Here is a 57,671-nt window from a genome sequence, read left to right as displayed (position 1 = left end):
ACTTTTCATCTGCTCCACGCAGCCCAGCAGTTCCGTGATCAGCATGCGCTCTACCGAATAGCGAACAAAATATCCGTCCTCATTTTCATGGGTCATCTTGTACAGATAGTTCACCATGGGAATCAGTCGGTCATTACCAAAAAACGAAACCGACCACGGCATATATTTGCGTGTGGTTTCTAAAATCTGTTGAATGACTTTTTCAGATTCCTGATCTGGGGAGCTAGAGAGCTGCACCACACGACCAAAAATCTGGTCAATAATTTCACAGGCAATATCGGCCAGATTTTCACCAAGCAGTTTGGCCAGACTTTCCTGTTCGCCAGCATTAAATCGGGAATGCAGGTCTTTAAAGCGTTGATGGGTATCGGGGTGAATCTTGAGAGAAATGCTATAGCTCATCTTGTTATCCTTTTTTTAATCGTCTGCGATGAGTCGCGTTTTTATCAACCTATCATACGTTGAGTTCAGGCAACTGCCAATTGGCGAAAGTTTGCTTTTGGTTAAGCTGCCGCATGGCTTGATTTTTTTGCTACAATAGATGCAATTTTTTATCCACTTTTGATCTGTTTAGACTATGACTGATTCAGCGCAAAATATTGCTACGACCTACGATCCGACCGAGATCGAGAAAAAATGGTACCAAACCTGGGAAGAGCGCGGTTACTTCAAGCCGTCTCAAAAAGGTGAATCATTCTGTATCATGATTCCGCCGCCAAACGTCACTGGTAGCTTGCACATGGGTCATGGTTTTAACAATGCCATCATGGATGCCTTGACTCGTTATAATCGTATGTCAGGCAAAAATACCTTATGGCAGCCAGGTACTGACCATGCGGGTATTGCAACCCAGATGGTTGTTGAGCGTCAGTTAGGTGCTCAAGGCGTAAGCCGTCATGATCTGGGCCGTGAAAAGTTCATCGAAAAAGTTTGGGAATGGAAAGAACAGTCTGGCGGTAACATTACCCGTCAAATCCGTCGTCTGGGATCTTCAGTAGACTGGTCACGTGAACGCTTTACCATGGATGAAGGTTTATCCAATGCCGTTAAAGAAGTGTTCGTGAAACTGCATGAAGAAGGCCTGATTTACCGCGGTAAACGTCTGGTGAACTGGGATCCTAAATTGCAAACTGCCCTGTCCGACCTTGAGGTAGAATCTGATAAAGAAGAACAAAGCTCATTGTGGCACTTCAAATATTTCTTTGAAGATAAATCGCTTCGCACTCAAGATGGCAAAGACCATATTGTCGTTGCCACCACTCGTCCAGAAACATTACTTGGTGATACTGCGGTTGCGGTCAACCCTGAAGATGAGCGTTATGCACATCTTGTCGGCAAAAATATTGTATTGCCAATTACTGGCCGTACAGTTGCCATCGTTGCTGACGAATATGTTGAAAAAGAATTCGGTACAGGCTGTGTGAAAATTACGCCTGCGCACGACTTCAATGACTATGAAGTGGGTAAACGCTGTGGTCTGGCACTGATCAACATCTTCAACAAAAATGCCGAAGTTCTGGCTGAGTTTGAATATATCGAAAAAGCGGGCGAGCAGATTTCTAAAACCATTCCTGCTCCTGCAGACTACATCGGTTTAGAGCGTTTTGAAGCGCGTAAAAAGCTGGTAGCTCAAGCTGAAGCTGAAGGCTGGTTAGATCAAATCCAACCTTACACCCTGAAACCACCTCGCGGGGACCGTTCAGGCGTGATCGTTGAGCCATTACTGACTGACCAATGGTATGTGAAAATCGCGCCACTGGCGAAACCAGCGATTGAAGCGGTTCAAGACGGTCGCATCAAATTCGTTCCTGAACAGTACAGCAATATGTACATGGCGTGGATGAACAACATCCAAGACTGGTGTATCTCGCGTCAATTGTGGTGGGGTCACCGTATCCCTGCTTGGTACGATGCTGAAGGCAACGTATATGTTGGTCGTGACGAAGCTGAAGTTCGTGCGAAAAACAACATCCCTGCCGATGTTCAATTGAAACAGGATGAAGATGTACTGGATACCTGGTTCTCTTCAGGTCTTTGGACATTCTCAACTTTAGGTTGGACTGGCGATGAAGCAAAAGACAAAGAAAACTACTTCTTAAATACATTCCACCCAACAGATGTATTGGTGACAGGTTTTGACATCATCTTCTTCTGGGTTGCACGTATGATCATGCTGACCATGTACTTCATGAAAAATGAAGATGGCACACCACAAGTACCATTCAAAACTGTGTATGTACACGGTCTGGTACGTGATGGCGAAGGTCAGAAGATGTCTAAGTCTAAGGGTAACGTACTTGACCCATTAGACCTGATTGACGGTGTTGATCTGGAAACCTTGGTACAAAAACGTACTTTCGGTCTGATGAATCCAAAACAGGCTGCGAAGATTGAGAAATCTACCCGTAAAGAATTCCCTGAAGGTATTCAGGCTTATGGTACTGACGCAGTTCGTTTCACATTCTGTGCACTTGCCAACACTGGCCGTGACATCAAGTTCGACATGAAACGTGTTGAAGGTTACCGTAACTTCGCCAACAAAATCTGGAACGGTACACGTTTCGTGATGATGAACGTGGAAGGTCAAACCGTTGGTCAAACTGCACGTCCTGATCTGTGGGAATTGCCTGAACAATGGATCGTAAGCCGTCTGCAAAAAGCAGAACAAGCGGTTCAGCAAGCATTCGCGACTTACCGTCTTGATCTTGCTGCTCAAGCGATCTACGAATTTATCTGGAATGAATACTGTGACTGGTATGTCGAGCTGACCAAACCGGTTCTGAATGATGAAAGCGTATCTGAAGAGCGTAAAGCTGAAGTTCGTCGCGTATTATTGGCTGTGATGGAAGCGTCTTTACGTCTTGCTCACCCAATCATGCCGTATCTGACTGAAGAAATCTGGCAAACGCTTGCTCCTAAACTGGGGATCTCTGGCGAGACTATCATGCTGGCTCAGTACCCTGTTGCAGATGAAGCGAAGATCAACGAACAGGCTGAAGCAGACATGCAATGGCTACAAGGTTTGATCGGTGCTGTACGTAACATCCGTGGTGAGATGGGCTTAGGTAATGCTCGTTTGTTGCCTGTTCTTCTTCAAAACACGACTGATGCGGAAAAAGCACAGATCACACGCATCGAAGCGTTATTTAAAGCATTGGCGAAAGTTGAAAGCATCACTTTCCTAGCTGATGGCGAACAACCACCGTTGTCTTCTTCTTCTGTTGTTGGTCACGTATCTGTATTCGTTCCAATGAAAGGTCTGATTGACCCGAAAGCGGAATTGGGACGCCTACAAAAAGACTTAGACAAGGTTCAAAAGCAGCATGACCAAATTGCAACTAAACTTGCAAATGAAGGTTTTGTGGCAAAAGCCCCTGCTGCTGTGGTTGAAGGCGAGAAAGTAAAACTTGCTGAGTTTGCTGATCAGTTAGCGAAGATTAAAGCGAATATGGAGCAAATTGCGGCGCTTTAATGTGTTGTTAGTTTGATCTAATTTGTAGTATAAAGGGCTGATTATTCAGCCCTTTCTTTTTTAGCTAACGGGACTCTCATATCTACCAAATAAGGAGGAAATAGTATTCCAACACGTTTATTTTTTTCATTAAATCCTAATCTAGCAGTACTTAAAAGATGTTCAATTTGCGGTCTAATTTTTACATCTAATTTACTCAAAATATAGTTTATAAAATTTTTCACAACTTCGTATTCATCATAAATAGACGCTATATTCATCGTTCGAATTGAAACACCTATACTCTTTTCCCAAAAATCTTCATATTCCTCAAAAATAGGCATTTTATTATCAAAATATACGCTGCCAAATGCTTGTTTATTAACAATTACATTCCCATGAAGTAAATCATTCCTTTCATTCATCAAAGTATGAAACCTTTTACACTCCTCTGTTGTATAATCAACATTAGATGAAAATCCATTACAATTTAAATGCAATGATTGAACTCTAATATCTATAGGCTGTCTAAGAGTAGTTTGATAGAGTCTGTCATTTGATTTAATTTCAGGCTTAGCTAATATAAATAATAAGAAATTTACAAAAGATTCTGCCATAACAGGCAACATAGCTCTTAAACCAAAGACTTGCCCAACTGCAAAATCATATTTTTGAAGTGTTTGTGTCCATTTTTCTTTAACTTCCTCAAACTCCAATTGATTTTGAGTGATCTTTAAATCTATACGATCTTGCTCTAAGTTTAAATTCAGCTCATTTAACTTTATAAAACTTTGTTCAATCGTAGACTTAATACGATAATACGGATTAATAAATTCAGTCCATTTTTCCAATGACTTTTTAGTTATAGATATACCTTGTCCATAATTTTTAAAATCTCCTTTGATTTGGCTAATGAAGTCGAACTTATTTAGTCCTAACTCGATAACTTCACCACTAACATGTATTTCTGTTCTGAAATTATGTCCTTGAATATGAACTAGTCCTTTAGGGGAATCTAACATCCAATCCCAATGAATTAAATTATCTGAATCATCATTTTTTAATATTGTTAAAATTCCATTGGGATCACCATATTTTGCTGATAAATAGCAAAATAAATCAATTGGTTTGATCTCATTTGTGATTTCCCAAATTTCGCCTTTTTTTGAACTATCATTTAATTTTCTTTTATCTAATAATTCTACAATGTCTAAAGGATTAAATTCTTGTAATTCCAAGAAAAAATTTTCCATTTAATTATCCAAATAACATAACTCCTTGTGATAATACATTTTTCTATTATTTATCAAAAGGCTAGACCGTCACTTAAAGATAATTTTTTTCATAGTTCAAACCCTCACCCCAGCCCTCTCCCATAGGGAGAGGGAGCGTTATTTGATTTAATTCTTGTATGAATTTCACAATGGATTCCCCTCTCCTTTTAGGAGAGGGTTAGGGAGAGGTGCTTTTATTTTAGAAACCCTCTTCCCCGCCTTCTCCCATAGGGAGAGGGAGCGTCATTTGATTTAATGCCTACATGGATTTCAAAATGGAGTTCCCTCTCCTTTTAGGAGAGGGTTAGGGAGAGGTGCTTTTAAATTTCTTTCATTATAAATTCTACCCTCACCCTAGCCCTCTCCCTGAGGGAAAAGGAGCCTTCATTACTCATCCTTTTTTCAGTTGTGAACACACCTGCCATAAGTCTTCTAAAACCACATCCGTCCTCCCCAACACATCATGATTCCAATAGCGCACGACCGTTAAACCTAAAGCCTCTAAAAACTTAGTCCGTTCAACATCATATTCTTTTGCATCATCCGTTCCATGCTGACCGCCATCTGACTCAACAACCAAACTAATTTCATGACAGTAAAAATCTACAATATAAGGTGTAATCACATGTTGACGACGGAATTTCAGATTCATAAAACGTTTGGCACGAAGCAGTTGCCACATGAGGTGTTCTGCATCGGTGGCGGTGTGGCGCATGGATTTTGCGAATTCTAATAATTGGGGTTCTATTTTCATTTTATTTCTTCTTAATATAATTCTTATTATATGATACATAATGGAATTCCCTCTCCTCTTAGGAGATGAGCAGCACTGCTGCGCAAGGGAGAGGTTTGCTTTAATTCACTACACATATTCCACAAATCCTCCAACACCACATCCGTCCGCTCTCCTCCTAGGAGAGGGTTAGGGAGAGGTAATTCTAATTAAGTTAAAGCATCCCATGCCTTAAAAATATCTCTAATCCACTCACCTTTTTAATATACATCAGGCGTTCTTTTTCTACTTTAATCTGCTGCTTTATAGTAGAAGTATCTTCATCAATTTGCTTATACAGATCAGCAATTTGAACTTTTCCCTTTGCTTTTTTTACTGCAATTCTGGTTTTCGATGACCAGACCAATCTATGGAGCAAGGTATCAATCTGTTCTTGTAATTTCTGGCTTTGTGCATCCAAAGCCAGTTGATATAGCTTGACTTGCTCTGCACTTAAACTCTTTTGCGAAGGATCTCGATCTTGCTCAATCTGAAGCTGCATTTTTAGTAAGGCAAACAAATCCTGTTCTGCATAGGCCTCATTGGCACGTTGCAACAATTCTGTCTTTTTAATCTTTTTTACATCATTCGCTTCACGGTCAGGGTGAATCGCCGCAGCAATCTTTAAATATACCGATTTCACTGACTGCTCTGCCATCGCCGCTGCCTGCTCCTGTTTTTCCTGCTGGCGTTTTAGTTTGGCCTGCTCGCGGATTTGCTGAAAATGATCAGAAGCCCATTCTTCAAATCTCTCAGCATCTGCCGGATCTGGGACATTTTCATTCTCAAAGAATCTTTCTAGTTCATTAGTCTTTTTTTGGCTTTTTCTGAATTGAGCATGTTCGGCACGTTGCTGATAATAAGTGAAAATTTCATTCACCTTATTGATTTCTTGCGCTGACATTGCCTGAGAATCTTGCAGATAATCTGCCAGGTATTGAATCTTCTCATCCAGCACTATCAACTCGGTCTTGGTGAAATCTGTTTCCTGTAAATGCGTCCAGAGCTGTTCAAGCTGCTCAAACAGAACACCATGCAATTCATGATAGACCGGCATGAAAGTTTTATGCGTATATTGCTGTAGGTCTTCTTCAGCCTGTTGCCATTTTTTTAACTCCAACTTCTGCTGTTCGATTTTATCAATCAAACGATCCAGCTTCTTCTGCTGTGGCGAAAGCGCTGTGAATGGTTGGATCATGGTTTTTAAGTCAAAGAGCATGGCAGCAGAAAGACCCAAGGAAATCTTATCTATATTAATTCTTTCAGCTTTCGCCACAAAGTTCTTTTCACCTTAGGCTATTGAAATTTGTATCAGAATTAAAAAAAGCAGAACTAAGTCTGCTTTTTTCACGCGGCTCTTTATTATTCCAGTACAACACGGCCATTTAAAGACTGCACTGGACGGTTATTTGGATGGCCCATTAACTTGGAAAATTCTGAAATCTGTGTCGCAGAGGCCTGCTGGATTTCTTTCAGAATTAACCAGCGCACACCTTCAGAACATGGTGGTGTGGTCAGCGAACCACTAAAGCGGTAATAATCCAGATTCTTAGGCAACATCTCATTTACAGGTTGCGGTTTCTTCAAGACGACTTTTTCACCTTGCTTTTTCGGCAAGCGATTCCACATACGTTTAAGCATCGGATTTTCTGTACCCTGCTCAAACATCATCGCCACTACAGCAAGTTCCCCTTGAGCATTGGCATGGACAAAATGAATCTCTAGAGGATAGCTCTTGCCCTTAATCAGGTTCTCACTTGGGCTATGCAGATGAAACTGTTTCAGCACAAAAGTTTCACCATCCAGCTGCAATTCTCCGCCTTGAGCAAAGTCTACCTGAACGGTATGACCTTTATTTTCGATTGCGTGAATCATGGTGTTATAGCTAAACTTGAGCGGTTCCAATTCAGCTTTGACTGTTCGCTCAATATTGATCGGTGACTGGTTCAGTCCATTACAGGCTGAATATTTCTGGTTTAGAGTCGACCATTGTTCAGGCTGAGTATAGTTCCAGTCTGCATCTGCAAATACTGCTGTACTTAAGCCCATAACCGTTAAAAGCGTGAATATCTTTTTCACAATACATCCTTTCTTGGAAGTCAAAATCAATTTTTTTAATTTAAAAAACAGATTTTTAGCTTGATCTAATCGCTATATTTTTCAGGGCACAACATACAGAAATTTATAAGTATCAAGTTATTTGATTACAAATCATTAAATAGTTCTCATTATTCCAAGGAAATTGCTCAGATTTTATCTTGATATATTTCAGCAGGATATTATTTATGCTGATTAAAAGTCACACAGAGTAAAATGTGAACTGGTTCAAATTTAATCTATTGAATAATCAATCAATATTTACATGAAATATCTATCTTATTTTCTCAAAATCGCTATATCTTTTACTTATAGCGATCACATTTAAAAAACATAATTTATTTTTATTCAAAAACTTACACAATTACAGCAGCAAACTAACAGTCGAGATTGCTAGACTCGGAACAAAGAGTGATCTGGAATAATAACAATGGACTGGGCCACCATATTTATAAATGATACGACCTGGGAATTTGCCACAGAGATTTTGCTGCGCTGTGTAGTGATGTACGCGATGATTATCCTGTTTCTGCGGCTGACAGGTAAACGTGGGGTACGACAACTTTCGATCTTTGAAGTCACCATCATTCTTGCCTTGGGTTCCATTGCCGGCGATCCGATGTTTACAGAAGATCTTCCCCTGATCCAGGCGGCGTTGATCATGTCGGTGATCATTTTCCTGTATCGTCTGACCACCTGGCTCATGATGAAATTTCAATGGTTTGAAGACCTGCTCGAAGGCAAACCGATTCATATTGTGGAAGATGGTTTACTGGTCATTGATGAAATTAAAAAAGGCAAAATGTCTCATGATGAATTCTTTGCTGAGATGCGTCAGCAAGGCATTGAACATTTGGGTCAGGTGCGCTTAGGTTTACTGGAAACTGACGGTAAATTCAGTATTCTATATTTCCATCCAGATGATGTTCGGCATGGGCTCCCGCTTTTCCCTAAATCCTGCCGCATAGTCAAAGAAGTTAAGCCAGAAGAGCTTTATGCCTGTATCTATTGCGGTCAAGTCCAGCATTTAGAAGAAGCAGCACAGACTTGTCCGCGCTGTCGCTCTCACCAATGGGCAAAAGCCATGAATAGCCATCGGATTACTTAGAGCTGCTTAAGCCGTTGCAAATGATCAAAGATTTCTGGTAGTTGCTGAATCTTGTATTGAATATAATCGGCATCCGGATGAAAACCTTGCATCCACAAAGCATGCATACCTGCGGCTGTTGCACCTTGAACATCATTAACAGGATGATCGCCAATATATAGACACTTCTCTGGCTGCACGCCTAAACGCTCTGCGGTAATCTGGAAAATTTCCGGTTGCGGTTTATTAAAGCCGACCAATCCTGAACTGACAATCTCATCAAAATAATCTGCAATACCTAAACCGCGAATGGTATTTAATCGGGTATCATGTCCGCCATTGGACACAATCGCCAAGCGATAACCTTCAGTTTTAAGCTGTTTTAATACTTGCCCTGCTTGCGGCATCTCTACGGCGAAACGTCCAAACTGGCTAAACCAGAACTGCGCTAGCTCCTTTAGATCTGGTGGAGTTAACCAAGATAATTCCTGCAATAATGCATATGCAGCTGAAGCGCCAATACTGCCATGAGTCAGCAATTCCTTTTTCGGATAACCGCCATTGTCTACGCGTCGCACAATCTCAATAATTTTCTCAAGTTCAACCTGTGCTAGTGCCGAAGCATAATATTCTGCCAGATAACGGCTATAGGCCTGTGTCGTCAGGTCACGGTGCGTCAAGGTATTGTCGAGATCGAATAGAACAGCTTGAATGGTCATAATTTAAAAAGGAATAGAAGGTTTTCTGTCATGGTAACAGCTGGGAACTTTCAGGGTTAGACCTAAAATTGCTAAGTTTTGTTGTTTCAGGCATAAAAAAAGCGATGCCGAAGCACCGCTTTTTTTGCTCTAAAATTAGAACTTGTATTCGACGCCTGTACCAACCACTGGTTGTTTAGTTTCTAATGAACCTTGTTCAAGTGTTAGATAACCTGCATAGCCATAAGCTTTGACTTGTTTAGAGAAAGCATAGTCTGCACCAACAATAATTTGTTGTGCTTCATAATCAGCTTTAGCAGTAGTAAATTCAGTCGTGTTCTGGCTATATTGACCTTTTACTGTCCAGTTTTTTGCATTTGGCAGGTTGTATTCTGCACCAATTAACCAGCCTTGTGCATCATCAATAGATGCAGCTGCAGCATCATTACCTGCAACACCTTCAACTTCTGAAGTTTGGTATAAAGCACGTAGAGACAGACCACCATCAAGGTTTACACGACCAATCGCACGAATAGTGTTCGCTGCAGCAAATGCACTACCTGCTACCCCACCTGTTACTTCCGGAGCAGAAGCATTTACAAAACCACGACCTGCAAAGTTTGATGGAATCGCTTTGTCATAACCAAGACCTAAAACTACAGGTTTGCTGTCATAGACTACAGATGCTGACCATGCATCGCCTAAACCACGGCCTGCAACTTTAGAACCACCATTGGATTTAGATACACCACTCGCTTCACCAGTTGCTAATAGTGCAGTCGCTTTAAGTTTACCTTCACCTACCGCAAGAGCTGGAGCTTCATAAACTACAACGTTATCAATACGGTTTTCACCAGTAAAAATACCTGCGACATCGGCTTTATTATCAATATAGTTATTAAAAGTATCTACAACCGCAGAAAGCTGTTTTACAGGCGTATCAATTTTACCTACTTTTAAAGCACCCAGTTTTTCATCTTTTAAACCAACAAAGATATTACGCGGTACAAAAGTATCATTACCCTCGCCACCCTGACCATCATCTGTATAGAAGGTTAATTCAGCTTGATAAAGTGCGCTTAAACGGTCAGTCAGTTTTTCATCACCTTTAATACCGATGAATGAATTATTGCTATTTAATTCTACAACGTCACGGTTCTTACCTACATTGTCTTCAGGTAGGTAATCTGCAGTTACGTCAATTTCACCATAGAAAGTTGGTGCTGCAAATGTAGTCCCCGCTAAAAGGCTGAGTGCGATTGCTGTTGCTAACTTAGTTTTCATTAAAAAATCCTTTAACTTATTTTGTTACAAATAATACACACGACGCCTATATTACAAAATTATTAAAAAAATATTTATATATTCTTTTTAATACTTTAGGTGGAGAGTCAATTAACTTACTTATTTATAAGAGATTTTAAATATTTTTCGCTACTTTCATCCATCGGAAAATAGGAATCAGGCAAAAAATCGCGATAATTACGATCAAATTTAGATAGTTTTGGTAACCTAAAGCATCCCCTAGTAGCCCGCTCAGGCTATAAAGTCCCCCGCTTATAGTTGCCATCAAGGCGACCTGAAAGGTGAAATCCGTCCCTGCCAGATGCTTGCGACTGTATTGCATCACCAAGGTCAGCATAACCACTAAGAGCATGGCCGATACCATATCTTCAGCAGCATTGATAAGATAAATGATCCAGTTTTCTACTTTGTTCTGGGCTTCATATCGTGCAGCCAGCCAAGCATAAGCGATTAGACTGAGTATTTTCAGAATAGAGAAAATCATTAAACTCCAACTGCGCGACCAGTATTTCAAACACCAGCCTGCTAGCCCTGCGCCAATCAACGCTGCAAAAGCGCCGAGCATGGTGACATAAATACCAATCTGACCAAAACTCAGTCCCAAATCGACCATCAAAGGTTTTAATAATGGCCCAGACAGACCATCCGCCACTTTAAAGGTTAGTAAAACCAGCAGCCATGTCGCCAAGGTAGAATCAGCTAAAAAATATTGAAAATAAGCTTTAATTCTAGTCCGAGCAGGTAATTTCTCAGGTGATGAAGAAATCATCTTTTGATGATCTGGTTCTTTAAACCATAACACCGGTAAAGTATTCAGAAAGACCAGAACTGCCAGCAGTAAAAAGGTCATCTGCCAATGCAAAAAGTCGAGTAACCACAGGATTGCCCCGCCTCCCACAATAAAGCCCAAGCGGGAACCAATCACCTGAAAGGTATTACCCCAGTGTTGCTGTTCATTTTTTAAAATATTGACTGCCAGTCCATCCGTGGCAATATCCTGAGTAGCACCAATCCCATTCATCACTAACAACGTGACAAAAAAGATCAGCAGGTACAGCGGCTGGTTTAAGGCTTGGATCGGCAAGAAGGACAGTCCAATCAGTACAGAGACGGAAAGCCATTGCAAAGGAATAATCCAGCTTCGATAATGACCTCTAGCTTTTGATCCATGGCGATCAACTAAAGGTGCCCAGAAGATTTTAATCGACCATGGCAGCATGAGCAGGCCAAAGCCACCAATATGTGCCAGAGATACGCCTTCAGCCCGCAGAATGACCGGTAAGGCATGGGTCATAAACCCGACCGGAAGCCCCTGTGCCCAATATAGGGAAAACAATAAAATATAAGTATTCCGCATATTCAACGCAGGCCCTTAAGGTAAAAATGCTAAAAGCATCCATCATCGCTATACATTTTGCCAATGATCCGGATTTTACAACAGTCTAATATGATCAAAAATAAAGAAAAATAAGTTTCAGGATGAGACATTGATGAGTACAACACGTTTCCCCAGACTCCCTCCATTGGTTCCCTCCCGCGGAGGTAAACTGAGCCAGACCCTGTTTAAACAGCTATTTTTGGCTCAGGGCTGGCAGCTTAAAGGCGAATTCCCTAACCTGCCTAAAGCAGTGGCAATTATTTCCCCGCATACCTCAAATATCGATGCCTGGTTAGGCTTTAATGCCCTGCTTGGTCTGGGTATTCAGATTACGATTTTTGGTAAAGACAGCCTGTTTCGTACTCCACTTAAACCCATTCTGGAATGGATCGGTGTAGTTCCTGTAGTACGCGATACACCGCAAGGTCACACCCGACAAATTGTTGATGTGATTAATAAGACAGATCGGATCTGGGTAGGTATGGCACCGGAAGGTTCTCGCAAGGCGCCAGAAAAAATCCGCAGCGGTTTTTATCATATTGCCAAGGCAGCCAATTTACCGATCGTGATGTTTTCCTTTGACTATGACATCAAGACCATTCATATCCTCGGTGTATATCACCTGACAGGTGATTATGAATATGATCTGGAACAGATCTATAAGCATTATGAAGGTAAATTTTCGGCCAAAAATCCGGATTGGGTCGCCAGGCCGTTACAAAAGCTTTTGAAAAAAGACTAGGCAAAACTGGCTTTTTTTGATGTGATAGCCTGAATTTTGTTGATTTAATCGCCAGTTTTTTTATAATGAAATTAGCCCGTTATGCTCTGATTGGCTGCTTGGGCTTAAGCCTTGCAGCATGTGATAAAGCTACTAAAACCCCAGCACCCTCTACTCCTCTTCAGGCTCGTGAACCTGTGGTAGCTATTGCTCTCGGTGGTGGCGGTGCCAAAGGCTTTGCCCATATCGGGGTACTTAAAGTCCTCGAATCGCATGGCATCAAACCGAAGATTGTTACTGGAACCAGTGCCGGGAGTTTCGTAGGCAGTCTATATGCCAGCGGCAAATCTCCCTTTCAGTTGCAGCAAATCGCCTTGAACTTTAAAGAATCCGATATTCGTGATTTAACCCTGAACCGCCAAGGAATTATTGCCGGACAGAAACTGCAGGATTTCGTCAATAAAAATGTGGCGAATAAACCAATTGAACAGTTCCCGATTCGCTTCGCGGCGGTGGCAACCCGCCTAGACAATGGCCGTAAAGCTGACTTTATCAAAGGCAATGCCGGACAAGCCGTGCGTGCCTCTTGCAGTATTCCAAATGTCTTTGTACCTGCTGTGATTGGCGGTACAAAATATGTCGATGGCGGTCTGGTTAGCCCGATTCCGGTAAAAACGGCCAAAGATATGGGAGCTGATATTGTTATTGCCGTAGATATTTCTGCACGTCCGGACAGCAATAAAGCGCTCAACATGTGGGGCGTACTGGATCAGACGATTAATATCATGGGTCAGCAAAGCATCAATGAAGAACTCAGTCAGGCCAATATTGTAATCCAGCCTAAAGTAGGCCATATCGGCACACTGGATTTAAAAGCCAGTAATGAAACCATTCTCGAAGGTGAAAAAGCTGCGCAATTAAAAATCCGTTCAATTGAAAAAGCCATCAGTGATTTTAGGCAATCTCCGGCTGCATTCAAGCCTGCACGACCGGCAAAATTTTAATCAGAACTTTTTTATATTCATCTGCTGCCGCATCTGCTACATTGGAATTAAATCATATAAAGATGATGATTAATTAAATACTTAGCACTATAGGTCACGATATGGAATTAGTTCTTGAACCTTGGCACTGGTTTGTATTGGGAATACTTCTTATTCTTTCAGAATTACTACTGCCCGCTTTTGCTGCCCTCTGGTTCGGGATTGGTGCCATTATGGTTGGCATTCTGTACTGGATGTTCCCGATGATGGGACTGACCACCCAGATCCTGACCTGGATCATCCTGTCTGTTCTTTGTACCTTGCTCTGGTTCAAGTTTATCAAGCCGCTTTCTATCGACAAGACCAAAGCCGGCCTGTCGCGCGAAGCCACTATTGGCCAAATTGGCATGGTGATCCAGACCGATCTTGAACAGGATCAGATCCGGGTCCGTTTTCCGCTGCCTGTTTTAGGCTCGGATGAATGGGATTGCCGCGCTCTGGATAAAGTTCAGGTTGGAGATCGTGTCCGTGTTGTCGATATTCTGGGAAATGACCTGGTTGTACAGCCCCACAGCACTCAATATCAAAACGAAAAAGGTGAATAAATTATGTCTGCTGGCACTATCATTGTTATTGCGTTCTTGGCCTTTGTTGCGATTACCATTTTTAAAGGTGTACGGATTGTTCCACAAGGCTATAAATGGATCGTGCAACGTCTAGGTAAATATCACACCACACTCAATCCTGGCCTGAATTTTGTCATTCCTTATGTAGATGAAGTGGCTTATAAAGTCACCACCAAAGATATTGTTCTGGATATTCCTTCGCAGGAAGTAATTACCCGTGATAACGCCGTCTTGCTGATGAATGCGGTAGCTTATATCAACCTGACAACTCCAGAAAAAGCGGTATACGGGATTGAGAACTACTCATGGGCAATTCAGAACCTGGTACAAACTTCGCTACGTTCAATCGTGGGTGAAATGGATCTGGATGATGCTTTATCTTCACGTGATCATATCAAGGCACGTTTAAAGTCCAGCATTTCTGATGATATTTCAGACTGGGGTATCACCTTAAAGACGGTTGAAATTCAGGACATTAAACCTTCTGTAACCATGCAGACTGCAATGGAAGAACAGGCAGCTGCAGAGCGTCAACGTCGTGCAACCGTGACTAAAGCGGATGGTGAAAAACAGGCCGCCATTCTGGAAGCTGATGGTCGTCTGGAAGCTTCACGTCGTGATGCAGAAGCACAAGTCGTACTGGCAGAATCTTCCCAACGTGCGATTGATATGGTGAGTCAGGCAATTGGCGACAAGGAAATTCCTGTGGCTTATCTGTTGGGTGAACAATATGTCAAAGCCATGCAGGATATGGCCAAGTCTCCAAATGCCAAGACTGTGGTCTTGCCTGCCGATGTGCTGAATACCATTCGCGGTGTGATGGGACGTCACTAAATTTCAGAGATACTTCACAATAGGCAGCCAATTGGTTGCCTATTTTCTTTCAAAATAAGAAAATCTCAGCAAAGATTGTGAATTTATGGTTAAATTTCGCGTTTATTTTTGAAATCCTCTGGATTCGATGTTGCTTGGCTTTCGGATTAAAGTCTTTCGCATCTGTCAAAATCCTTGTTTCGATCTACTGTCCAACTTAAAAATGGATACCGTATGAGCTCCCTAAATCCAACCTTAATTACCTTTCTTTTTTATATTGTCGGCATGGTCGTGATCGGCCTGATGGCATACCGCGCGACAAACAACTTTTCCGATTACATCTTAGGGGGCCGACGTTTAGGTAGTTTCGTAACTGCACTTTCTGCAGGGGCTTCCGACATGAGTGGCTGGCTGCTGATGGGCTTACCAGGCGCAATTTATCTTTCTGGCCTGTCTGAAATGTGGATTGCGATTGGTCTGATTATCGGTGCATGGCTGAACTGGCTGCTAGTTGCGGGCCGTTTACGGGTCCATACCGAAGTCCAGCACAATGCCCTGACCCTACCGGACTATTTCTCGAACCGCTTTAACGATCAGAAAAAAGTGCTGCGTGTGGTTTCTGCATTTGTCATTCTGATTTTCTTTGCGATTTACTGTGCGTCAGGCATGGTGGCAGGTGCACGTCTATTCGAAAGCATGTTCGATATGTCTTATAATACGGCACTCTGGATCAGTGCAATTGCAACGATCAGTTATGTATTTATCGGCGGTTTCCTGGCAGTCAGCTGGACCGATACCATTCAGGCAACCCTGATGATCTTTGCCCTGCTCCTCACACCAATTGTAACCATTCTGACTTTTTCAGATATGTCACAAGTTACGCTCGCTTTGGAAGCCGCACGCCCACAGGCCATGAACCTGGTCGGTGATCTAAGTACCATCGCAATCCTGTCCTTAATGGCATGGGGTTTGGGTTATTTTGGTCAGCCGCATATTTTAGTACGTTTTATGGCCGCCGATTCAGTGAAGTCGATTCCGAATGCACGTCGTATCGGGATGACCTGGATGACACTTTGTCTAGGTGGCGCAGTAGCTGCAGGTTTCTTTGGTATTGCCTACTTTCAGCAACATCCGGAAATCGCTACTGTGGTGAATGCCAATCCTGAAACCGTATTTATGGAACTGACTAAAATCCTGTTCAATCCATGGATTGCCGGTGTAGTTCTAGCGGCCATTCTCGCTGCAGTAATGAGTACGCTTAGCTGTCAGTTACTGGTTTGTTCAAGTACCTTGACTGAAGACTTCTATAAATCATTTCTGCGTAAAAATGCTTCACAAAAAGAGCTGGTGTGGGTCGGTCGTTTGATGGTACTTCTCATTGCTTTACTGGCGATCTGGATGGCTGGTAATCCTGAATCTAAAGTGCTTGGTCTGGTGGCGTATGCCTGGGCTGGTTTTGGCGCTGCTTTTGGTCCATTGATTATTCTGTCTCTGTTCTGGAAACGTATGACCTTGAATGGTGCTTTGGCAGGTATGATCGTTGGCGCATGTATGGTGATTCTGTGGAAGAATACTATTGGCGGAACAGGTCTTGGCTTTATTCCAGCCGGTATCTATGAAATTATTCCAGGCTTTATCTGTTCATGGATTGCGATTGTGGTTGTGAGTCTATTAGGCAAAGCGCCAACAGCTGAAATTACCACACGCTTTGAACAGGCAGAACGTCTGTATAATGAAAGCAAATAATTCCATATACATATAAAAAAGAGGACTTTAAGTCCTCTTTTTTATGCTTGTTTTAAGCTGATTTCAGGAAGATTAGTTTATTCAAATCAGCTTTTACGTGTCAGCAGGAACTGGGTAATCTGCATCAGGTCATCGGCTTGCCCTTCAAAATGATTCAGTGCAGTCATCGCCTGATCATGTAACCGCTGTGCATAGTCTTGGGCTTGCTCTAAACCCATCAATGCAGGATAAGTTGACTTCTCCACTTGTTCATCCTTGCCCGCCGTTTTACCCAGCACTTCTGTATCAGAAATAATATCCAAAATATCGTCCTGTACCTGGAAAGCTAGACCAATCGCTTGCCCGAATTCACGCAGTTTTGGAATCGCCACATCAGTCCCTTCAAAGATGGTTACCGCTGCCATCATAATCGCTGCACTGATCAGAGCACCGGTTTTATTACGGTGAATGGTTTCCAATGCTTCCTGATCAATTTTTTTGGCTTCGGCTTGTAAATCCAGTACCTGACCATTGACCATTTTCGAGGAAGCAGTCGCCAGAATCTGCATTTGCTTCAAGACAATCGCTGGCTCTACTGCAGGCCCCTGATCAAACAGACGACTACCCAGAATTTCAAACGCCATAGATTGCAAAATATCACCTGCCAGAAGAGCCGTATCTTCACCAAAAGCAGCATGACAGGTTGGCTGACCACGACGTAACAAGTCATTGTCCATGCATGGCAGGTCATCATGGGCTAGCGAATAGCAATGAATAAACTCGATCGCAACTGCGGCACGGCGTACCGCAGCATTATTCTGATTTGGTTTTAATGCGGCAGTGGCATAACAGAGTGCTGGACGTACCCGTTTTCCTCCTAGCATTACGGCATGATGTACTGCCGACTTTAACGGTTCCGGAATGGAAAAGGCTTCCAAAGCAGTCATTAAATCGTGTTGAATCCGTTGTTGTGCTTGAGTTAGTGCATGGGTTGATACGTCAGTGATAGATGACACATTCGCCTCGAATACGTAGCCAGAATAATAAAATGACAGTTTATAAGTGCCTGTCTGTTATCAGGTATTGTACCTAGAATTGCTTTGAATTTTCAGTCTTAAATCCAAATGTTGTTTCATAATTCTGTATTGAGACTGAAAATTTGAGGTAGAAAATCTGCATCAATAAAAAACCACCAGAGAACTGATGGTTTTACTTAGGCTAATTTTCTCAAGAAATAATTTTAAGAAAGAACATCTTCAGGAACACGCACCCAACCTTCCATTAGCACACGAGCACTACGACTCATAATGGCTTTTTTCACTTTCCATTCTCCATTTTCCTGCACTGCTTGCGCACCCACTCTTAAGGTACCGGAAGGATGACCGAAGCGGACTGATTCACGTTCACCACCACCCGCAACACGATTGACCAAGGTTCCCGGAATTGCTGCCGCTGTCCCAATCGCTACAGCCGCTGTCCCCATCATGGCATGATGCAATTTACCCATCGATAAGGCACGGACCAGAATATCGCTATCTGCCTCAGTGACTTCCTTACCACTAGAGGACGTATAAGTCTTTGGCGGAGCCACAAAGGCGATCTTTGGCGTATGCTGACGTGTAACAGCTTCACTAATGTCCTGAATCAGACCCATCTGTTGAGCAGCATAAGCTCGGATGGTTTCAAACTTCACCAAGGCAGCTGCATCATTGTTGATATGGTCCTGTAACTCGGTACCGTTATAGCCCAGGTCTTCTGCTTTTAAAAAAACTGTCGGGATCCCGGCATTAATCATCGTCACTTCAAAGCTGCCAATATTCGGTACTTCCAGCGTATCGGTTAAATTTCCAGTCGGAAACATTGAACCGCCCTCGGCATCATCATCGGCAGGATCCAGAAATTCAATCTGCACTTCGGCTGCTGGAAAAGTTACGCCATCCAGCTCAAAATCACCTAGTTCCTGAACCTGACCATTCTGCATCGGTACATGGGCAATAATGGTTTTCTGAATATTCGCCTGCCAGATTCGAACCGTACACAGCCCATTTTCAGGAATACGTGCAGGATCGACTAGACCATTGGAAATCGCAAATGCCCCAACTGCTGCAGTCAGATTGCCACAATTACCACTCCAGTCCACAAAAGGTCGATCAATCGATACCTGACCAAACAGATAATCTATATCATGATTTTCTTGCTGACTTTTAGACAAAATCACAGTTTTGCTGGTACTTGAACTGGCACCGCCCATCCCATCAATCTGCTTGCCATATGGATCCGGGCTGCCGATCACTCTTAATAATAACTGGTCCCGAATCCGGCCTGCCTGTTGTGCAGCATCAGGTAAATCGTCCAGTTTAAAGAATACCCCTTTACTGGTGCCTCCGCGCATATAAGTGGCTGGGATTTTGATTTGAGCAGCGAAACTCATGAATACTTTCTTCCTCTGGCTTGTCTTTATTCTGATCAAAATTATTGAATATTTGTGAGACGAGTATAATCGGTTTAAAGCCAAGTAGTTGCCTTGCCCGACCTAAGTATAAAAAAACAGCATTTGTGTCGAGTTAAAAAAACAGCAAACTCATCAGTTACATTTTCAATAAAATTAATATATTGATTCACATATCTTTTATTCTATTTATTTTTATAATTTTTTTTATAAATACGATAATAATATTTCATCCAGACGGGTGCTCTAGGCTTCTTAACTTTGTTCCATTACAATCTTTATACCTATTTCTTACATTGTCGGGCTGAACACTTTGAATAACGAGTCTTCACAACTTCAGCGTGGCTTAAAGAACCGTCATATTCAGTTGATCGCCATGGGCGGTGCAATTGGCACAGGCTTATTCTTAGGTTCCGCACAGGTGATCCAATCTGCGGGTCCTTCTATTATTCTTGGCTATGCCATTGGTGGCTTAATTGCATTCTTAATCATGCGTCAATTGGGTGAGATGATTGTTCATGAACCTGTAGCAGGTTCATTCAGCCATTTTGCTTATAAATACTGGGGCAAATTCCCCGGTTTCCTTGCGGGTTGGAACTACTGGATCTTATATATCCTGGTAGCCATGACCGAACTTACCGCCGTTGCAAAATATATTAATTACTGGTGGCCGCATATTCCTGCCTGGACCTCAGTCCTGTTTTTCTTCATCGTAATTACGCTGGTCAATCTCGGCAATGTGAAATTTTACGGTGAATCAGAATTCTGGCTGTCCATTGTGAAAGTGACTGCAGTCATTTCCATGATTGTCTTTGGTCTCTATCTGATCCTGACCGCTGATGCATCTTCAGGGGCTTCTTTCAGTAACCTCTGGACTGCGGGTGGTTTCTTCCCTAATGGCTTTGAAGGCTTATTCTATATGCTGGCCTTCCTGATGTTTGCCTTCGGGGGGATTGAACTGATCGGGATGGCAGCAGCAGAAGCTGAAAATCCAGAAAAAACCATTCCAAAAGCGATTAATCAGGTGGTATTCCGTATTCTGGTATTCTATGTAGGTGCATTGACAATCCTGTTGTCTTTAGTGCCTTGGAACCAACTGGAACTGGGTGGCCTGGATAAAAGCCCGTTTGTGATGATCTTCAGCCAGCTGGGGATTGACTGGGCAGCACATCTGCTGAACTTCATCATCCTGACAGCTGCACTTTCTGTTTATAACAGTGGTATGTATGCCAATAGCCGTATGCTCTATGGTCTGGCGCAGCAAGGTAATGCCCCTAAAATCTTCAAGACCGTGAACAAACAAGGGGTGCCAATTCCTGCAGTTCTGTTCTCTGCTCTGCTGATTTTCGGCTGTGTACTCCTAAACTACTTTGTTCCTGAAGATGCCTTAAGTCATCTGATTTATGTGGTGGTAGGTGCATTAGTACTGAACTGGGCAATGATTAGCCTGACTCACTTCAAGTTTATGCAAAGCATGAAGCAGTTAGGACAAAAGACCAGTTTCCCTGCATTGTGGTCACCTGCAAGTAATATTCTGGTTTTAGCTTTCATTGCGACCATTCTTTACATCATGTGGACACAAGGTTTTAAAGAATCAGTGCTGATGCTTCCGATCTGGGTCGTGATCATGTTTATTCTGTTTAAGGCACTGCGCCCTAAGAATTAATCAAAAAATCTTTTAATCGATGATTTTTAAAGTTATTGTTTCGGCAATAACTTTTTTTTGCATTTTTACAGTACAATAGCCTTCTTTTTGCGCCCTTAGCTTAACTGGATAGAGCAGTTGCCTCCTAAGCGACCGACGTGGGTTCGAGTCCCGCAGGGCGCACCATCCTTTCAAAATGTGATCTATACTTCAAAAAATTAGCGTTAATCTTCATATTTTTAGAATATTTTTTATACAAAAAATCATTTTTTCTCCATTATTTTATTTACTTTACTTTCAAATACTTATTTCAAAATAAGGCTATTTTTTGGTGCAAAAACTCTATTTTGATGCTTTTTTAGACTAATTAGTTTTTTCTAGAGCATTTACTCTTATTTTAATTGTGCTATTTTTGTCACATGGAGTAACAAATGATTGCGGATAAATACCCGAAATCTCCAAGAATTTAATAAGTGCAAACAACAACGCTAGATATAAATTTGTACCTCAAGGAAAGACGTAAATGAAATTAAAAACATTAACTACTGCAATGATTCTTGCAACTGTGCCTATGACAGGCGCATTTGCAGCAGCACTAGATCGTTCAGGCCAATCAATGGCGGCCTTCCTGCAACCTGGTAACTATTTTGAAGCAGGTATTTCAGTCCTAGATCCAGATGTATCTGGTAAAGAAGCTGGTACAAGTGAAACACGCCGTAATATTGAAGATATGGCTGGTGATTACTATTTCCCAAGCGCGGCCTTAAAATTTCAACCTACTGAAAAATTCTCAGTCGGTATTTTATATGACCAACCATATGGCGCTGATGCAGAATACCAAGGTACCAATGTCTTTACTTCAAACCCAGGTACAGACACTATCTTATCAACTGGTGCAATAAATAATATTGTACGTACTAGAGCAATTGCAGCTCTTGAAGCTCAAGGACAGCCAGTAAATGACCAAACAATAGCATTTGCTTCTCAACAAGTTAGAGATAGTGCAGCATTTCAACAGTTAACTGGAGCACTTGCTGCAGGTAATAATTTCTTAGGCGAAGGGAATACTAAAGTTGAAGTAGATACTCAAAACCTATCTTTAGTTTTTGGTTACCAACCGACTGAAAACTGGAATATCTACGGTGGTGGTGTCTATCAAACCGTTAAAGGGAATCTAAGCTTACGCGGTCAAGCATATAGCCTTTTCAATGGTTATGATGCGACATTTAAAGAAACAAGTGGTACAGGCTGGTTAGCAGGTTTAGCCTTCCAAATCCCAGATATTGCTTTAAAAGCTTCTGTAACTTATCGTTCAGAAATTGACCATGATATTTCAGCTTCTGAAGACTTATCACTTTTAAACTTCCCTTTACTAACAACTGTATTAGGTGGTCTAGGTGTTTCTCCTGCTCAGCTTGCTACTCTAGATGATTCAGGCAAAACTAAAATTACTACACCTCAATCTGTAAACTTGGATTTCCAAACAGGTGTAATGGCAAATACTGTAGCTTTCGCTAATGTACGCTGGGTAGACTGGTCAAACTTTTCTATTCGTCCTTACCAATTTGGCAATGTAAGTGAAGCTGTAGGCCCTCTAATAGGTCGTCCAGATGGCTTTAATCTTGTTGAATATGAAGATGACCAAATTTCAGCAACTGTAGGTGTAGGCCGTAAATTTAATGACCTATGGGCTGGTAACGTATCAGTAGGTTGGGATTCTGGTGCAGGCAACCCTGTATCTACACTTGGTCCAACTGAAGGTTACTGGAATGTTGGCCTAGGTCTTCAATACAGCCCAACCCCAGCCACTTTCATTGCTGGTGGTGTAAAATACTTTATGTTAGGTGATGCAAAAGCACAAACTGGTGCACAAGCTGGTAGTCCTGAGTATGTTGCTGAATTTGAAGATAACGATGCATGGGCATATGGTCTGAAAATCGGCTATCGCTTCTAATTCCTGTTAGTTAATAAAAACCACCTTCGGGTGGTTTTTACTGCCTCATTTATATTTTTATACACCCGCATACTATTCGATGCTTTTATCACCAATCAAATTTTTCCTGAGTTCAACTTTCTATATATTTTAATAAAAATCATTATTTGTTTATTTTCATCAAGTTAATTAAAAAAAATATAGTATAAATACTCTAAGCAATCATTTTTTATAACCGCCATAGTTCATTTCTTCAACAGAGCTGAGTATTTACTCTTTTTAAAATTATGTTACTTTTCCAGCACATTTTTGTTACAGATGGCATCAGGGAACGTACCATGAAGCTCAATAAAATTTATTCTGCTATTTTACTTAGCACTTTACCTCTTTCTGCAGTTCAAGCAGCTGGCTTAGATCGTTCTGGTCAATCTATTTCTGCTTTTTTACAGCCGGGTAACTATGCAGAAGCAGGAATTTCTGTTCTTGATCCAACTGTGAAAGGGAAATCTAAAGTATCTGCTTTTGAAGGTGAAAAAATTAACGACATGGGGGAAGATTACTATTTCCTCTCTGCTGCAATTAAAGTTCAAGCAACAGACAAAATTTCTTTAGGCTTGATCTATGATCAACCTTTTGGAGCAGATGCAACATACGCTGAAACTGCTGGTTCTTTTGGTAATGGTGTAGAAGGTACATCAGTTGATGTTGACACACATAATTTAACTGCCCTCATTGGTTATCAACCTACAGAAAACTGGAATTTCTATGCTGGTCCAGTGTGGCAAACTGTTGAGGCTGATATTAAATTACGGGGGGGTGCTTATTCTTTATTAAGTGGCTATAACATTCAGCTTAAACAAGAAGAAGCCTTTGGATGGCTTGCTGGATTTGCTTATCAAATTCCTGAAATTGCATTAAAAGCTTCTGTTACCTATCGTTCAGAAATTAAGCATAAAGCAAAATCTTCTGAACAGTCTGATTTAGCTCTTTTAGGACAAAAACTTCCTGATGCAGGTCATCCTTTAAGTCCAGCTAAACCATTATTGGCGACTTTAGGTGAAAGAGAAAGCACTGTTGAGGCGGTTACACCTCAGTCGGTAAATATTGATCTACAGTCAGGTATCGCTCAAAATACTATTGCTTTTGCAAATCTTCGTTGGGTTCATTGGGACCAATTTGCTGTGACACCATCTTTACTCGCTCAAGCTTCAGCCTTGGCAAAAGGAAAAGCACAAAATCTGATCGATTACTCTGATGATCAATGGTCAGCAACAGTCGGTGTAGGTCGCAAATTCAATAATAAATGGTCAGGTTCAGCTTCTGTAGGTTATGACTCAGGTGCAGGAAACCCGGTAACCACCTTGGGTCCAACTGAAGGTTATTGGAGTGTCGGTCTAGGCGGCCAATACAGCCCTACAGAAGACTATTTTATCCAGGCTGGGGTTAAATACTTCTGGCTAGGAGATGCACAAGCACAAACAGGCGGCACTATTGTAGGTGATTTTGAAGACAACCATGCCATGGGTTATGGCTTAAAAATCGGCTACCGTTTCTAATTGCGTTAAAAAATTAGTATTCAACAAGAAAGGGCGCTTAAAGCGCCTTTTTTTATTTACCTAAATTATTTAAGCTGGAATGTCACGTACTGAAGCATTACGAATCGCTTCTTTTAACGCATCATAACCACGAATTGGCGGGAATTGCGGGAATTCAGCAATCACATTTTCAGGCGCATCAAATAGGAAACCATGATCTGCTTCACCTAGCATCGTAGTATCGTTATAAGAATCCCCTGCTGCAATCACACGGAAGTTCAAACCATGCAGTGCTTTAACAGCCTGACGTTTTTGATCTGGCTGACGAAGTTTATAGGCTGAGATCATGCCCGCTTCATCCGTTTCCAGTTTATGACAGAAAATCGTTGGCCAGCCTAATTGCTTCATTAAAGGATGAGCAAATTCATAGAAAGTATCAGACAGAATAATCAGCTGAAAATGAGTACTTACCCATTCTACAAATTCTTTAGCGCCTTCAAATGGTCCCATATCCGCAATCACGGCTTGGATATCATTTAGGCCCAAACCATGCTGTTTTAAAATATTCAAACGCTGGGTCATCAACACATCATAATCAGGAATATCACGTGTCGTTGCTTCGAGCTCTTTAATACCTGTTTTTTTAGCAAAATTGATCCAGATTTCTGGAACCAAAACGCCCTCTAGATCTAGACATACGACTTCCATGAAGCATCCCCCTCAATTGTATTGAAAAAATTTTGCCCTATCATAGCTGAAGAAAAAGATTTTGCACTGTTCTTTTTTAAATCTGTTTTTTTCATAAGTATTTATTTTTTAGTGATAAGTAGCTTTGGGCATTTCTATTAAAATAGAATAAATCTGAAATAAATTCATATAGGCCACGTCATTTCCAAGCCTATGTTGCCAGGACTCATATGACCAAAATCCCCACTATTGCTATGGTAGATGCGTTCGCATCTGAATATGCGGATAAATCACCAAGTGAAATTTTAGCGCTTGCTCTCGACCAGGAAGGTGAAATTGCTATTTCATTTTCTGGTGCAGAAGATGTTGTACTGATTGATATGGCATCGCATTTAGGTAAACCTTTCCGGGTATTTAGCCTGGATACAGGGCGTCTGCATGCTGAGACTTATCAATTTATTGAAAAGGTTCGCCAGCACTATAATATTGATATCGAAATCTGCTTCCCGGAAACAGAGGCGATTCAACAACTGACGACTGAAAAAGGTTTGTTCAGTTTCTACCGTGACGGCCATCAGGAATGTTGTGGAATCCGCAAGGTGCAACCTTTACGCAAAAAACTGGCAACTCTAGATGGCTGGGTTACCGGTCAGCGTAAAGACCAAAGTCCGGGTACACGTAATGACATTCCGGTGGTTCAATCGGATGAAGGTTTTTCTGGTCCAGGCAAACAGCTGATTAAATATAATCCCCTTGCTAACTGGTCTAGCGCGGATGTGTGGAATTATATCCGTATGATGGAAATTCCATACAATCCATTGCATGAAAAAGGTTTCATCTCGATTGGTTGTGAACCTTGCACCCGCCCTGTGCTGCCAAATCAGCATGAACGCGAAGGACGCTGGTGGTGGGAAGAAGCCACCCATAAAGAATGTGGCTTGCATGCCGGCAACTTGAAAAAATAATCTTAAAAAACCATCCGTTCGTCGGGTGGTTTTTTTGTGAACCAATCGGCTACAGAAAAATCAGTACCTTTATGCGACAAAATCGCTATACTTTGTAATGTGATACCAATAATTCTAACAAGGTTGCTTATACATGAGCAGCTGAAGAAAATGCAGTGAGGCAATCTACGCTATGCGTCCATTACATCCGATTGACTTTATTTTTTTGTCTTTAGAGAAACGGCAGCAGCCTATGCATGTAGGCGGGTTATTTTTGTTTCAAATTCCTGACAATGCACCAGCCTCATTTATCCAGGATCTGGTGACTGATATACGTAATTCCAAATCCTCACCGATTCCTCCATTTAATAACTATTTAAACGGTTTATTCTGGGATGAAGATGAAGAATTTGATTTAGATCATCATTTTCGCCATATTGCCTTACCGAAACCTGGGCGTATCCGCGAGCTGCTGACTTATATTTCCCAAGAACATAGTGCACTGATTGACCGCGCTAAACCGCTTTGGACCTGTCATATTATTGAAGGCATTGAAGGCAACCGTTTTGCCATGTACTTCAAGATTCACCATGCGATGGTAGATGGTATTGCAGGCATGCGTCTGGTAGAAAAATCACTTTCTCATGATCCACATGCGAAAAGTATTGTGCCACCTTGGTGTGTAGAAGGCCCACGAGCAAAACGTCTGAAAGCGCCGAAAGTCAGCCGCATGAAGAATGTGCTACAGGCGATTAAAGGACAGCTGGAATGTACACCACGAGTGGCTTATGAATTATCGCAAACCGTACTGAAAGATATGGGGCGTAATCCAGATTATGTATCCAGCTTTCAGGCGCCAAGTTCGATTTTAAATCAGCGTGTTAGTACCTCACGTCGTTTCGCAGCCCAATCTTTTGAGTTCTCACGTCTGCGTCATATTTCCAAAGCTTTAGGTGTAACCATTAATGATATTGTGCTGGCGATCTGTTCAGGTGCCTTACGCGAATATTTACTCACACAAAATGCTTTGCCGAAAAAACCATTGATTGCGATGGTGCCGGCTTCCGTACGTAGCGATGATTCCGATGTTTCCAACCGTATTACCATGATTCTGGCGAATCTCGGCACGCATAAGGATGATCCTTTAGAACGCTTAAAAACGGTACGTCGCAGTGTACTCAGTGCTAAAGAGCGCTTTAAGCGCATGAATGCCAATCAAATTTTGAACTATAGTGCCTTTGTCTATGGTCTTGCAGGATTCAATATTGCATCTGGCTTAATGCCAAAACGTCAGGCATTTAACGTGATCATTTCAAATGTCCCTGGTCCTCAGGAACCCCTATACTGGAATGGCGCACGTTTAGAAGCCTTATATCCGGCTTCAATTGTACTGGATGGACAAGCACTGAATATCACGATGACCAGTTATATGGACAAGCTTGAAGTAGGTCTTACCGCTTGCCGTAATGCTCTACCAAAAATGCAGAATCTGTTGACTCATCTTGAAGAAGAAATTCAGCGCTTCGAACGGATTGTGGATGGTGAACCCGTCCCAAAGTTGAAAGCGGTCAGTTAGCCGCGGACGAATAAAATCTGGCAATGGACTGCTAAAAAGTGTGTGAGCACTTTTGCCAATTATTTATTGAAAAACAAAGGGGCAATTTAAGCCCCTTGATTTTATTCCTTTTACAGTTTGAATGAAATTCATATAACTGCAATCTATTTTGGTTTAATTAACTTTTAATAGTACGACACTGTTTTAATAACTGATGGCAAACAGAGCGAATCATAGAAGCTGTAATCTGAACTTCATTCCCGCGTTCATCCACAATATATCCTGCATGCACAGCCTTTGGTTCTAATACGTGTTTCAAGCTTTTATTGATTACAACTTTACTCATACTCATCATAGACTCCTTTTGCTAAGCCTAGAACTGGGAGAAAGGCTTTGGCTAATTTGATGTTTCTAGTATTGTAAATATCAGTAGAGATGTAAAATTTCAGATGTAACAAGTGTTTAACGATATTCTGTTACAATTTCAGCTGAGAATGATATCGTATTGCTCTTGCGTGTATAAATTTTCGACCTGGAATTTAATTACACGATTAATAAAGTGTTCCAGATCCGCCACAGCTGGGGCTTCTGCAGTCAACAGCCGATCAATCACTGCCGGATGGGCAACGACAGTAAAGCCACTTTGTGATTCATAAGCGCGAGCATAGCGCAGGATTTCTCGAAAGATTTCGTAACACACTGATTCTGCTGTTTTCACATATCCACGTCCCTGACAGGTCGGACAGGACTCGCATAACAAGTGTTCCAAAGACTCACGGGTACGCTTACGCGTCATCTCCACCAGCCCCAGTTCAGACACCTGGGTGATCTTGGTTTTGGCATGATCACGTTCCAGCATTTTCACAAACTGGTTCATCACCTCTTCACGATGCTGCGCTTCCTGCATGTCAATGAAGTCGATGATAATAATACCGCCCAGATTACGCAGACGCAGCTGACGTGCAATGACCTGTGTGGCTTCCATATTGGTTTTAAACACCGTATCTTCCAGCGAGCGACCGCCCACATAAGAACCGGTATTGACGTCAATTGTGGTCATGGCTTCAGTCTGGTCAATCATCAGATAACCACCGGACTTCAGTGCTACACGGGTTTGTAGAGCCTTTTGCAGATCTTCTTCGACATTGTACAAATCGAAAATTGGTCGCTCGCCCGGATAATGCAGTAAACGGTCTTTCATGTTCGGCACGAACTCATCCACAAACTCTTTCAGCTTGCCGTGAATTTCACGTGAATCGATATAGATCTTTTCGGTTTCTTCATTGGCCAAGTCACGAATGACACGCTGTGGCAAAGGCAGCTCTTCAAAAATTAATGAAGGCACTGCGATGACTTTTTGTTTGCGCTGGATGTATTCCCATAGTTTAGCTAAGTAAGCCATATCCTGAGCAATGGCTTCCTCTTCAATGCCATCCGCAGCAGTACGGACAATCACGGAACCTGGCAGCTTGTGTTCTGCCTGAATACGCTCAATGATCGAGCGTAAACGATTGCGTTCATCTTCGGATTCAATCCGCTGCGATACACCAATATGATTGCCATATGGCATCAGGACCAAATAACGTGAAGGAATAGAAAGATCAGTAGATAGACGTGCGCCCTTGGTGCCGAGCATGTCTTTCATCACCTGAACGGTGAGAATCAGACCCGGCTGCAACAGCTCGAATACATTCGGCGTTGGCTGGTTACGTGGCCAGACCATGTCATTGATATGCAAAAATGCCGTTCTGGACAGGCCAATATCAACAAAAGCGGCCTGCATGCCCGGCAAGACCCGGACCACTTTCCCTTTATAGATATTCCCGACCAATCCGCGCTTGGCCGTACGCTCGACAAACAGTTCATTCACCGTGCCGTTTTCAATCAACGCCACCCGACATTCCATCGGTGTGACGTTAATCAACAACTCGTCAGACATAACAACACTCAAAACATTATAAGAATTCTTTTTCAGCAGTTAATTTAGTGCCTTAACCGTCTGCAATAACTGTACTGTTTCATATAGTGGCAAGCCCACTACATTCGAATAACTACCTTCTATTCTTGGAATATAACGCGCTGCAATTCCCTGTATTGCATAGGCGCCTGCTTTCCCAAGCGGCTCACCTGTTGCCCAGTAACTTTCCATATCATGGCTATTTAGTGGCTGAAATTCAACCTGTGTACGAACTACTATACTGTATTTTTCTTCTTTTGTGCGGACGCACACTCCAGTAAACACATCATGCCATCTCCCTGAAATTTTTTTCCACATTTCAAAGGCATGCTGTTTGGATTCAGGTTTCCCCAAAATCTCATTATTCACACCTAAACTGGTATCCGCAGCAATAATAATGGCATCCGGAAACAGCTTGGCCACCGCTTCCGCTTTGACTTGCGCCAGACGTTCGACATAGGCTGCAATGGACTCATTTTCCAGTACAGATTCGTCTACATCTGGGCTAGAGATCTCAAAGTTCAGCCCGAGTTGCTGCAAAAGTTCACGGCGTCGGGGTGAGCTGGAAGCGAGGATTAAATGCGCCATTTTCTCAAAAAGTAATAAAGCACTGGCCATATGATGACACTAGTCAGCATGGGAATCCAATGTCGTGCAAATGAGAATTGTACGCCGGTCGAAATCTGGGCAAAGAATATAATCATCAAATGTGCCAGAATCGCAATTGCCGTAATGACCCATAAATTAGCAAAGGTCAGAATACGGCGCTCACGGGTCAGGAAACGTGCCACAAAAGCAATGATGATAAAGCTAAGTGCATTAAGACCTAAAGGCGCATCAAGCAGTAAATCAATGAATATCCCGGTAGCAAATGCAAACCAGATTCCACACCAGGTCGGCTGACACAACACCCAGAACAGCATGATCATCAGCATAAACTGCGGGCGCCAGCCAGAGAGCGAATAAGATAAAGGATAGACCACCAGAACCGAGGCAAAAATTACCGAAATCATGATCGGCAACAAGGGATCCCGATGGGTTCTTGGTTTCAGTTTAGCGATCGACATGTGGCTGCTCCATCGCTAAAGAATCGGAAAATAACACCACTACATGATGACCACCAGCCAGTTGCGCGGCTGGAGTAACATCAATCTGGGCAAATTCACCTGAATTATGACGTTGTACTTTAGAGACGGTGCCGACCAGATAGCCTGCCGGGAAATGCTGTCCCAAACCCGAGCTATAGACTTTTTCACCGACTTCGATGTTGGCACTGGTCGGTACATATTCCATTTTCAGGCGTCCCAGATCCCCGGTTCCCGAGACAATGGCACGCATGCCAGTATGTTCCAGACGTACCGACAAGGAGTGTTCTTTATCAGAGAGCAGCATAACCCGGCTACTATGCGCATAGACATCAATAATCTGTCCCATAATCCCCATGTCATCCAGTACGGTCTGACCGACTTTCAGCTTGTTATTGGAACCACGGTTGATCACGATGATATGGCGTAGCGGATCAGCATCGGTACCAATCACCTCAGCAATTTCCATACGTCCATCAAGAATCAGAGAGGTATCTAAAAGACCGCGCAAACGGGTATTTTCTGCAGAAAGCTCTGCAATTTTTTGTAGGCGAACTTGCGCCTGCAATAGCTCAGCCCGCATCGCGGTATTTTCACGACGCAGTTGTGCTTCAGATTTGGTTTGTTGATTCAGCCATTCTCGCGACAGTACTGGATAGCTGGCCACGGCATAAATGGGATTATAGGCCGCGTACAAGACATCCCTTGCAGGTTGAACAACATGTGGCATGCGCCAGTCAAAGAACAGCACCACCAGACATGTTATCAGTGCAATGATAAAAGAGCGAAAAGATGGCGGTTGTCGAGAAAACAGATGTGCTTGCACCCGCCGAATCCTTGTCTTAGCCTACAAATAACATGTCATGATTTGGATTGTCGAAGAATTCGAGTACCTTACCACCACCACGAGTCACGCAAGACAGTGGATCTTCAGCAACCACAACAGGCAGACCTGTTTCTTTAGCAAGCAGCTTGTCCAGGTTACGCAGCAATGCACCACCACCGGTCAACACGATCCCGCGTTCAGCGATGTCAGAAGACAGTTCAGGAGGTGTTTGTTCCAATGCAGATTTCACAGCAGACACGATGTTTTGTAGTGGATCAGAGATCGCTTGAGTGACTTCATCCGAGTTCACCACAATCGCGCGAGGCACACCTTCAGCCAGGTTACGGCCACGAACTTCAATTTCCAGCGGTTTTGCACCTTCATCTGGAAGTGCCATGCCAACTTCTTTTTTGATCACTTCAGCTGTGGTTTCACCGATCACGCAACCATGTGCCTTACGTACGTAGTTGATGATCTGTTCATCAAATACATCACCGCCAATACGCAGCGAGTCTGCATATACACAACCCTGCAACGAAATGACTGCAATCTCAGTTGTACCGCCGCCCACATCGACAACCATCGAACCACATGCCTGCTCAACCGGCATGCCTGCACCAATTGCAGCAGCCATCGGTTCTTCAATCAGACGTACTTCACGTGCACCCGCATTATAAACTGCTTCACGGATCGCACGGCGTTCAACCAGTGTCGATTTACATGGCACGCAAACCACTACGCGTGGCGCTGGCGGGAATAAACGTTTTTCGTGTACCTTACCAATGAACTGATTTAACATGGTTTCGGTCACTTCGAAATCCGCAATCACGCCGTCTTTCATCGGACGGATTGCAGAAATATTTGCTGGGGTACGACCAAGCATTTGTTTCGCGTCAAGACCTACGGCAGCAACAATTTTATGTGAACCACTGTGACGGATGGCTACAACCGTCGGTTCATTTAATATAATGCCTCGTCCTGGCGCATAAATAAGTGTATTTGCAGTACCTAAATCAATAGCGAGATCTGGCGAAAACAAGCCTATTAGTCGTTTTAGAATCACGGGGACGTTCTCAGTTAAACTTTATATGGACGCAAGGTGGCCACTTTAACTAAATGTGATGATTTGGACAAGTCAATCGCTTATCATAACGCATGATAATTTGAATTTTTTTAATACTGATTAGGTAATATTATGTCTACATCGGATGCACAGTCTTCTGCAGATTTAAATGCAGAAACAGTTTCAGCTATTGCCAACCTCGCAAGGTTATCTCTTAATGATACGCAATCTGCTGAATATGCTCAAAGTTTAAATAAAATTTTAGGCATGATGGAAACCCTGAAAGGCATCGATACTGACGGTGTTGAACCACTGAAAAGCCCTTTCGACCACCCACAGCCTTTACGTGAAGATGTCGTGTCGGAAAGCAATCATCGTGAGGAATACCAAGCAGTTGCACCTGCTGTACAGGACGGTTTGTACCTCGTCCCACGCGTGATTGAGTAATTACCACCCAGTTCATTCTTTTTATTAAATTAAACGTAAAGAATTATTTCTCATGACAGATTTACACCGCTTATCCATTCGTGAACTGACTGAAGGTTTGGCAAATGCTCAATTTTCATCCCGCGAATTGACTCAACACTATTTAAAACGCATCGAAAAAATTGATGCACAGGTCAAGGCTTATGTGACCGTGACTGCTGAACAGGCATTGGCTCAAGCTGATGCTGCCGATGCTGCAATCAAAGCCGGCAATGCCACTGCCCTGACTGGCGTGCCCATTGCGCATAAAGATATCTTCTGTACCCAAGGCATTAAAACCACTGCCGGTTCTAAAATGCTGGACAATTTTATCTCTCCTTACGACGCGACCGTTGTAGCGAAAGGTAAAGCTGCGGGCTTAGTCACACTTGGTAAAGTGAACATGGATGAATTTGCCATGGGTTCAACTTCCGAGTCTTCTTATTTTGGCGCGACCAAAAACCCTTGGGCATTAGATCACGTTCCAGGCGGTTCTTCAGGTGGTTCTGCTGCGGTTGTGGCTGCTGATCTAGCACCTTTTGCAACCGGTACGGATACCGGTGGTTCAATCCGTCAACCAGCATCTTTTTGTGGTCTGACTGGTCTAAAACCGACTTATGGCCGTGTATCACGTTTTGGTATGATCGCGTATGCATCATCTCTAGACCAAGGCGGCCCTATGGCACGTTCGGCTGAAGACTGTGCTTACCTGATGAATGTGATGGCCGGTCACGATGCTAAAGATTCAACATCAATGGACAAAGATGTTGATGACTACGTTGCTAACCTGAACGGTACTTCTGTAAAAGGTCTGCGCATTGGTATTCCAAAACAGTACTTCAATGTTGAAGGTCTGGATGCAGACGTGAAAGCACGCGTTGAAGAATCACTGAAAAAACTGGAAGAAATGGGCGCAACTCTGGTTGAGATTGATCTCAACATGACTGAAGCTTATGTTCCAACTTACTACCTGATCGCACCTGCAGAAGCATCTTCGAACCTGTCTCGTTATGACGGTGTGCGTTATGGCTACCGTTGTGAAGAGCCAAAAGATCTTCTCGATCTTTACAAACGTTCTCGTTCAGAAGGTTTCGGTGCTGAAGTTCAGCGTCGTATCCTGATTGGTACCTATGCCCTGTCTGCCGGTTATTACGATGCTTATTATGTGAAAGCACAGAAAGTACGTCGTTTAATCCAGCAAGACTTCTTGAAAGCATTTGAATCTGTAGACGTCATCGCTGCGCCTTCTGCACCGACTACTGCATACCGTATCGGGGCAAACCTGTCTCCGGTTGAAATGTACCTAGGTGACATCTATACCATCGCGGTAAACCTTGCAGGTCTTCCTGCGATTAACGCGCCTGTTGGTTTTGACAATGACAACTTACCGGTTGGCTTACAGCTGATTGGTAATTACTGGTCAGAATCACAACTCTTGTCTGTCGTGCATCAGTATCAACAAGCGACTGACTGGCACACCAAACGCGCTGCAATTGCTGAGGAGAATGCATAATGGCTAAAAACGCTGCTAAACCAAAATCTAACCTGATTGACGGTTGGGAAGTCGTTATTGGTATCGAGATTCACACTCAGCTTGCGACTAAATCTAAAATCTTCTCTGGTTCATCAACTGAATTTGGTAATGATCCAAACACTCAGGCGAGCCTTGTAGACCTTGCGATGCCGGGCGTATTGCCAGTACTGAACAAAGAAGTCGTTGATCTTGCGATTCGCTTTGGTCTGGGGATCGATGCGTATATCGATCAGGCTTCTGTATTTGCACGTAAAAACTACTTCTACCCGGATTCTCCAAAAGGCTACCAGATCAGCCAGATGGATAACCCGATTGTAGGCTTGGGTCATATCGACATCCAGCTTGAAGACGGCACAGTAAAACGCATTGGCGTGACTCGTGCGCACCTTGAGGAAGATGCAGGTAAATCGATTCATGACCAGTTCGAAGGTATGTCAGGTATCGACTTAAACCGTGCAGGTACACCGTTACTTGAAATCGTATCTGAGCCAGATATGCGTTCGGTTGAAGAAGCGGTTGCCTACATCAAGGCGATTCATACGTTAGTACGCTGGTTAGGTATTTCTGACGGTAACATGGCAGAAGGTTCGTTCCGTGCCGACTGTAACGTGTCTTTACGTCGTCCGGGTCAACCGTTCGGTACACGTTGTGAATTGAAAAACTTGAACTCATTCCGTTTCATTGAGCAAGCGATCAATGTTGAGATTGAACGTCAAATGGAAATTCTGGAATGGGACGGCACTATCGACCAAGAAACTCGTCTGTTCGACCCTGTGAAGATGGAAACCCGTTCAATGCGTTCTAAAGAAGAAGCGAATGATTACCGCTACTTCCCTGATCCAGACTTGTTGCCTGTGGTGATTCCAGATGCGCAAATCGAAGCGATTAAAGCGCAAATGCCTGAGCTTCCTGCTGCTCGTCGTGCGCGTTTCGTGGCGGACTTTGGTGTGACTGAGTATGATGCTCACGTACTGACACTGACTCGTGAAATGTCAGAATTTTACGAAGAAGTGGTGAAAGCTGCTGGCGGTGCTGCACAAGGTAAGATTGCTGCAAACTGGGTGATGGGTGAATTCTCAGGGGCGCTAAACAAAGCAGGCTTAGAACTTACTGACTCTCCTGTTTCTGCTGAGAAACTTGGTGGCATGATTGCACGTATTGTGGACAACACCATTAACGGTAAGATTGCGAAGCAAGTATTTGGCTTTATGTGGGAAGAAGGCAAAACTGCGGACGAGATTATTGCGGAAAAAGGCTTGAAACAGGAAACTGATACAGGCGCAATTGAAGCAATCATTAAGGAAGTGCTTGCTGCGAACGAGAAGATGGTTGAAGAGTATAAATCTGGTAAAGAGAAAGCTTTTAACGGTCTTGTTGGTCAAGTGATGAAAGCTGCGAAAGGTAAAGCCAACCCTGCACAAGTCAATGAATTGATGAAAAAATTGATTGGTTGATACTAATTAGTTTTAAAAAAACCCGCAAAAGCGGGTTTTTTTAAAACTTTTTCCGGGCAACCCATTGAGTATGTTCTCTAGAAAAAGCTTGCTCAGCAGAATCTACAAAGCGTTCAAATTCATCTGGGTCATCACCTAATAATGACAATTCTTCAGCTAGTTTCTGAATTTCATGTGCTGTTAAAATATATGAACTAGCTAACTCTCCATGCTTTTTAATTTGAACCCAACCTATTAAAGCAGTAATTAATACTAAAATTGGTTCAACATTACTATACCAATCAGTACTTAATATATATTTAGACGCAATTAATATCATCGAAATCAGATATAATACTATTAATCCAACTATAGTAATCATCCAATTTCTATTAGCTTTTTTATTAAAACTTGCTTTCTTTGCATACCATAATTTTTGGTCTTGAATCCTATACTTTAAATAAAATTCTTTTTTCTCTTCCAAAGTATACAATCTAATCGCTTTCATTGAATCAGTAATTGCACTATTGTGAACTAAGTCTGTTTCTGCAATAGGCGCAATCGAAGCAAAATCATTAACTTCCTTTATTTCCTCTAATCTGTTTAGAAACTCTTGCGTAGAAATTTTTTCGTCGTTTTTTATAGACTTATCATTAAATGGCGAACTACCCATTACATAACGCCAAGTAATTGTCTTTACAGATTCAGCTAAAGCTCTTGCTCGATACCAAGTTTGTTCAGGTTTTATAAAGTGTCGGTAAAGCTGACTAAATAGTAGTGCGCAGACAAGCACAAATGTCCAAACAAAATATATAACTTCAAATTTCATTAAAGCAGTAATTGCCGTAATAAAAAGAAAAAAGTATTCAACTCTAATCAAATTTAGGTATTTATCTTGAGCTTTTTGAGAAACATCGCTTGCACAGTCATATAAGCCAGGAAATTTTAACTTGAAATTTTCTAGTTCATCCGAGGGGTTTTTCCGATGGAAAAATTTGAAAAAGAAAGCCTTCACGCAGACTTCCTCTGTTCAATTAATTCACTAATTGCTGATGTAATACTTTTACTATTCCAATTCACCACTTTATCCGCCGCAAGTATTACTTTCACAGGCGTTCTTTCAGCACCCCAAGGTCTGATTGCTACTATTGGTTTACCCATTCGAATAGCCTCATCAATTTCATATTGAATCCAATCACTATGATTTGCATACATCCCTGCCAAAATAATAACGCATTGAGCATAAGCAATTTGTCTAGTTAATTGTTGTCGTAGCTGCGCATTAGTCATACCATCAAATGCATCATCTTCAGGTACAGAACTGTTAGTCCATTCAAAATCAGGATCATCATTTAAAAACTTAACAGCTCGACAATACTTTTCACTATATTTCCAAGAATGGCTAATGAATAAACGGTGTGGCATTGTTATAAAGTCCTATAATTTTGTTGTATAAATACTAATTTGTGATTATTTTTTGTATTTCAATGATTCAGTTTGTAACTTTATATTTCACAAAATATGATCATCAAAAAAGTATCCACCATCACCAAACTCGAAGACTTAGGACGTATCCAACTTTCAAAGTCCTTTTTATGCGTGACTTTTTCCCCTCACCCTAAGGGAGAGGGAGTATTCATTGTGAAGTGATTGGTAGTTCCCTCTCCTTTTAGGAGAGGGCTAGGGAGAGGTCTTTAAAAACAAGCACAAATGATGAGCAGCATTGCTGCTAAAGGGAGAGGTAAATATTTAAATTTCAAAATTTTAGTCTTAAAATCAACACAACACTTCACATCAAAAACAACATGACCATCAAAAAAGTATCATCCATCGCCAAACTCGAAGACTTAGAACTTACCAAAGTTAGCTAATCCCTCTAAATCTCCCTTTAAGAAAGGGAGACTTTGTCATGTGATTAAAATGATACACGGTGTTCCCTCTCCTGAGCGAGTTTTAAAGCATTGTTTTTAAAACGAAGCGTAAGAAAGGATGAGAGCTAGGGAGAGGATTTAAAACATGCTATAAAATCAAAAAACAAACCGAAGAAAAACAAAAACATGTCAAATTACATTATCTTACTTAGCATTATCCTGATCATTCTTGTGTTTATCATTGGCGCATATCAGTCAAGAAGACGTAAATCTATCAAACCACGTACACTCACAGCCAGAGAAAGCAAACTAGCCAACCTTGCCGATGGTATCGAGCTAATTTTCACACCCATTTTTTGGATCATTAAACTCATGATCGGGATATTCAAATCATAAAGCGGTTATTAACGATTTTTTTGAATTTGATCATAAAATCGTGTCTGTCCCATATTGAAAATCACTCAACAGGAATACAATCTGCACATTCTCCCATCCCGCCCTTATCATGTCGAAAAATCTCGCTACGCTGATTGGCTTAAGTGCCATTTTACAGTGGTCGTCTATCGTGGGGTTACTCAAAAAAATCAGTTTTAGTATTGGACCTGACCTGGCTGTACTCATGATGTATAGCTTAAGCACCCTGCTCTTACTGGCTGTTTTTGGCGTTCCCAAACTCAAAACCATACCCAAATTTTATCTGCTGAGTGCAGCTGCATTATTTCTGGTGTATGAAATCTGCTTTGCCTATGCCGTAGCACTTGCACAAACTGCACAGCAAGCCATTGAAATTAGTTTAGTGAATTATCTGTGGCCCAGTATGACCATTGCCATGCTGATTTTATTTCATGAACTAAAATTTCACAGCTTAGTAGTGGTAGGGCTCAGTATTAGTCTGGCAGGTATTTTTTATATCCAGACGGGCAACGGCGATATTCATTTAGCAACCGTCATTCACAATATACAAGGCAATCCGACCAGTTATATATTGGCATTTATTGGGGCGAGTTTATGGTCGCTATATTGTGTATTTACCAAAAAATACAGCCAAGGACATAACCCGATCGTGTTCTTTTTCGCGATGGTAAGTGTGGTTCTCTGGAGCAAGACGCTGCTGTTAGATCCCGAACAACTACCACAACTTCTTAATATTGACTTGAATATCATGCTGTATATGTTACTGGTGTCAGTCGTAACTGGCTTGGGTTATGCAGCCTGGAATATCGGGATTAACCAAGGCAATATCGCGATGCTGGTCGCATTGTCTTATTTTAGCCCGATTTTTTCGTCTGTCATTTCCATGTGGGTACTGAATACCAGTCTATCCCACACCTTTTGGATCGGCACGATGATGGTTACCTTAGGTTCATTTATTTCCTGGCTGTCGACCAACTGGGATAAAATTCGAGGTCGGCTGTTTCCAGGTAAGCTTTATAAAACTTAAACCACGTTTTTACGGTTTAAGTTTTATTGCATCTGCAATTAATTAACGGGTGATGCCTAGTTTATTCCACACGTCAGGGGTCAAAAACGTCGTGACCAGTTTGCTCATATCGATATATTTGAGTACGCCACTTAGCTGACTTTTGATTTCCGGATTTTTCAGTATTTCCTCACCTGTAACCCGCCCAAGCTCCTGGAAACTTTCGCCCACTGCTTGTACTCCTTCAGCCTGAATGACCGCTTTGGTTTGGGTTGGACATTGCTCAACCAGAATCCGCTGTAAAACCGTCGCTAAATTTCTGTCGAGCGTTTCCTTTTGAGTTGCGGTTACATTGCTAAAAGCTTTCAGATCGGGATGATTACCCAATGCCACAAAGGTCCATTGCAAGACTGTGGTTTTATCAGTGGCTGTCGTGGATTTCATCAAACAGTCACTAAGCTGATCAACCGTTGGACCGGCTGTCACAATCTGAGTTGTACCCAGTAATGCTGTGGTCATGAAGACTGCCCGAAGACCAGATAAAACTTTAAAACCCATAATCTTTCCTTTTTCACCCGTTCAAACTGCTTGAACAATGCAGTTTCTTTGTAGCATGTAAAAGGTTGGAAAACCTGTAGAGCTCTGTAACCTGAGAGATAAAAAAATCCCGACATCAGTCAGGATTTTTGGAATCGAATGAGGAAATCAGACTTACCAGATTTTTACCCGTTTATCTTCTTCCAGATACATCGGATCTTCTTGCTTGACGCTAAAGGCTTCATAGAAAGGTTTCTGGTTAAGTAAAGTGGCACGACCACGAATGGCTGCTGGTGAATGCGGGTCTGTTTTTAATAGCTGCAATGCCAGTTCTGGACGAACTTTGGCACGCCATGCTTGCGTCCAGCCAATATAGAAACGCTGATCTCCAGTATATCCATCAATCACCGGAGCAGGCTTTCCATTAAGAGACAATTTATAAGCTTCATAGGCAATCGCCAGACCTGAGTTATCGGCAATATTTTCACCTAAGGTCAGTTCACCATTGACATGATAGCCCGGTATCGCTTCATAAGCATTATATTGCTCGACCAGAGCTTTGGTTTTTTCCTTGAACTTTTTATCGTCTTCTTCTGTCCACCAGTTCTTCATGTTGCCATCTGCATCAAAGCGGCTGCCCTGATCATCAAAGCCATGACTAATTTCATGTCCAATTACTGCCCCGATTGCCCCATAGTTCACGGCATCATCGGCATTCATATCAAAGAATGGCGGCTGTAAAATCGCAGCAGGGAAAACAATTTCATTGCCCATCGGGTTGTAGTAAGCATTTACCGTTTGCGGCAGCATATGCCATTCTTCACGATCGACCGGTTTGCCCAGTTTATCCAGCGCGATGTCATAATTGAAACTGTTGGTACGACGCAGATTACCAATCAGGTCGCCATCTTTAATTTCCAGCTTGCTGTAGTCACGCCATTTATTTGGATAGCCGATTTTCACTCTAAAGCTTTTCAGCTTACGGTGTGCCTGTGCTTTGGTTTCTGCACCCATCCAGTCCAGTTTTTCCAGATTCTGTTCAAATGCCAGCAGCAGGTTTTCTACCAGTTTTTCCATGCGCTGTTTCTGTTCAGGCTGGAAATGTTTTGCGACATAGACTTGTGCCAGACTTTCACCGAGTACCGCATTGGTCATATCAACCCCACGTTTCCAGCGTGCCCGTTGCTCGGTCACACCGCGTAAGGTTTTGCTGTACATTTCAAAGTTTGCATCAGCAAATTCCTGACTTAAGTAAGGTGCAGCACCATCAATCAGATGGAATTTGAAATAGGTTTGCCATACATCGAGGGGTGTGCTACTTAAAATCTTGTTTAAATCTTCAAAATAACTTTTTTGCGCCACAATTACGGTTTTGGTTTTTTTGTCTAAACCCGTTGCTTTAAAGTAGGTTTTCCAGTCAAATTCTGGCACCAGGCTTTTGACGTCTTTCAATGTATAGATGTTATACATTTTTTCGAGATTACGGTTCTGCACGTTATCCCACTGAATTTTGGCAATTTCAGTTTCTAACTTCAGAATAGATTGTGCATGTGCAGCCGCTTCTGCTTCCGTTTCACCCGAGAGCGTCAACAGCTTAGCAATATGTTTAACATAGGTTTCACGGGCACTTTTCAGTTTTTCATCGTCTTTTAAATAGTAGTCACGATCTGGTAAGCCCAAACCACTTTGACCTAAAAACACCGCCATTTGATCAGACTTTTTCAAGTCAGGCATCACGCCAAATTCAAAAGGCGTACTGACACGGTTTTTTGCATAGTCTGCAAGCAATAAAGTAAAATCTTTCTTGCTTTTCATGGCCTCAATTTTGGCGATATCTGCTTTTAGCGGCTGGATGCCTTTTGCATTTAAAGTTTCCGTGTCCATAAAGCTGGCATACAAGCTCCCCACTTTCTGCTCATTGCTGCCATATTCCGATTTAGTTTTCGCCAGCTCTTCCACAATGTCATGTAATTGCTGGGTCGAATTTTCACGCAAAATTGTGAATGCACCCCAGTTTGGCATATCAGCTGGAATTTCCTCATGCTCTAACCAGTGCCCATTTACATGCTGATAGAAGTCCTGTTGTGGTGCGATTTTTTTATCAAAATGTTGAAGATGAATCCCCGAGCCAAGTGCTGCAATAGCGGTTTGATCTGAAGCATAATTTGCAGAGGAAACCGCTAATAAAGCACTTACCAATGCGGTTTTTAGAAAAATTTTCAAAGCTTGCTATCCTCGCGCTTCACTGCGCAGTTGAATTTATCAATACGTGTTGACCTAATAATCAAACACTTAAATCTTTATAAGCAGCATATATGCCAATTTTTAAACTGGTCTTGGCTCTGCCTGCTGGTTGTTTAGATAAAAAAATAGGCCTGTCTCTTTTCAGATAAACAGAGCTGTTTTTTTAAATCCTGTTACCAGATGGAGATTCGTTTTTCAGGTGATAAATACATCTTGTCCCCTTCTTTAATCTCAAAAGCTTCATAGAAACTTTGCTGATTGCGGACAGCGCCATTGCCACGCACATGACCAGGTGCATGGCTAGCAAGGTTTAGGCTATTTAACAAATATTCAGGATTACTTTTACTACGCCAGACTTGTGCCCAGCCTATATAAAAACGCTGATCTCCACTAAAGCCATCAATGACAGGTGCTGGCTGACCCTTGAGCGATAACTTGTAAGCCATATGAGCGATCCCTAAGCCCAAGTTGTCAGAGATATTTTCACTTTTATTTAATTCCGCATTCACCTTATGCCCTGGGAGAGCTTCGTATTGTTTATATTGCTCGACTAAGGCTTTGGTGCGTTCATTGAATTTTTTACGGTCGTGCTCGTTCCAGGTTTCTTCACCCTTGCCTTTGGCATCAAAGCGGCTTCCTCTATCGTCAAAACCGTGGCTAATTTCATGTGCGATAACAGCCCCTATAGCACCATAATTCACTGCAGGATCATGACTATCATCATAATAAAATGGCGCCTGCCAGATGGCCGCAGGTAATACGATTTCATTGAGCTTGACGTTATAGTAAGCATTGGCTGTTTGTGGCGACATGTGCCAGGCTTCTGGATCAATCGGCTCTCCCACCTGATCCAGTTCACGCTGGTAATTGAATAGCCGGGTCCGCTGGATATTACCAATCAGATCATCCTTACGAATCTCTAGGGCTGAATAATCCCGCCATGTTTTCGGATAACCGATTTTAATATTGATGCTGTCAAGTTTATGCCGTACTTGTTTTTTGGTATCCGAACCCATCCAGTCCGCCTGATCGAGTTTCAGATGAAAGGCTTTACGGACGTTTTCTACCATTTCCTGCATGGCCGGGCGCTGGCTTTCATTAAAGTGCTTTTCTACATAGAGCTTGCCAAGCACATTACCTAAAATACCGTTAGTGAGTTCCAGAGCGGACTCTTTCCGTGGAGAACGTGCTTGTACACCCTCTAGCGTTTTTTCATAAAATTCAAAATGATGATTTTGAAAAACTTCTGTTAAAAATGGTGAATAACTATTGATCAGGTTGAATTTCAAATAGGTTTGCCAGGTTTCAATTGGAACGACCTTCCATAACTGATCCAGCTGACGCAAATAATTAATCTGCGAGATCGCAACCTCTTTTCTTGCACCTTTTAAGCCCAGTTCTGAGAAATAATTCATCCAGTCAAAAGAAGGCATATAGTTAATGATATTTTTAGTCTCAACGAGATAGGTTCTCACCTCATCATTGCGTAGCTCCACAGCGGACCAGCTAATTTTTGCCAGTGCCTTTTCCAAAGCCAGGATAGTGCGAGCATCTTCAATCCGCTGCAGGTCTTGTTGCAATGCCTCAAGCCCAAGTTGTTCCAGCCGATCGGTATCCATATAACTGGCATAGAGATCTGCGACCTTTTGTTCATTGCTACCTTGCGGATACTGTTTTTTAGCCAGCTCATTAAAAATGTCAAATAACTGCTGGGTTGATTTCATACTCACTTCAGCAAATGCACCCGACAATGCCTGATCTTCTGGAATCTTTGCGGTTTTCAGCCAGTTTCCATTCACGAATTGATAAAAATCCTGCTTTGGATCAACCGTCCGATCAATCGCCTTCAGATCAATTGCCGATTTTAATGAAGTTGTACTCACTGCATAACTCACAGACGAATGTAGAAATGCACCCACAAGAATCAAATGACTTAAAATATGTTTTCTCAAGCGATAAATCTCATTATTGTGTATGTTAAAAATCAATTAGTTTTTCTTGCTCAGTCCATAAGCACAAGACTGATAATTTTTAAGCAAAAGATATACCAATAATTTCTAGAATATGCCGTTGAATTAGCTTGTATTTAACAGGAGATATAGAAGAGAAAATCTGAGATGGCGATGGGAGATTCACTGTGAAATAAGGTTCGATTTGCAACCTAGTACTAATTAATTTTTATTCCTATCAATAGGATAACTATTTATCTTCTATCATTGTTATTCAAAAGAAAAATATTATTTTTAAGTTCGCCTATGCTTAAGAAATACTTTTTTCAATATCACCAATCCTTAAAGTAGATGACTTTTCATGTGCATCTACTCTGCTAAATAAATGATCAAACTGCATGTGAAAATAATAGACTTATTTTAACTGTCTCAACTTATTCTTCGCCCCAGTATGGTTATAGTTGGTGGCCAGATTCTGCAGTACTCGTTTGGCCTGGACCTTGGAATTTGGAATACGGTTAGCATAGACTGGAATACTGCTTAAACAGCGTGCCACTAACATACCTGATTCAGTATAGACACGTGTTCCTTCTGTACCCTGTAATTTGCCATAGTTATAGGCACGCTGGGCATTATTGCAGGCATTGTTCAGGTTCTTACCGCTATTGATATCACGACGTGCAGCTACATACAATTTCATCTGTTGCTGTTGTGGCGTTTCGATACTAGTTGTACGAGCAGCAGGGACAGCAACCACTGTCGGTTCAACAGCAGGTATTTTTATTTCTTTCTTATCGGCTTCTTTTTTATCTAATTCCTTTTTCTCATCTTTGACTGAGGTTTTGGCTGCATTCTTCTCGACAATTTTATTAGACTTAGTCGTAGTCTTATGGCCCTGATAGAAATGACGCGCTTCAGCTGGGCTTTGAAGTTTGCTCAGGATCCGGACTACACGGGTAGTATTATTCTTATCTAGCTGACGTTCAGCAATCGGCTCAATAGAAACAATCCAGTTTTGCCCTTGAGGCATTGTACATTGATAGGCACCAATGCCTTGGGTGACATAACGGTTTTTGCTTAAACGGTTCTTCTGGGCAGAATCTTTTACTGAAGCTAACTGGCTTTTGTATAACAGAGAAAACTTGCCGCCCTGTTCATGACAGTACTGGCTTAAAGTGGTTCGTGGATAGAGGGATTGTGGCTCTAAATGCTGCTTGGATTTTTCCCATGAATAAACATATTCTTTTGCCGAACCGTCAGCTTGATTCAGGTTTCTTTTAACGATCAGTTCTTGAGGACTTGCATAAGGATGCTGCATATCTGATTTCATTTGCTGAATACTGTTACATCCAGCCAGACTTGCTACACATATTGTTGGAATTATTAATTTTAGCTTCACTGCTTATCTCCCCCCAGGCCTCTATAACATATAGCAAATATGCTAAAACAACAATCTCAACAGATTGATAAATATAAAAATATAGTGAGAACTATCACTAAAAATGGGAAATAGAGTGCCTAATTCATCTAGCTTAAAGCCCAAATAAATTGATCAAATTAACATTCTTCAATATCAATAAATACGCTGGATTACTCATCAATTGAAAGATGAAGCAGTAGAAAAAAGATATAAAAAACCGAAGAAACAGATCAGTTCTCCGGTTACTCATTCAACAAAAATTAGAGATATTATTATCATGGACAATAACGGCAATTATGCTCTCTATCGCTGTCTGAATGAGATTATAATTTGAATAATTTCCTTTACGTACACTAATTGTTTTTATACGCTATATTATTGGAAATTAAACACCACCCTGGCTGGCCTTTAAAATTCTAGACAAAAAAATAGCTTGAATACCCTAATACTGGGATGTTTGGGTACCACTCATCCTATTTTTTTGTACTTCTGCAGATCGTAATTTTCAATTTGATGTTGAATAAAAATTAATCAATAAAAAAGCCAAACCTATGCTGGTCTGGCTTTTAAAATTGTCTATGTGTCCCGTCCTGAAATAAGTTTACACCTTAAGAGACTTATTTTATGGAACATGCACAAGAACAACGAGTTAAACGCACACAACGTGATTATAGCTTCGCCTTTAAAATGATGGTTGTACATGAAGTAGAAAAAGGGCAAATTACTTATAAACAAGCTCAGGCAAAATATGGTATTCAAGGAAGATCAACTGTGCTGGTATGGTTACGCAAGCACGGACAACAGGACTGGACTTCGAATATGCCGACTTCTTCTAAACGCCAATTAACCCCCCAACAACGAATCCGCCAATTAGAAAAGCAGTTAGCCGCAGAAAAGCTTAAAACTGAATTTATTCAGGATGTGATTTATCACATTGATAAAGAATGTGGGACTGATCTTGGAAAAAAGTATACCGAGCACGTTTCAAAGATTGGCAAAGCCAAAGAAGACTAAGCGTTTCACGTTATTGTCAGTGGTTGGGAATCACCCGACAAGCTTATTATCAAGCAGAAAAACGTGCTCAAATGACTGCACAAGCAACTGAACAAATACTTGAGTTGGTTATGGAATATCGTTGTCTCATGCCAAGTATCGGAACACGTAAGCTGTATTGGCTTATTAAAGGCAAATTGTTGCAGCGTGGTTTAAAGTGTGGACGGGATCAGTTATTTAAAATATTGAAAGAGCATAATTTATTGATTCGCCCCAAGCGTCGCTATACAAAAACTACGGATAGCAAGCATTGGATGAAGAAGCATCCAAATTTATTAAAGGATTATTCAGCAGTGCAAGCCAACGAAGTCTTTGTTAGTGATATTACTTATGTTGAGAGTGCTGAAGGCGTACATTATTTATCCTTAGTGACAGATGCTTATACCCGTCAGATTAAAGGTTATAAGTTATCGAATGATATGCGTGCGGAGAATGTTGTGCAGGCTCTACATATGGCGATGCAGCATGTGACGGATCGAGCGACAAGGATGATTCATCATTCAGACAGAGGCTCTCAGTATTGCTCTGAACTATATCAATCGGCATTACGCCATTATGGGGTATGTCCTTCTATGACAGATGGAGGAGACTGTTACCAGAATGCATTAGCAGAGCGGATTAATGGAATATTAAAGCAGGAGTTTTTAATTACACGATGTCAAACCATGAAGGAGTTAGATCACTTAATTGCGGAATCTATTATGATTTATAATTGCTATAGACCACATTTAAGTTTAAATATGAACACCCCGAATCAGACGTATGAGCAAACTAAAACCGAGCTAATTGCTTAACTCGGTTTGAAGTGGAATACTGTCAATCTATTTCAGGACAAGACAATGAATATAAGAAAAAATTAATCGAGATGGGATTCAAATGCTTTCAAACGTTTATAGATGGAGAGCAATTCAATAATCGTAGGCCAGGATAAAATCAGATACTGGAAAGACTCACGAACCTTACCGAAAACATTCAGGATCTGCATCATCAAACCGAGTGTAATCGTACCCGCGGCAATACTTGGAAACAAAATAAATAATCCGTAAATATTGTCCAGTTGTAGATACCAGATACGAACCATATTGAAATAGGCATAGTGGAAATATAGCCGGAAATAATTCTTACGTACCCGGCTAAACAGTTCTTGCAAGGTGAGCGGGTGAGCACGGTCAACATAATCTTCACCATAAACCAGCTCTTTACGATAAGCCGCTTCAACTTTCTGATTATTGAATTCCAGTCCAGGGAGTTTCATTCCGACAATCATTAAAATCACAGTTCCCATAACTGCCCAACCGATCGACGCCCACATTAATGCATGCGGTATTTCACCGACAATCGGCAGTACTTTTACATGACTCGATAATTCATACAGGATTGGCAGGAAAGCCATTAATAGCATCAGAGATTCAATAAGTGAGACACTCAGCTGTTCCGTAGTTTTGGCAAAACGCATGGTATCTTCCTGAATACGCTGTGACGCCCCTTCAATATGACGTAACTTTTCCCAATGCGCCGTATAGTAGTCATTCATCGCCGTACGCCAGCGGAATACATAATGACTGACAAAGAACAGGTTAAACACCGCCAGCGTGACATAGACCATGGCAATATAAATAAAGGTCAATGCACCTTGATATAATAGGCTGACATCTCCGCCCCCTTGGGTGAGCATATTCTGGATCTGGTCATAGAACGGGCTATACCATTCATTTAAGACGACATTAACCTGCACCCCAAACCAGATATTGAACAGGATAAAGGCCGAGCCCCACACGGACCAGCGCTGCCAGGGATGTTTCGCTTTAAAATACCAGAAGGTAGCGAATATCGCGGTACTTACAAAAAACCAGAGATAGAACCAGAGAAATTTTGGCGCCCAGAAACGGCTGATTCCTATCGGCATTTTAAGATCATGATAACCTTCAGTCATACCTAAATAGACACCCCAGCCTGATCCACCACTATGCCAAAGGCCAAGATTGATCAGAAACCACAGTACCAGACTACTAAAAAACCACACTGGTTGTGGAAAAAATGACTTAAACATTGGGGCTTAATTCTCCTTATAGATGTACGGGTCATCCAAATGACGCACAGTTTATTCTTATTTTCAGACTTTCAACGAACTGCAGCATAAATTTGCAATTCAATGTAAAAAATTACATACAAACACAAAATCGCTAAAGCCAAATTAATATCAGATTATATGATTCTTGCTTTAATATTAGCGCATAACGTATGCAATAGAATGAAGGAGATCATGACTGGCCTGTCAAAAAGTGACAAGTAGATATTGCGCTAGATTGACTATTTGACGCCGTTTGTCTTTTTCTCTTCTTTTCGTCGGTAAATGGACTAAAAATGTTCGGGTTTAAGAAACACAAATCGTTTGAAAATTAAATCTTAATTTTTAGCCCCTTAATTTACCGACTTAAGCGCTTTTTAAGAAAAAACTGATCGACTTGTTGACTTATGTCTCGGTTTTTCAAAAATTAGTTAAATTTGCAAAAATTATGTTAAGATTAAAAAACAGCGAAGTATCAATATTTGGGAATAAAAATATGGAAAGTTCTGTGATTGAATTACTTAAGCCAGTGACCTTGGAAAAGGAAAACTGTCACCCGATTATTTTTGAAGCTGGTACTGTTTTAAAAGTTGTGATGCAAACGCCTACCAGCCTTTTAGTTAGTAATGATGATGACTTTAACTTTACTATTCCATTGAAAGATGAGAACGATGTTTGGAGAGAGCTATAAGCACTCTGCTCTCCTCTTTATGGGGTTATGTCTACACCTAGTCTCTCAACGATATAACCCTAACTCTTCTATGTAGCACCAAGATTTTATAATTTATACTTCCTTTCAAAACCGGCTTTAATAAAAAATTAATAGGCTGCGCTATATTTCTATTTTATATTAAATGTGTTTTCAAATATTTCTAATTTAATGCCTATTATTTAATAGAAAGCTGATGAATTAATTTCTAGAAATATAAATCAAAACCATTTTTCACATTAAATAATCAAAAGAGTCTTATTTATAGGACTCAAAATTACTCAATCACTTAATATGCACAACCTTAAATATCATTATTAATATATTAAAAATCACTGAAAAATTATTTTACAAATATACAAAGAATATCAATCTTTCCTACTGAATATTTCCAAATTTTACAAAGTAACTTTACATGTCAAAAGTGTTTCTTTTCTGCGCCTAACGCCATTTTGAAAAATAGAATATGTTATAAAAATAATTAGATTAAAAATCACACAGTTTAACTCTAATTTTTAATCTACTTTATATCATGTACTTAGGTGGATTTATGTCAGACATACATAGGGAACAAAATTTAGAAGATTCATCTAGCTCATCTTATATATCGCCAAAGATGATTTTAAATGATTGCAACCTGAATATGGACTCAAATCAGGTTGTTTTATTTCTTGATATTGACGGAACAATCTCTGAATTTCACCCAGATCCAGATAAAAGTATAATTCATCCTGAAATTATAAATATATTGGAAAATTTACAACAATATATTCAGCTGATATTAGTTACTGGTCGTTCGATTTTACAAACACAAAAACTTATTCACCCTCTGCAATGGAATATCGCTGGATCACATGGTCTGGAATTAATCTATCAAGCTGATTTAAAGACATTAATCTCTTTAAATAAGCCGCAGCTACAAGCCCTAAAACAATATATTCAGGAACAGGCAGTTCAAATCCCTGATTTGCGGATCGAGGTTAAAGATTATTCTGTTGCGCTACATTTTCGTGAACATCCTCAACTAGAAGATCGCGTACATGCTTTTGCGCTGGAATGTCTCAACCAGTTTTCCGACTTTGAGTTAAAAGCTGGCAAGTATGTTTTTGAACTGGTGCCCAAAGGCGCCAATAAAGGTTCAGCGATTCAACAGATTATTCAGCAATACCATCTCACTGATCATTATCCCATGTTTATTGGTGATGACCTGACCGATGAAGCCGGATTCAAGGTCATTAATGCCCTTCACGGCTGCTCAATCAAAGTAGGCCTTGGCCAGACCCTAGCACGGTACAGACTGGAGAACGTCTCTCAAGTTCAGGCCTTCCTGAAAGAATTTTTAAATGTAATTGAAGTACAAGAACAACAACCATTGGAGAAATCACATGTCTAAACTCATTGTGTTATCAAACCGTGTGAATCTACCTAACCCAGAAAGTATGAAGGCTGGTGGATTGGCTGTTGCATTGCAGGATGCATTGCAAGATATAGGCGGTATCTGGGTTGGATGGAATAGCTCCAGAGTTGACCAGAACAAGGAACAGAAATTTCAGATTCTGAAACATCAGAATGTGGAATATCATACCAGTGCACTGAGCGAAGCCCAGTACCAGGGTTATTATTGTGGTTTTTCTAATAATGCCTTATGGCCATTAATGCATGACCAGCATCAACGTGTTGAATATCAGCCACAGGATTTTAAAACCTATAAAGATGTCAATTTGCGTTTTGCCAAACACCTGAAACAGGTGGCTTCACCGCATGACATCATCTGGATTCATGATTATCATTTCCTGAGTGTGGCCCATTACTGCCGTAAATTAGGCATGCGCAACCGGATTGGATTCTTCCTGCACATTCCTTTCCCGGAACTGAAACTTTGGCAAACACTGCCTCCTTACCAGGAACTGGCCCGGCATCTGGCAGATTTTGATGTCATCGGCCTGCAAACTCCACGCGATCAGGCCAACTGTATTGATTTCTTGGAACAGGTATTAAATATTCAGCATCGCAATGATGAAATCCTGAGTTATCAGTCTAAACGGATTTATGTGAAAGCTTATCCAATCGGTGTACATCCGGCACAAATTCAGAAGCAGGCTGCTGAGAGTCAAGTTACTGACCTGCCCTTTGATCTGGATAAAGCACATGCCCATAAGACCATTATTTCGGTTGACCGGATTGACTACAGTAAAGGGCTACTGGAGAAAATTCATGCATTCCAGGAGTTGCTGGATGAACAGCCTGAATTTAAAAATCAGTTCCAGCAATTACAGATTGCCTGCCCATGCCGACTGGATGTGAACAGCTATAAAAAACTCTATGAACAGTTCCAGGCTGCGGTGCAGAATTTAAACCATCAGCATGGCAATGCAAACTGGCTGCCTTTTGACTGTAGCTATGACACTTTAGGTCATGAAGCCCTGATGCAGCTCTACCGTAAGGCAGATATTTGCTGGGTGAATTCAATCCGTGACGGGATGAATCTGGTGGCCAAAGAATATATTGCTGCGCAAGACCCGCTTGATCCTGGCGTATTAATTCTGTCTAAATATGCCGGGGCTGCCGAGCAAATGAAAGAAGCCTTACTGGTCGATCCTTATGATCAGGACAGTATGGCCAAAGCCTTGAAAAGAGCCTTGCGTATGCCTAAGTCGGAACGTTTGGAACGTTACCGCTATTTACAGCAAGGCTTGAAGAATTTCGATATCATTCGCTGGCGTGATCAGTTCCTGTCTGATCTGAAAAAATCACAAAGCTTGCGAATTTATCGACCAGTGGCCAAAGGCATTTCGACCCAGTTCAATATGCATGCCTAAGGTCTGAAAAGCCTATAAAAAAACACCAGCTTTATGCTGGTGTTTTGTGATTTAGGCCGGCAATAAGACCTTCTGCTTTTTCTGATTCTTTGTGCCCAGCAGTTAGATGGTTCAGGATTACAATACTCATTAAAGCAACTGCGATGACTGTAAACACTAAACGTAAACCGATAATTTCACTACCGAAACCTACTAGCGCTGGTCCGATCAATGACCCGGTATAAGCAAATACCGATACATAGGATAATGCTACATGAGAAGCCATAGATTTTTGACGTCCTGCACGAGAGAACATCAATGGGACGATGTTAGCACTACCTAGACCCAAGATCGCATAACCAGTTAAAACGACTTGCCATACTGGTGCAAAGATCACCATAAATAAGCCTGCTGCAGCCAGCAAAGCACTTAGTAAGATAGTAGTTTTTTCACCCAAGCTTTGAATGATGAGATGACCGCTAAAACGTCCAAGCACCATCAAGCCAGCAAAGAAACTATAAGCCAGACCGGTATGCGCTGCAGGTACGTTAAACTGGGTTGCCAGATAAATACCGCTCCAGTCCATCGCTGCACCTTCAGACAGGAAGGATACAAAACAGATCAGGCCAATACCTAAAATTGCGAATGTTGGTAGCGCTTTTTTCGCAGGTTTTTCTATTGTAGTAGCCTCTTCTGTAGTTGATGACTGACCACTTAAGCAGAATGGAATTGCCAGCATCGTAATCGCAAGCAACATCACACTTACGACCAGTGCGCCAGTTAAAGGTGCCAGACCAAATCCCATTAACGTGGTCATGCCCAATACACCGACCAGGCCACCCAAGCTACATACGCCATGGAAACCCGACATCAAGCTTTTATCCATGAGTTTTTCAATCTGGGCAGCCTGAATATTTACGGTTACCCCCAAAGCACCAGCACTGGCGCCAAAGAAAAACAAGGTAATTGCCATCATCAAGCTGGTAGGACTAATCGCTAGCGCTGGCAAGATGAACAGAAATGCAGCCAGAATAACAGCCAGTACTGTACGGCAACCAAACTTGCTCGCCATACGACCTGCCAATGGCATGGCCAGCATTGAGCCAACTCCGGCACATAGCAAAAGTAAACCAAAGTCAGCATGGTTCAGCAATAAGCGCTGCTGCGCATAAGGAATTAATGGTGCCCAGGCAGCTGTACTAAAACCTAGACTAAAAAAACACAGTGCAGTGGCGATTTTCTGCCAGAGATACGGTGATGGAGACTGAAGACGAGAAATTAGCTGTGAATTTAACATTGTCATTCCAAAAGAAAGAGCTCAGGCATCCATTACCGATCATCCATAGAAAAACCCCGCGAACTTATAGCTGAAAAATATAAGTAGCAGGGCTTAATTTGTGTGAATTATAAACAGAATTTTTCTAAATGAAATAGCTTTTAGAAATGAATTTTTAATTTTTTTACAAGTAATTGATTGTATAAAATTTATAATTTTATAGTTTTATTTGTATATGCTGATCGGTTTTTTCATTACTTCCTGTAACTCAAGATTTTGCAAAAAACAGGCGAAACCTTTAGCAACTTTTGACTGTAGCCGACTACTGGTTGTTACCCTTAATTGATTGGACCAGGTAATATTGACTCCTGCCTGTTGTAAACGGCGAACAAAGTCGACATCTTCATGACAATCTAACTGGTTAAACCCATCAAAATTATTATATATACTTGTTTTAAAACATAAATTTGCACCATGAATATGCCGATGATCCATTTTGTCCTGATAGTGACCTAAATATTTCAATCGGGCTTCCGGGCTAAAATTTTTCCATTCGTCCACTTCAACTACCCCACAAATTGCGTCAGTGGGTTGGTGCTGCCACATGGTTTTGAACCAGTCCTCCTGAACACATGAATCCGCATCGGTACAACAGATCCAGTCGCATCCTTGTTCAATTACTTTTTGAATTCCTAAATGACGGGTCTTACCCACCGAACGAAAGTCACAACTAATGACTTCTACCCCCAGTTGCACCGTTTTGATCGCGGTTTGATCGGTACAACTGTCTAAGACAACTAAAATCTTAATCTCGGGAATATTTCCAGATGAACCAAGGTATTGATAAAATTCAAATTGTGCTTTTTTTAAGGCCAGCAGGCAACGTTCTATATAGGCTTCTTCATTACAGGCAGGAATGACCACGCCAATTTTATTCATTTAAGGCCCTCTTGCTCTGCCACAGACTGTGGGCTATTTATCCAGACATCAACCAGAAAATCAGGTTCCTGAAGTTGTGAACATTTTTTATAAGGCAGGTGAGTATTTAGATGGTCATGAATATCATCACCAGTAAAGCTAAAACCTGAAATCGGTGCCCGCCAGTGACAAGCCAGAATACAGCCTTCTGCATCAAGGGCGCGTTGCAACCAGTGGGTCAATTTCTCTAAAGCGGCCTGATCCAGATAATATAAAACCTCACTCAGTACAATTAGCTGGAACTTACGCTCTGGCAAGTCTTCCGGAACAATGCCTTGGACAAAATTGACATGAGAATAATCTTGCAGACGTTGTTGCGCCAGCCGGATCGCTGTCGTATTGGCATCCAGACAGATGAGTTCTCCGGTATGAGGAGCTAGTTCCTGACTTAGCATGCCATTACTACAACCGACTTCTATGGCAGATTCAAAATGCAGTTTGGGCAAGAGCGCTTTACAAATCTGACGTTTACGCTGTTCATACCAGCGCTGTTCATAATGCCATGGATCTCCCTGATTCAGCGCATATAAAGCATCAAAATAGGCATGATCATAAGTTGATTTACTGTTCATACAGATAAACCTCCCATGGCTGTAAAACACGCTCCAATGCATGTTCAGGGACAATCGGTGCCTGTTCTGTCGTCGGGTCATTCTCAATCTGACTCTTGAAACATCGTGCAGCTCGGGCTTTACATTTTAATTCTTCATCTGTCAGCCTGAGTTTGTGCGCAACAGCCCACGGAATTCGAGTATCTCCTGGTGTAGCCCAGTGCCATGCCCAGATTAAAACTTGAATATAAGGTAACTGTAACTCAGTCGCGAGCTGCTGGACGACCTGACCAGTTATTTCATGGTCTGGATGCCCATCATGAACAAAAGTCGTGACCAATATATCATTAGGCTGCAAATACGAATGCAATTGCTGTTTGAGCAAACCTCGCTGCTCGGCCACTTTTCCATCCTGAATATCCAAAGCAATCCGAAGAACCGGCTGTTCTAAGGACAATTCTTCCAGAGCCTGACGCGTTTCTGCTGGACGAATCTGGTTCAGCTCTTCTGGCGTATACAGACTCGAACCGGGATGGCTGGCCGTACCATTAGTTACTGCAAACAGTACAATCTTATAGCCGAGTTTATCCAGACGTTGCATCAGTCCACCACATCCCAGAATTTCATCATCCGGATGCGGTGCCACAATACAGACTCTGGCATCTGCAGGAATTACACTGGAAATATCAAATTCTGGCATCTGCTGTAATATTTCGCAGTTACGCCAGTCTTCTACCCGTGTCCCTTCCCCATGGATCACACGATCTTCGACAATCTCATGTTTTAAAGTGCCCATAATTCTTCCTCCTGTGCGCTTAGCTCTCCAATACGCTCAAGATCAAAGGCAGCATGGCTTTGACGGATAAATACCGGTAGATCTGCTGCGAGCTGGGCAAAATAAGAATTGGTACAATAAGGCGCTGCGCCAAGCGCTTTTCCAACCTGGTTCAGTACATTTAATGCAGTGGCTTCAACCTGCGCGCGCAAAGCCTGAATCTGAAGTTGATGAGGAAATTTAGGTTGCTGGTCAATCAATTCTGCAACCCGATAAAACAAAGCCTGAGTAGCTAAAAGATCACGGCTGATTTCACCCAGATACATGGCTTTATACATATGTGGTTTTCTTAACTGTTCCTGCTGCAGATATTCAGCAAGAGCTACTGTCGCACCATACCAGCAAGCAGCAACGCCTGCTGCTCCATGCCAGAATCCTACCCGATCCAGATATACATGTGGATCAGCGACTTTTTTGACAGGAACCTGATTAAATTCTAGTTGTGCAGTGGATGTATGCTGCATTCCCACAGCTTGCCAGACAGTATGGTCATGCTGAATACCAGGCTGCTGCATATCTACAATTAGCAATTGAGAGTGATTTTGTTCATCCCGATAAGTCAGTAAGCCTGCCTCTACCCAGCTAGAAGCGGAACACCAGGTCTTAATGCCAGTCAGCTTATCTTCATTCAGCTGCAATGGTTGAGGCCCGCCTTCTGCTGCCCAGACTGCCCAAAGCTGATGAGGATGTGCCGGAATATTTAATTCATGCAGAATCGCAATTGCGTCCAGATGCGACTCAAATATTTTGCCCAGACTTAAATTGGTTGCCGAGATCTGGCTTAAAATTTGCCAGCGTTTTAAAGTTTCCCCTGATGCAGGAAAAGGAACCTGATCCGAAAGTTGCACCAGTTCCTTCAAAGTCGTTTGAATATTTTCTTTAGGTTCTAATGATGAATTTTTAAATCTTTCTAATATTGAACTGAGGTCCATAAAAGTGCTTCCTCAAAAATATCGATATTGTGGTCATTTGATGAAAGCCAGTTAAGGAAAAAGTCTTTTCATCTGTTTTAAACGGGTCATCAGTCCTAATACCTTACGGCGTGCCATAATTTCTTCTTCACTAAAAGGCAATTGTTGTCTGAGTTGACTCATGGGTAGATGGTTATGTTCGATCAGATAAATATCCTGCTCCCTGCTCCATTGCGCATTTTGCATCTGTGCCAGTAATTTTTTAGGATCTGGTCTCGCCATAAACTTTTTATTCCTTGAAATAGAGAATAGAGACCGAAGCTTCTATTCTCATGGTATTTATGCAGGAATAGTTTCTGAGATCAATTCACGCGCCCAAACACGATGATTCATGATCAAGGTCTTGAAGCTATCTTGCACAGTATCGAATTGAGAATTTGCTAAAGTACCCTCATCACTGATCAGTTTTAGATCTTCAATCAGCTGACCTTTATCTCCCAGGAATACAATCGGTTTCAGATGCTTATAAGCCTCAAGCAGATAGTGAGTCGCGATACCATCTTTCAGCACCATCTCATAGTTATCACCATCCACAATGACTACAGCATCATAGGCAATCGACGGTTCAGCTTTCTGCATACCATCAGATGAGATCACTGTACCTCGCTGACTCAGAACTGGTCCTGGACGAGGTGTTAACACATCAGCCACAGCACTCTCTGATTCAGCCCAAGCCTGTACAGCTTTAATACTGGCTTCATTGGCTTTGTCATGTGCCAGAATCGCGATTTTACGTGCCTTAATATCGGCAGGTTTAAACGCTTCAAAAGACAGACGCTTAGAAATCAGTACATCAGGCAGTTTGGCAGCTTTTTTCTCAGCTGGGATTTCAATACCTAATTGATCCGCGACCTGTTGAGCCAGCGTCAAGTCAATATTGCACAGCACTTCAAGCACTTCACGTTCACGGATATTTTGGCGCTGTACTTTACTCAGTTCGAAGACATAGG

At 41.8% G+C, this 57,671-nt stretch carries 51 protein-coding genes and 1 tRNA gene (2 of these 52 cut by a window edge); 21 read left to right on the top strand and 31 right to left on the bottom strand.

From position 1 onward, the window contains the following. Nucleotides 1-402 carry the 5' portion of a hypothetical protein gene (locus tag F897_RS06960; protein ID WP_005234535.1) on the bottom strand. It extends 294 nt beyond the left edge of the window, so only the first 402 of its 696 coding nucleotides appear in the window; the start codon lies at nucleotides 400-402; the stop codon falls past the left edge of the window. A 175-nt stretch (nucleotides 403-577) separates the two neighbouring features. On the opposite strand from F897_RS06960, the gene F897_RS06955 reads away from it, so the two are divergent. Further along, nucleotides 578-3,472: a valine--tRNA ligase gene (locus F897_RS06955; RefSeq protein ID WP_005234532.1), complete on the top strand. Its 2,895-nt coding sequence runs from the start codon at nucleotides 578-580 to the stop codon at nucleotides 3,470-3,472. 41 nt (nucleotides 3,473-3,513) lie between these two features. Here F897_RS06955 and F897_RS06950 read toward each other — a convergent pair whose 3' ends face one another. The 4 genes from F897_RS06950 to F897_RS06935 all read right to left on the bottom strand — a co-directional run bounded on the left by F897_RS06950 (nucleotide 3,514) and on the right by F897_RS06935 (nucleotide 7,546). After that, nucleotides 3,514-4,704: a hypothetical protein gene (locus F897_RS06950; RefSeq protein ID WP_005234524.1), complete on the bottom strand. Its 1,191-nt coding sequence runs from the start codon at nucleotides 4,702-4,704 to the stop codon at nucleotides 3,514-3,516. A gap of 412 nt (nucleotides 4,705-5,116) precedes the next feature. Further along, nucleotides 5,117-5,479, bottom strand: coding sequence for an endonuclease domain-containing protein (locus F897_RS06945; protein WP_034580853.1), 363 nt, complete (start codon nucleotides 5,477-5,479; stop codon nucleotides 5,117-5,119). 193 nt (nucleotides 5,480-5,672) lie between these two features. After that, complete coding sequence (locus F897_RS06940; protein ID WP_034581129.1) at nucleotides 5,673-6,716, bottom strand: hypothetical protein; 1,044 nt, start codon at nucleotides 6,714-6,716, stop codon at nucleotides 5,673-5,675. 143 nt (nucleotides 6,717-6,859) lie between these two features. Beyond that, nucleotides 6,860-7,546, bottom strand: coding sequence for a carbonic anhydrase (locus F897_RS06935; protein WP_034580851.1), 687 nt, complete (start codon nucleotides 7,544-7,546; stop codon nucleotides 6,860-6,862). Between the two features lie 478 nt (nucleotides 7,547-8,024). On the opposite strand from F897_RS06935, the gene F897_RS06930 reads away from it, so the two are divergent. Beyond that, a complete protein-coding gene (locus F897_RS06930) occupies nucleotides 8,025-8,702 on the top strand; it encodes a DUF421 domain-containing protein (protein WP_005234520.1) in 678 nt (225 codons plus the stop codon). Here the strand turns inward: F897_RS06930 and F897_RS06925 are convergent. The 3 genes from F897_RS06925 to F897_RS06915 all read right to left on the bottom strand — a co-directional run bounded on the left by F897_RS06925 (nucleotide 8,699) and on the right by F897_RS06915 (nucleotide 12,041). Next, complete coding sequence (locus F897_RS06925; RefSeq protein ID WP_005234518.1) at nucleotides 8,699-9,400, bottom strand: HAD family hydrolase; 702 nt, start codon at nucleotides 9,398-9,400, stop codon at nucleotides 8,699-8,701. The two genes, F897_RS06930 and F897_RS06925, sit on opposite strands and share 4 nt — an antisense overlap. A gap of 135 nt (nucleotides 9,401-9,535) precedes the next feature. Next, nucleotides 9,536-10,663: a porin gene (locus tag F897_RS06920; RefSeq protein ID WP_005234516.1), complete on the bottom strand. Its 1,128-nt coding sequence runs from the start codon at nucleotides 10,661-10,663 to the stop codon at nucleotides 9,536-9,538. 136 nt (nucleotides 10,664-10,799) lie between these two features. Further along, entirely contained in the window at nucleotides 10,800-12,041 is a 1,242-nt protein-coding gene (locus F897_RS06915) for an MFS transporter (protein ID WP_005234514.1), read from the bottom strand. Nucleotides 12,042-12,174: 133 nt separating this feature from the next. Here F897_RS06915 and F897_RS06910 point away from each other — a divergent pair, with 133 nt between their 5' ends. The 5 genes from F897_RS06910 to putP all read left to right on the top strand — a co-directional run bounded on the left by F897_RS06910 (nucleotide 12,175) and on the right by putP (nucleotide 16,951). Next, entirely contained in the window at nucleotides 12,175-12,804 is a 630-nt protein-coding gene (locus F897_RS06910) for a 1-acyl-sn-glycerol-3-phosphate acyltransferase (RefSeq protein ID WP_005234511.1), read from the top strand. A gap of 65 nt (nucleotides 12,805-12,869) precedes the next feature. Next, on the top strand, nucleotides 12,870-13,787 hold the full coding sequence (locus F897_RS06905) for a patatin-like phospholipase family protein (RefSeq protein WP_005234509.1): 918 nt from the start codon (nucleotides 12,870-12,872) through the stop codon (nucleotides 13,785-13,787). Nucleotides 13,788-13,888: 101 nt separating this feature from the next. Beyond that, the gene (locus F897_RS06900; protein WP_004783073.1) at nucleotides 13,889-14,371 is read left to right on the top strand and encodes an NfeD family protein; all 483 of its coding nucleotides are present in this window, start codon (nucleotides 13,889-13,891) and stop codon (nucleotides 14,369-14,371) included. A gap of 3 nt (nucleotides 14,372-14,374) precedes the next feature. Continuing rightward, nucleotides 14,375-15,226, top strand: coding sequence for an SPFH domain-containing protein (locus F897_RS06895; protein WP_005234507.1), 852 nt, complete (start codon nucleotides 14,375-14,377; stop codon nucleotides 15,224-15,226). A gap of 213 nt (nucleotides 15,227-15,439) precedes the next feature. Continuing rightward, entirely contained in the window at nucleotides 15,440-16,951 is a 1,512-nt protein-coding gene (gene putP, locus F897_RS06890) for a sodium/proline symporter PutP (protein ID WP_005234506.1), read from the top strand. An 86-nt stretch (nucleotides 16,952-17,037) separates the two neighbouring features. On the opposite strand, the gene F897_RS06885 is transcribed toward putP, so the two are convergent. Beyond that, entirely contained in the window at nucleotides 17,038-17,946 is a 909-nt protein-coding gene (locus F897_RS06885) for a polyprenyl synthetase family protein (RefSeq protein WP_005234498.1), read from the bottom strand. A 224-nt stretch (nucleotides 17,947-18,170) separates the two neighbouring features. Beyond that, nucleotides 18,171-19,361, bottom strand: coding sequence for a 2-methylaconitate cis-trans isomerase PrpF (prpF, locus tag F897_RS06880; RefSeq protein WP_005234496.1), 1,191 nt, complete (start codon nucleotides 19,359-19,361; stop codon nucleotides 18,171-18,173). 331 nt (nucleotides 19,362-19,692) lie between these two features. Here prpF and F897_RS06875 point away from each other — a divergent pair, with 331 nt between their 5' ends. From F897_RS06875 to F897_RS06860, 4 genes are all read left to right on the top strand, one after another. After that, nucleotides 19,693-21,045 carry an amino acid permease gene (locus F897_RS06875; RefSeq protein ID WP_004783078.1) on the top strand — a complete coding sequence of 451 codons (1,353 nt, stop codon included), beginning with the start codon at nucleotides 19,693-19,695 and terminating at the stop codon, nucleotides 21,043-21,045. Between the two features lie 89 nt (nucleotides 21,046-21,134). Beyond that, nucleotides 21,135-21,210 (top strand) — tRNA-Arg (locus tag F897_RS06870). A gap of 337 nt (nucleotides 21,211-21,547) precedes the next feature. Further along, the gene (locus tag F897_RS06865) at nucleotides 21,548-22,978 is read left to right on the top strand and encodes an outer membrane protein transport protein (RefSeq protein ID WP_005234493.1); all 1,431 of its coding nucleotides are present in this window, start codon (nucleotides 21,548-21,550) and stop codon (nucleotides 22,976-22,978) included. Nucleotides 22,979-23,295: 317 nt separating this feature from the next. After that, a complete protein-coding gene (locus F897_RS06860) occupies nucleotides 23,296-24,513 on the top strand; it encodes an OmpP1/FadL family transporter (RefSeq protein WP_005234491.1) in 1,218 nt (405 codons plus the stop codon). Between the two features lie 69 nt (nucleotides 24,514-24,582). Here the strand turns inward: F897_RS06860 and thrH are convergent, their stop codons facing one another. Next, on the bottom strand, nucleotides 24,583-25,200 hold the full coding sequence (thrH, locus tag F897_RS06855; RefSeq protein WP_005234489.1) for a bifunctional phosphoserine phosphatase/homoserine phosphotransferase ThrH: 618 nt from the start codon (nucleotides 25,198-25,200) through the stop codon (nucleotides 24,583-24,585). 209 nt (nucleotides 25,201-25,409) lie between these two features. Between thrH and F897_RS06850 the strand changes: the two genes are divergently transcribed. Both F897_RS06850 and F897_RS06845 read left to right on the top strand, forming a co-directional pair. After that, nucleotides 25,410-26,144, top strand: coding sequence for a phosphoadenylyl-sulfate reductase (locus F897_RS06850; RefSeq protein WP_005234487.1), 735 nt, complete (start codon nucleotides 25,410-25,412; stop codon nucleotides 26,142-26,144). 172 nt (nucleotides 26,145-26,316) lie between these two features. Further along, nucleotides 26,317-27,699 (top strand): WS/DGAT/MGAT family O-acyltransferase, encoded by a 1,383-nt coding sequence (locus F897_RS06845; protein WP_005234485.1) that lies wholly within the window; start codon nucleotides 26,317-26,319, stop codon nucleotides 27,697-27,699. A gap of 157 nt (nucleotides 27,700-27,856) precedes the next feature. Here the strand turns inward: F897_RS06845 and F897_RS17685 are convergent, their stop codons facing one another. The 6 genes from F897_RS17685 to F897_RS06820 form a co-directional block, all read right to left on the bottom strand. Further along, a complete protein-coding gene (locus F897_RS17685) occupies nucleotides 27,857-28,030 on the bottom strand; it encodes a PA1571 family protein (RefSeq protein WP_004783090.1) in 174 nt (57 codons plus the stop codon). A gap of 132 nt (nucleotides 28,031-28,162) precedes the next feature. After that, nucleotides 28,163-29,617 (bottom strand): ribonuclease G, encoded by a 1,455-nt coding sequence (gene rng, locus F897_RS06840; RefSeq protein WP_005234484.1) that lies wholly within the window; start codon nucleotides 29,615-29,617, stop codon nucleotides 28,163-28,165. Nucleotides 29,618-29,656: 39 nt separating this feature from the next. Further along, nucleotides 29,657-30,223, bottom strand: a complete 567-nt coding sequence (locus F897_RS06835; protein ID WP_034581127.1) for a Maf-like protein — start codon at nucleotides 30,221-30,223, stop codon at nucleotides 29,657-29,659. Further along, entirely contained in the window at nucleotides 30,211-30,702 is a 492-nt protein-coding gene (gene mreD / locus F897_RS06830) for a rod shape-determining protein MreD (protein ID WP_005234482.1), read from the bottom strand. The genes F897_RS06835 and mreD overlap by 13 nt, the downstream gene beginning before the upstream one ends. Continuing rightward, a complete protein-coding gene (gene mreC, locus F897_RS06825; RefSeq protein ID WP_005234481.1) occupies nucleotides 30,689-31,546 on the bottom strand; it encodes a rod shape-determining protein MreC in 858 nt (285 codons plus the stop codon). Before mreC ends, mreD begins: the two co-directional genes overlap by 14 nt. A gap of 16 nt (nucleotides 31,547-31,562) precedes the next feature. After that, nucleotides 31,563-32,609, bottom strand: a complete 1,047-nt coding sequence (locus F897_RS06820) for a rod shape-determining protein (protein WP_005234480.1) — start codon at nucleotides 32,607-32,609, stop codon at nucleotides 31,563-31,565. A gap of 132 nt (nucleotides 32,610-32,741) precedes the next feature. Here F897_RS06820 and gatC point away from each other — a divergent pair, with 132 nt between their 5' ends. From gatC to gatB, 3 genes are read left to right on the top strand one after another with little or no spacing between them, the layout of a single operon-like run. Next, complete coding sequence (gene gatC, locus F897_RS06815; protein WP_005234479.1) at nucleotides 32,742-33,056, top strand: Asp-tRNA(Asn)/Glu-tRNA(Gln) amidotransferase subunit GatC; 315 nt, start codon at nucleotides 32,742-32,744, stop codon at nucleotides 33,054-33,056. Nucleotides 33,057-33,108: 52 nt separating this feature from the next. Next, nucleotides 33,109-34,587 carry an Asp-tRNA(Asn)/Glu-tRNA(Gln) amidotransferase subunit GatA gene (gene gatA, locus F897_RS06810; protein ID WP_005234478.1) on the top strand — a complete coding sequence of 493 codons (1,479 nt, stop codon included), beginning with the start codon at nucleotides 33,109-33,111 and terminating at the stop codon, nucleotides 34,585-34,587. Further along, on the top strand, nucleotides 34,587-36,062 hold the full coding sequence (gatB, locus tag F897_RS06805; protein ID WP_005234476.1) for an Asp-tRNA(Asn)/Glu-tRNA(Gln) amidotransferase subunit GatB: 1,476 nt from the start codon (nucleotides 34,587-34,589) through the stop codon (nucleotides 36,060-36,062). Before gatA ends, gatB begins: the two co-directional genes overlap by 1 nt. 40 nt (nucleotides 36,063-36,102) lie before the next feature. Here gatB and F897_RS06800 read toward each other — a convergent pair whose 3' ends face one another. Together F897_RS06800 and F897_RS06795 are read right to left on the bottom strand one after the other, a co-directional pair. Further along, nucleotides 36,103-37,056 (bottom strand): DUF4231 domain-containing protein, encoded by a 954-nt coding sequence (locus tag F897_RS06800; RefSeq protein ID WP_005234474.1) that lies wholly within the window; start codon nucleotides 37,054-37,056, stop codon nucleotides 36,103-36,105. Then, nucleotides 37,053-37,466: a TIR domain-containing protein gene (locus F897_RS06795; protein WP_005234473.1), complete on the bottom strand. Its 414-nt coding sequence runs from the start codon at nucleotides 37,464-37,466 to the stop codon at nucleotides 37,053-37,055. The genes F897_RS06800 and F897_RS06795 overlap by 4 nt, the downstream gene beginning before the upstream one ends. 951 nt (nucleotides 37,467-38,417) lie before the next feature. On the opposite strand from F897_RS06795, the gene yddG reads away from it, so the two are divergent. Then, on the top strand, nucleotides 38,418-39,353 hold the full coding sequence (gene yddG / locus F897_RS06785) for an aromatic amino acid DMT transporter YddG (protein WP_005234471.1): 936 nt from the start codon (nucleotides 38,418-38,420) through the stop codon (nucleotides 39,351-39,353). A gap of 42 nt (nucleotides 39,354-39,395) precedes the next feature. On the opposite strand, the gene F897_RS06780 is transcribed toward yddG, so the two are convergent. The 4 genes from F897_RS06780 to F897_RS06765 all read right to left on the bottom strand — a co-directional run bounded on the left by F897_RS06780 (nucleotide 39,396) and on the right by F897_RS06765 (nucleotide 45,461). Continuing rightward, a complete protein-coding gene (locus F897_RS06780) occupies nucleotides 39,396-39,890 on the bottom strand; it encodes a hypothetical protein (protein WP_005234469.1) in 495 nt (164 codons plus the stop codon). 153 nt (nucleotides 39,891-40,043) lie between these two features. Beyond that, nucleotides 40,044-42,092 (bottom strand): M13 family metallopeptidase, encoded by a 2,049-nt coding sequence (locus tag F897_RS06775; protein ID WP_005234467.1) that lies wholly within the window; start codon nucleotides 42,090-42,092, stop codon nucleotides 40,044-40,046. Between the two features lie 194 nt (nucleotides 42,093-42,286). Then, entirely contained in the window at nucleotides 42,287-43,996 is a 1,710-nt protein-coding gene (locus F897_RS06770; RefSeq protein WP_224213986.1) for a M13 family metallopeptidase, read from the bottom strand. 481 nt (nucleotides 43,997-44,477) lie between these two features. Next, the gene (locus tag F897_RS06765; RefSeq protein ID WP_005234463.1) at nucleotides 44,478-45,461 is read right to left on the bottom strand and encodes a hypothetical protein; all 984 of its coding nucleotides are present in this window, start codon (nucleotides 45,459-45,461) and stop codon (nucleotides 44,478-44,480) included. Nucleotides 45,462-46,106: 645 nt separating this feature from the next. Here F897_RS06765 and F897_RS17000 point away from each other — a divergent pair. After that, nucleotides 46,107-47,329 (top strand): IS3 family transposase gene (locus F897_RS17000; RefSeq protein WP_122959108.1). Its coding sequence is split into 2 segments (ribosomal slippage): nucleotides 46,107-46,443 and nucleotides 46,443-47,329, totalling 1,224 coding nucleotides; the frame shifts between segments, so codons are not numbered across the junction. Between the two features lie 62 nt (nucleotides 47,330-47,391). Here the strand turns inward: F897_RS17000 and sbmA are convergent. Beyond that, nucleotides 47,392-48,585 (bottom strand): peptide antibiotic transporter SbmA, encoded by a 1,194-nt coding sequence (gene sbmA / locus F897_RS06750; RefSeq protein WP_005234460.1) that lies wholly within the window; start codon nucleotides 48,583-48,585, stop codon nucleotides 47,392-47,394. Nucleotides 48,586-49,099: 514 nt separating this feature from the next. On the opposite strand from sbmA, the gene F897_RS06745 reads away from it, so the two are divergent. The 3 genes from F897_RS06745 to F897_RS06735 all read left to right on the top strand — a co-directional run bounded on the left by F897_RS06745 (nucleotide 49,100) and on the right by F897_RS06735 (nucleotide 52,131). After that, complete coding sequence (locus F897_RS06745) at nucleotides 49,100-49,294, top strand: hypothetical protein (protein WP_004783113.1); 195 nt, start codon at nucleotides 49,100-49,102, stop codon at nucleotides 49,292-49,294. 568 nt (nucleotides 49,295-49,862) lie between these two features. Further along, nucleotides 49,863-50,705, top strand: a complete 843-nt coding sequence (gene otsB / locus F897_RS06740) for a trehalose-phosphatase (RefSeq protein WP_005234458.1) — start codon at nucleotides 49,863-49,865, stop codon at nucleotides 50,703-50,705. Beyond that, nucleotides 50,698-52,131 carry an alpha,alpha-trehalose-phosphate synthase (UDP-forming) gene (locus F897_RS06735; protein ID WP_005234457.1) on the top strand — a complete coding sequence of 478 codons (1,434 nt, stop codon included), beginning with the start codon at nucleotides 50,698-50,700 and terminating at the stop codon, nucleotides 52,129-52,131. Before otsB ends, F897_RS06735 begins: the two co-directional genes overlap by 8 nt. 31 nt (nucleotides 52,132-52,162) lie before the next feature. On the opposite strand, the gene F897_RS06730 is transcribed toward F897_RS06735, so the two are convergent. From F897_RS06730 to katE, 7 genes are all read right to left on the bottom strand, one after another. Further along, a complete protein-coding gene (locus F897_RS06730; RefSeq protein WP_004783121.1) occupies nucleotides 52,163-53,407 on the bottom strand; it encodes an MFS transporter in 1,245 nt (414 codons plus the stop codon). A 204-nt stretch (nucleotides 53,408-53,611) separates the two neighbouring features. Next, nucleotides 53,612-54,325: a glycosyltransferase family 2 protein gene (locus F897_RS06725; protein WP_004783123.1), complete on the bottom strand. Its 714-nt coding sequence runs from the start codon at nucleotides 54,323-54,325 to the stop codon at nucleotides 53,612-53,614. Beyond that, nucleotides 54,322-54,936, bottom strand: coding sequence for a class I SAM-dependent DNA methyltransferase (locus tag F897_RS06720; protein WP_004783125.1), 615 nt, complete (start codon nucleotides 54,934-54,936; stop codon nucleotides 54,322-54,324). Before F897_RS06720 ends, F897_RS06725 begins: the two co-directional genes overlap by 4 nt. After that, nucleotides 54,926-55,711, bottom strand: coding sequence for a PIG-L deacetylase family protein (locus tag F897_RS06715; RefSeq protein ID WP_004783126.1), 786 nt, complete (start codon nucleotides 55,709-55,711; stop codon nucleotides 54,926-54,928). Before F897_RS06715 ends, F897_RS06720 begins: the two co-directional genes overlap by 11 nt. Then, complete coding sequence (locus F897_RS06710) at nucleotides 55,699-56,682, bottom strand: hypothetical protein (RefSeq protein WP_004783128.1); 984 nt, start codon at nucleotides 56,680-56,682, stop codon at nucleotides 55,699-55,701. Before F897_RS06710 ends, F897_RS06715 begins: the two co-directional genes overlap by 13 nt. A gap of 51 nt (nucleotides 56,683-56,733) precedes the next feature. Next, nucleotides 56,734-56,943 carry a hypothetical protein gene (locus F897_RS06705; protein WP_004783129.1) on the bottom strand — a complete coding sequence of 70 codons (210 nt, stop codon included), beginning with the start codon at nucleotides 56,941-56,943 and terminating at the stop codon, nucleotides 56,734-56,736. 57 nt (nucleotides 56,944-57,000) lie between these two features. Next, nucleotides 57,001-57,671, bottom strand: partial view of a catalase HPII gene (katE, locus tag F897_RS06700; RefSeq protein ID WP_005234456.1) — the 3' portion only. The gene runs 1,453 nt beyond the window's last position; 671 of the gene's 2,124 nt are visible here — the last part of the coding sequence; its start codon lies beyond the right edge, outside the window — the gene reads right to left on this strand; the stop codon is at nucleotides 57,001-57,003.

The organism is Acinetobacter variabilis (assembly GCF_000369625.1).
GTDB classification, from domain to species: Bacteria; Pseudomonadota; Gammaproteobacteria; order Pseudomonadales; family Moraxellaceae; genus Acinetobacter; species Acinetobacter variabilis.
This window is presented reverse-complemented; position numbering and strand designations above follow the sequence as displayed.

Excerpts from the sequence above, each read along its gene's own strand:
- F897_RS06955 (WP_005234532.1), top strand. The coding sequence starts at position 578 with ATGACTGATTCAGCGCAAAATATTGCTACGACCTACGATCCGACCGAG.
- F897_RS06950 (WP_005234524.1), bottom strand. The coding sequence starts at position 4,704 with ATGGAAAATTTTTTCTTGGAATTACAAGAATTTAATCCTTTAGACATT.
- F897_RS06945 (WP_034580853.1), bottom strand. The coding sequence starts at position 5,479 with ATGAAAATAGAACCCCAATTATTAGAATTCGCAAAATCCATGCGCCAC.
- F897_RS06940 (WP_034581129.1), bottom strand. The coding sequence starts at position 6,716 with ATGCTCTTTGACTTAAAAACCATGATCCAACCATTCACAGCGCTTTCG.
- F897_RS06935 (WP_034580851.1), bottom strand. The coding sequence starts at position 7,546 with ATGGGCTTAAGTACAGCAGTATTTGCAGATGCAGACTGGAACTATACT.
- F897_RS06930 (WP_005234520.1), top strand. The coding sequence starts at position 8,025 with ATGGACTGGGCCACCATATTTATAAATGATACGACCTGGGAATTTGCC.
- F897_RS06925 (WP_005234518.1), bottom strand. The coding sequence starts at position 9,400 with ATGACCATTCAAGCTGTTCTATTCGATCTCGACAATACCTTGACGCAC.
- F897_RS06920 (WP_005234516.1), bottom strand. The coding sequence starts at position 10,663 with ATGAAAACTAAGTTAGCAACAGCAATCGCACTCAGCCTTTTAGCGGGG.
- F897_RS06915 (WP_005234514.1), bottom strand. The coding sequence starts at position 12,041 with ATGCGGAATACTTATATTTTATTGTTTTCCCTATATTGGGCACAGGGG.
- F897_RS06910 (WP_005234511.1), top strand. The coding sequence starts at position 12,175 with ATGAGTACAACACGTTTCCCCAGACTCCCTCCATTGGTTCCCTCCCGC.
- F897_RS06905 (WP_005234509.1), top strand. The coding sequence starts at position 12,870 with ATGAAATTAGCCCGTTATGCTCTGATTGGCTGCTTGGGCTTAAGCCTT.
- F897_RS06900 (WP_004783073.1), top strand. The coding sequence starts at position 13,889 with ATGGAATTAGTTCTTGAACCTTGGCACTGGTTTGTATTGGGAATACTT.
- F897_RS06895 (WP_005234507.1), top strand. The coding sequence starts at position 14,375 with ATGTCTGCTGGCACTATCATTGTTATTGCGTTCTTGGCCTTTGTTGCG.
- putP (WP_005234506.1), top strand. The coding sequence starts at position 15,440 with ATGAGCTCCCTAAATCCAACCTTAATTACCTTTCTTTTTTATATTGTC.
- prpF (WP_005234496.1), bottom strand. The coding sequence starts at position 19,361 with ATGAGTTTCGCTGCTCAAATCAAAATCCCAGCCACTTATATGCGCGGA.
- F897_RS06865 (WP_005234493.1), top strand. The coding sequence starts at position 21,548 with ATGAAATTAAAAACATTAACTACTGCAATGATTCTTGCAACTGTGCCT.
- F897_RS06860 (WP_005234491.1), top strand. The coding sequence starts at position 23,296 with ATGAAGCTCAATAAAATTTATTCTGCTATTTTACTTAGCACTTTACCT.
- thrH (WP_005234489.1), bottom strand. The coding sequence starts at position 25,200 with ATGGAAGTCGTATGTCTAGATCTAGAGGGCGTTTTGGTTCCAGAAATC.
- F897_RS06850 (WP_005234487.1), top strand. The coding sequence starts at position 25,410 with ATGACCAAAATCCCCACTATTGCTATGGTAGATGCGTTCGCATCTGAA.
- F897_RS06845 (WP_005234485.1), top strand. The coding sequence starts at position 26,317 with ATGCGTCCATTACATCCGATTGACTTTATTTTTTTGTCTTTAGAGAAA.
- F897_RS17685 (WP_004783090.1), bottom strand. The coding sequence starts at position 28,030 with ATGAGTATGAGTAAAGTTGTAATCAATAAAAGCTTGAAACACGTATTA.
- rng (WP_005234484.1), bottom strand. The coding sequence starts at position 29,617 with ATGTCTGACGAGTTGTTGATTAACGTCACACCGATGGAATGTCGGGTG.
- F897_RS06835 (WP_034581127.1), bottom strand. The coding sequence starts at position 30,223 with ATGGCGCATTTAATCCTCGCTTCCAGCTCACCCCGACGCCGTGAACTT.
- mreD (WP_005234482.1), bottom strand. The coding sequence starts at position 30,702 with ATGTCGATCGCTAAACTGAAACCAAGAACCCATCGGGATCCCTTGTTG.
- gatC (WP_005234479.1), top strand. The coding sequence starts at position 32,742 with ATGTCTACATCGGATGCACAGTCTTCTGCAGATTTAAATGCAGAAACA.
- gatA (WP_005234478.1), top strand. The coding sequence starts at position 33,109 with ATGACAGATTTACACCGCTTATCCATTCGTGAACTGACTGAAGGTTTG.
- gatB (WP_005234476.1), top strand. The coding sequence starts at position 34,587 with ATGGCTAAAAACGCTGCTAAACCAAAATCTAACCTGATTGACGGTTGG.
- F897_RS06795 (WP_005234473.1), bottom strand. The coding sequence starts at position 37,466 with ATGCCACACCGTTTATTCATTAGCCATTCTTGGAAATATAGTGAAAAG.
- yddG (WP_005234471.1), top strand. The coding sequence starts at position 38,418 with ATGTCGAAAAATCTCGCTACGCTGATTGGCTTAAGTGCCATTTTACAG.
- F897_RS06780 (WP_005234469.1), bottom strand. The coding sequence starts at position 39,890 with ATGGGTTTTAAAGTTTTATCTGGTCTTCGGGCAGTCTTCATGACCACA.
- sbmA (WP_005234460.1), bottom strand. The coding sequence starts at position 48,585 with ATGTTTAAGTCATTTTTTCCACAACCAGTGTGGTTTTTTAGTAGTCTG.
- F897_RS06745 (WP_004783113.1), top strand. The coding sequence starts at position 49,100 with ATGGAAAGTTCTGTGATTGAATTACTTAAGCCAGTGACCTTGGAAAAG.
- otsB (WP_005234458.1), top strand. The coding sequence starts at position 49,863 with ATGTCAGACATACATAGGGAACAAAATTTAGAAGATTCATCTAGCTCA.
- F897_RS06735 (WP_005234457.1), top strand. The coding sequence starts at position 50,698 with ATGTCTAAACTCATTGTGTTATCAAACCGTGTGAATCTACCTAACCCA.
- F897_RS06730 (WP_004783121.1), bottom strand. The coding sequence starts at position 53,407 with ATGTTAAATTCACAGCTAATTTCTCGTCTTCAGTCTCCATCACCGTAT.
- F897_RS06725 (WP_004783123.1), bottom strand. The coding sequence starts at position 54,325 with ATGAATAAAATTGGCGTGGTCATTCCTGCCTGTAATGAAGAAGCCTAT.
- F897_RS06720 (WP_004783125.1), bottom strand. The coding sequence starts at position 54,936 with ATGAACAGTAAATCAACTTATGATCATGCCTATTTTGATGCTTTATAT.
- F897_RS06715 (WP_004783126.1), bottom strand. The coding sequence starts at position 55,711 with ATGGGCACTTTAAAACATGAGATTGTCGAAGATCGTGTGATCCATGGG.
- F897_RS06710 (WP_004783128.1), bottom strand. The coding sequence starts at position 56,682 with ATGGACCTCAGTTCAATATTAGAAAGATTTAAAAATTCATCATTAGAA.
- F897_RS06705 (WP_004783129.1), bottom strand. The coding sequence starts at position 56,943 with ATGGCGAGACCAGATCCTAAAAAATTACTGGCACAGATGCAAAATGCG.